55 protein-coding genes, 1 pseudogene and 1 other annotated feature are annotated in these 57364 nt (G+C 27.6%); of the genes and pseudogenes, 15 read left to right on the top strand and 41 right to left on the bottom strand.

Annotated features, from left to right (window positions below):
* Positions 1-207 precede the first annotated feature (207 nt).
* The 8 genes from hisIE to KGF42_RS09175 are packed head-to-tail and all read right to left on the bottom strand — an operon-like array spanning position 208 to position 6226.
* Positions 208-876: a bifunctional phosphoribosyl-AMP cyclohydrolase/phosphoribosyl-ATP diphosphatase HisIE gene (hisIE, locus tag KGF42_RS09210; RefSeq protein ID WP_227821025.1), complete on the bottom strand. Its 669-nt coding sequence runs from the start codon at positions 874-876 to the stop codon at positions 208-210.
* Between the two features lie 28 nt (positions 877-904).
* On the bottom strand, positions 905-1663 hold the full coding sequence (gene hisF / locus KGF42_RS09205) for an imidazole glycerol phosphate synthase subunit HisF (protein ID WP_227821026.1): 759 nt from the start codon (positions 1661-1663) through the stop codon (positions 905-907).
* Entirely contained in the window at positions 1645-2367 is a 723-nt protein-coding gene (hisA, locus tag KGF42_RS09200) for a 1-(5-phosphoribosyl)-5-[(5-phosphoribosylamino)methylideneamino]imidazole-4-carboxamide isomerase (RefSeq protein ID WP_227821027.1), read from the bottom strand. Before hisA ends, hisF begins: the two co-directional genes overlap by 19 nt.
* Positions 2364-2969 (bottom strand): imidazole glycerol phosphate synthase subunit HisH, encoded by a 606-nt coding sequence (hisH, locus tag KGF42_RS09195; RefSeq protein ID WP_107594510.1) that lies wholly within the window; start codon positions 2967-2969, stop codon positions 2364-2366. The genes hisA and hisH overlap by 4 nt, the downstream gene beginning before the upstream one ends.
* A gap of 1 nt (position 2970) precedes the next feature.
* Positions 2971-3555, bottom strand: a complete 585-nt coding sequence (gene hisB, locus KGF42_RS09190; protein ID WP_413927003.1) for an imidazoleglycerol-phosphate dehydratase HisB — start codon at positions 3553-3555, stop codon at positions 2971-2973.
* Positions 3552-4601: a histidinol-phosphate transaminase gene (gene hisC / locus KGF42_RS09185; protein WP_227826173.1), complete on the bottom strand. Its 1050-nt coding sequence runs from the start codon at positions 4599-4601 to the stop codon at positions 3552-3554. Before hisC ends, hisB begins: the two co-directional genes overlap by 4 nt.
* A 32-nt stretch (positions 4602-4633) precedes the next feature.
* Positions 4634-5260 carry an ATP phosphoribosyltransferase gene (gene hisG / locus KGF42_RS09180; RefSeq protein WP_227821031.1) on the bottom strand — a complete coding sequence of 209 codons (627 nt, stop codon included), beginning with the start codon at positions 5258-5260 and terminating at the stop codon, positions 4634-4636.
* Between the two features lie 21 nt (positions 5261-5281).
* A complete protein-coding gene (locus KGF42_RS09175; RefSeq protein WP_227826172.1) occupies positions 5282-6226 on the bottom strand; it encodes an ATP phosphoribosyltransferase regulatory subunit in 945 nt (314 codons plus the stop codon).
* Positions 6227-6753: 527 nt separating this feature from the next.
* Here KGF42_RS09175 and KGF42_RS09170 point away from each other — a divergent pair.
* Positions 6754-6930: a hypothetical protein gene (locus KGF42_RS09170; RefSeq protein WP_003420092.1), complete on the top strand. Its 177-nt coding sequence runs from the start codon at positions 6754-6756 to the stop codon at positions 6928-6930.
* Positions 6931-7087: 157 nt separating this feature from the next.
* Here KGF42_RS09170 and trhA read toward each other — a convergent pair whose 3' ends face one another.
* On the bottom strand, positions 7088-7741 hold the full coding sequence (trhA, locus tag KGF42_RS09165; RefSeq protein WP_054273538.1) for a PAQR family membrane homeostasis protein TrhA: 654 nt from the start codon (positions 7739-7741) through the stop codon (positions 7088-7090).
* A gap of 160 nt (positions 7742-7901) precedes the next feature.
* On the opposite strand from trhA, the gene KGF42_RS09160 reads away from it, so the two are divergent.
* On the top strand, positions 7902-8468 hold the full coding sequence (locus tag KGF42_RS09160) for a DUF1836 domain-containing protein (RefSeq protein ID WP_065388300.1): 567 nt from the start codon (positions 7902-7904) through the stop codon (positions 8466-8468).
* A gap of 139 nt (positions 8469-8607) precedes the next feature.
* Here the strand turns inward: KGF42_RS09160 and KGF42_RS09155 are convergent, their stop codons facing one another.
* The 18 genes from KGF42_RS09155 to KGF42_RS09070 form a co-directional block, all read right to left on the bottom strand.
* Positions 8608-8817 carry a hypothetical protein gene (locus KGF42_RS09155; protein WP_054273537.1) on the bottom strand — a complete coding sequence of 70 codons (210 nt, stop codon included), beginning with the start codon at positions 8815-8817 and terminating at the stop codon, positions 8608-8610.
* Positions 8818-8892: 75 nt separating this feature from the next.
* A complete protein-coding gene (locus KGF42_RS09150; protein WP_054273536.1) occupies positions 8893-9546 on the bottom strand; it encodes an FMN-dependent NADH-azoreductase in 654 nt (217 codons plus the stop codon).
* 642 nt (positions 9547-10188) lie between these two features.
* Positions 10189-11382, bottom strand: coding sequence for a phosphopentomutase (locus tag KGF42_RS09145; protein ID WP_227826171.1), 1194 nt, complete (start codon positions 11380-11382; stop codon positions 10189-10191).
* 2 nt (positions 11383-11384) lie between these two features.
* Positions 11385-12554, bottom strand: a complete 1170-nt coding sequence (locus tag KGF42_RS09140; protein ID WP_227826170.1) for an alanine racemase — start codon at positions 12552-12554, stop codon at positions 11385-11387.
* Between the two features lie 31 nt (positions 12555-12585).
* Positions 12586-13692 (bottom strand): aminotransferase class V-fold PLP-dependent enzyme, encoded by a 1107-nt coding sequence (locus tag KGF42_RS09135; RefSeq protein WP_227826169.1) that lies wholly within the window; start codon positions 13690-13692, stop codon positions 12586-12588.
* An 11-nt stretch (positions 13693-13703) separates the two neighbouring features.
* A complete protein-coding gene (locus KGF42_RS09130) occupies positions 13704-14579 on the bottom strand; it encodes a phosphotriesterase-related protein (RefSeq protein WP_227826168.1) in 876 nt (291 codons plus the stop codon).
* A gap of 32 nt (positions 14580-14611) precedes the next feature.
* Complete coding sequence (locus KGF42_RS09125; protein WP_227826167.1) at positions 14612-15658, bottom strand: amidase; 1047 nt, start codon at positions 15656-15658, stop codon at positions 14612-14614.
* Positions 15659-15770: 112 nt separating this feature from the next.
* Positions 15771-17183: a YhfT family protein gene (locus tag KGF42_RS09120; RefSeq protein WP_227826166.1), complete on the bottom strand. Its 1413-nt coding sequence runs from the start codon at positions 17181-17183 to the stop codon at positions 15771-15773.
* Between the two features lie 19 nt (positions 17184-17202).
* On the bottom strand, positions 17203-17562 hold the full coding sequence (locus tag KGF42_RS09115; RefSeq protein WP_227826165.1) for a DUF2620 domain-containing protein: 360 nt from the start codon (positions 17560-17562) through the stop codon (positions 17203-17205).
* 32 nt (positions 17563-17594) lie between these two features.
* The gene (locus tag KGF42_RS09110) at positions 17595-17942 is read right to left on the bottom strand and encodes a PRD domain-containing protein (RefSeq protein WP_227826164.1); all 348 of its coding nucleotides are present in this window, start codon (positions 17940-17942) and stop codon (positions 17595-17597) included.
* Positions 17943-18125: 183 nt separating this feature from the next.
* Positions 18126-19049, bottom strand: coding sequence for a GntR family transcriptional regulator YhfZ (gene yhfZ / locus KGF42_RS09105; RefSeq protein WP_227826163.1), 924 nt, complete (start codon positions 19047-19049; stop codon positions 18126-18128).
* A gap of 205 nt (positions 19050-19254) precedes the next feature.
* Positions 19255-20295, bottom strand: a complete 1041-nt coding sequence (locus tag KGF42_RS09100) for a Fic family protein (RefSeq protein WP_227821033.1) — start codon at positions 20293-20295, stop codon at positions 19255-19257.
* A 107-nt stretch (positions 20296-20402) separates the two neighbouring features.
* The gene (locus KGF42_RS09095; protein ID WP_227821034.1) at positions 20403-21794 is read right to left on the bottom strand and encodes an MATE family efflux transporter; all 1392 of its coding nucleotides are present in this window, start codon (positions 21792-21794) and stop codon (positions 20403-20405) included.
* 119 nt (positions 21795-21913) lie between these two features.
* Positions 21914-23794, bottom strand: a complete 1881-nt coding sequence (locus KGF42_RS09090; protein WP_227826162.1) for an ABC transporter permease — start codon at positions 23792-23794, stop codon at positions 21914-21916.
* The gene (locus KGF42_RS09085; protein WP_227821036.1) at positions 23794-24540 is read right to left on the bottom strand and encodes an ABC transporter ATP-binding protein; all 747 of its coding nucleotides are present in this window, start codon (positions 24538-24540) and stop codon (positions 23794-23796) included. Before KGF42_RS09085 ends, KGF42_RS09090 begins: the two co-directional genes overlap by 1 nt.
* A 147-nt stretch (positions 24541-24687) precedes the next feature.
* Positions 24688-26907: an EAL domain-containing protein gene (locus KGF42_RS09080; RefSeq protein ID WP_227826161.1), complete on the bottom strand. Its 2220-nt coding sequence runs from the start codon at positions 26905-26907 to the stop codon at positions 24688-24690.
* A gap of 242 nt (positions 26908-27149) precedes the next feature.
* Positions 27150-28544, bottom strand: coding sequence for an NADPH-dependent glutamate synthase (gene gltA / locus KGF42_RS09075; RefSeq protein WP_227826160.1), 1395 nt, complete (start codon positions 28542-28544; stop codon positions 27150-27152).
* Positions 28544-29437 carry a sulfide/dihydroorotate dehydrogenase-like FAD/NAD-binding protein gene (locus tag KGF42_RS09070; RefSeq protein WP_009905491.1) on the bottom strand — a complete coding sequence of 298 codons (894 nt, stop codon included), beginning with the start codon at positions 29435-29437 and terminating at the stop codon, positions 28544-28546. Before KGF42_RS09070 ends, gltA begins: the two co-directional genes overlap by 1 nt.
* Positions 29438-30065: 628 nt before the next feature.
* Between KGF42_RS09070 and KGF42_RS09065 the strand changes: the two genes are divergently transcribed.
* A complete protein-coding gene (locus tag KGF42_RS09065) occupies positions 30066-30917 on the top strand; it encodes a sulfurtransferase (protein ID WP_227821038.1) in 852 nt (283 codons plus the stop codon).
* 131 nt (positions 30918-31048) lie between these two features.
* On the opposite strand, the gene ggt is transcribed toward KGF42_RS09065, so the two are convergent.
* The 3 genes from ggt to KGF42_RS09050 form a co-directional block, all read right to left on the bottom strand.
* Positions 31049-32662: a gamma-glutamyltransferase gene (ggt, locus tag KGF42_RS09060; RefSeq protein WP_227826159.1), complete on the bottom strand. Its 1614-nt coding sequence runs from the start codon at positions 32660-32662 to the stop codon at positions 31049-31051.
* A gap of 215 nt (positions 32663-32877) precedes the next feature.
* On the bottom strand, positions 32878-34659 hold the full coding sequence (locus tag KGF42_RS09055; protein WP_227826158.1) for an ABC transporter permease: 1782 nt from the start codon (positions 34657-34659) through the stop codon (positions 32878-32880).
* Between the two features lie 142 nt (positions 34660-34801).
* On the bottom strand, positions 34802-35569 hold the full coding sequence (locus tag KGF42_RS09050; protein WP_227826157.1) for an ABC transporter ATP-binding protein: 768 nt from the start codon (positions 35567-35569) through the stop codon (positions 34802-34804).
* 288 nt (positions 35570-35857) lie between these two features.
* On the opposite strand from KGF42_RS09050, the gene KGF42_RS09045 reads away from it, so the two are divergent.
* Entirely contained in the window at positions 35858-36532 is a 675-nt protein-coding gene (locus tag KGF42_RS09045) for a response regulator transcription factor (RefSeq protein ID WP_227826156.1), read from the top strand.
* 7 nt (positions 36533-36539) lie between these two features.
* Here the strand turns inward: KGF42_RS09045 and KGF42_RS09040 are convergent, their stop codons facing one another.
* Positions 36540-36728, bottom strand: a complete 189-nt coding sequence (locus KGF42_RS09040; RefSeq protein WP_227821042.1) for a hypothetical protein — start codon at positions 36726-36728, stop codon at positions 36540-36542.
* Positions 36729-36789: 61 nt separating this feature from the next.
* On the opposite strand from KGF42_RS09040, the gene KGF42_RS09035 reads away from it, so the two are divergent.
* The 4 genes from KGF42_RS09035 (at position 36790) to KGF42_RS09020 (ending at position 40822) form a co-directional block, all read left to right on the top strand.
* A complete protein-coding gene (locus KGF42_RS09035) occupies positions 36790-37560 on the top strand; it encodes a HAMP domain-containing histidine kinase (RefSeq protein WP_227821043.1) in 771 nt (256 codons plus the stop codon).
* Positions 37561-37675: 115 nt separating this feature from the next.
* Positions 37676-38905, top strand: coding sequence for a biotin/lipoyl-binding protein (locus tag KGF42_RS09030; protein ID WP_227826155.1), 1230 nt, complete (start codon positions 37676-37678; stop codon positions 38903-38905).
* 7 nt (positions 38906-38912) lie between these two features.
* Complete coding sequence (locus KGF42_RS09025) at positions 38913-39587, top strand: ABC transporter ATP-binding protein (protein ID WP_054273514.1); 675 nt, start codon at positions 38913-38915, stop codon at positions 39585-39587.
* 2 nt (positions 39588-39589) lie between these two features.
* On the top strand, positions 39590-40822 hold the full coding sequence (locus KGF42_RS09020; RefSeq protein WP_227826154.1) for an ABC transporter permease: 1233 nt from the start codon (positions 39590-39592) through the stop codon (positions 40820-40822).
* A 128-nt stretch (positions 40823-40950) separates the two neighbouring features.
* Here KGF42_RS09020 and KGF42_RS19840 read toward each other — a convergent pair.
* The 5 genes and pseudogenes from KGF42_RS19840 to KGF42_RS08990 all read right to left on the bottom strand — a co-directional run bounded on the left by KGF42_RS19840 (position 40951) and on the right by KGF42_RS08990 (position 45799).
* A pseudogene (locus KGF42_RS19840) lies at positions 40951-41409 on the bottom strand (GrpB family protein).
* 119 nt (positions 41410-41528) lie between these two features.
* Complete coding sequence (locus KGF42_RS09005; RefSeq protein ID WP_227821047.1) at positions 41529-42794, bottom strand: dihydroorotase; 1266 nt, start codon at positions 42792-42794, stop codon at positions 41529-41531.
* Between the two features lie 52 nt (positions 42795-42846).
* Positions 42847-43995 carry a DUF362 domain-containing protein gene (locus KGF42_RS09000; RefSeq protein ID WP_227821048.1) on the bottom strand — a complete coding sequence of 383 codons (1149 nt, stop codon included), beginning with the start codon at positions 43993-43995 and terminating at the stop codon, positions 42847-42849.
* A gap of 91 nt (positions 43996-44086) precedes the next feature.
* Positions 44087-44632, bottom strand: coding sequence for an NADH peroxidase (locus KGF42_RS08995; protein WP_009889371.1), 546 nt, complete (start codon positions 44630-44632; stop codon positions 44087-44089).
* Between the two features lie 222 nt (positions 44633-44854).
* On the bottom strand, positions 44855-45799 hold the full coding sequence (locus KGF42_RS08990; protein WP_227821049.1) for a DMT family transporter: 945 nt from the start codon (positions 45797-45799) through the stop codon (positions 44855-44857).
* Between the two features lie 386 nt (positions 45800-46185).
* Here KGF42_RS08990 and KGF42_RS08985 point away from each other — a divergent pair, with 386 nt between their 5' ends.
* A complete protein-coding gene (locus tag KGF42_RS08985) occupies positions 46186-47067 on the top strand; it encodes a polysaccharide deacetylase family protein (protein WP_227821050.1) in 882 nt (293 codons plus the stop codon).
* A 54-nt stretch (positions 47068-47121) separates the two neighbouring features.
* Here the strand turns inward: KGF42_RS08985 and tyrS are convergent, their stop codons facing one another.
* Positions 47122-48330 (bottom strand): tyrosine--tRNA ligase, encoded by a 1209-nt coding sequence (gene tyrS / locus KGF42_RS08980; RefSeq protein WP_107594525.1) that lies wholly within the window; start codon positions 48328-48330, stop codon positions 47122-47124.
* A 71-nt stretch (positions 48331-48401) separates the two neighbouring features.
* Positions 48402-48655: a binding site (T-box leader), on the bottom strand.
* A 151-nt stretch (positions 48656-48806) separates the two neighbouring features.
* Positions 48807-49775: a DUF2232 domain-containing protein gene (locus tag KGF42_RS08975; protein ID WP_227821052.1), complete on the bottom strand. Its 969-nt coding sequence runs from the start codon at positions 49773-49775 to the stop codon at positions 48807-48809.
* Positions 49776-49950: 175 nt separating this feature from the next.
* On the opposite strand from KGF42_RS08975, the gene KGF42_RS08970 reads away from it, so the two are divergent.
* The 3 genes from KGF42_RS08970 to feoB all read left to right on the top strand — a co-directional run bounded on the left by KGF42_RS08970 (position 49951) and on the right by feoB (position 53090).
* A complete protein-coding gene (locus tag KGF42_RS08970) occupies positions 49951-50391 on the top strand; it encodes a GNAT family N-acetyltransferase (protein WP_227826152.1) in 441 nt (146 codons plus the stop codon).
* A gap of 325 nt (positions 50392-50716) precedes the next feature.
* The gene (locus KGF42_RS08965) at positions 50717-50944 is read left to right on the top strand and encodes a FeoA family protein (RefSeq protein WP_054273505.1); all 228 of its coding nucleotides are present in this window, start codon (positions 50717-50719) and stop codon (positions 50942-50944) included.
* 25 nt (positions 50945-50969) lie between these two features.
* Entirely contained in the window at positions 50970-53090 is a 2121-nt protein-coding gene (gene feoB, locus KGF42_RS08960) for a ferrous iron transport protein B (RefSeq protein WP_227821053.1), read from the top strand.
* A gap of 132 nt (positions 53091-53222) precedes the next feature.
* Here feoB and KGF42_RS08955 read toward each other — a convergent pair whose 3' ends face one another.
* Complete coding sequence (locus KGF42_RS08955) at positions 53223-54041, bottom strand: MerR family transcriptional regulator (RefSeq protein ID WP_054273564.1); 819 nt, start codon at positions 54039-54041, stop codon at positions 53223-53225.
* Positions 54042-54231: 190 nt separating this feature from the next.
* On the opposite strand from KGF42_RS08955, the gene KGF42_RS08950 reads away from it, so the two are divergent.
* Both KGF42_RS08950 and KGF42_RS08945 read left to right on the top strand, forming a co-directional pair.
* Positions 54232-54522 carry a DUF3796 domain-containing protein gene (locus KGF42_RS08950; RefSeq protein WP_227821054.1) on the top strand — a complete coding sequence of 97 codons (291 nt, stop codon included), beginning with the start codon at positions 54232-54234 and terminating at the stop codon, positions 54520-54522.
* A gap of 137 nt (positions 54523-54659) precedes the next feature.
* A complete protein-coding gene (locus KGF42_RS08945) occupies positions 54660-54860 on the top strand; it encodes a cold-shock protein (protein ID WP_107594333.1) in 201 nt (66 codons plus the stop codon).
* Positions 54861-55004: 144 nt separating this feature from the next.
* On the opposite strand, the gene KGF42_RS08940 is transcribed toward KGF42_RS08945, so the two are convergent.
* Positions 55005-55571 (bottom strand): hypothetical protein, encoded by a 567-nt coding sequence (locus KGF42_RS08940; RefSeq protein WP_054273404.1) that lies wholly within the window; start codon positions 55569-55571, stop codon positions 55005-55007.
* A gap of 435 nt (positions 55572-56006) precedes the next feature.
* On the opposite strand from KGF42_RS08940, the gene KGF42_RS20205 reads away from it, so the two are divergent.
* Positions 56007-56132 (top strand): tyrosine-type recombinase/integrase, encoded by a 126-nt coding sequence (locus KGF42_RS20205; RefSeq protein ID WP_311315306.1) that lies wholly within the window; start codon positions 56007-56009, stop codon positions 56130-56132.
* A gap of 120 nt (positions 56133-56252) precedes the next feature.
* Here the strand turns inward: KGF42_RS20205 and KGF42_RS08930 are convergent, their stop codons facing one another.
* Positions 56253-57062, bottom strand: coding sequence for a MerR family transcriptional regulator (locus KGF42_RS08930; RefSeq protein ID WP_227823545.1), 810 nt, complete (start codon positions 57060-57062; stop codon positions 56253-56255).
* Between the last annotated feature and the right edge of the window lie 302 nt (positions 57063-57364).

Genomic DNA, 57364 nt, shown 5'->3' with positions numbered 1-57364 from the left:
ATTATTATTCTTAAATATAATTAGATAATTCTCTTTTTTCTAAAATAAATAATGTACTACAATTATTTTATTAACAAGTTATATATATAGTTAATTTTAGCAAGTAATTTAAATATTATTCTATAAATCGAAAATATAAAATAAAAAAATATACCACTTTTTATTAAAAACGGTATATTTTCTTACTACTCATCAATCTATTTTATTCTATTTTCTTCTTTTAAGTAATTCTTTTTTTATTTCATCAATTTCAACACCTTTTTCTATCATTAAAACCAATGTATGATACACTAAATCGCTAATTTCATAAATAAGTTCACTTTTGTCTGTATTCTTTGATGCTATAATTACTTCACTACTTTCTTCACCGACTTTTTTAAGAATTTTATCTATTCCTTTTTCAAAGAGATAATTAGTATAAGAACCTTCAACTGGATTATTTTTTCTTTCATTTATCAAATCATATAATTCTTTCAGTATATTTTTTTGTACTTCAAACTCCATTTTAGTAGTATCATCAAACAAATCTCTATAAAAACAAGAATAATTTCCTGTGTGACAAGCTACACCAGTTTGTTCAACAAAAAGCAATATAGTATCTACATCACAATCATAAGACATCTTAACAACTTTTTGAGTATTACCAGAGGTCTCACCTTTAACCCAAAGTTCTTGTCTACTTCTACTAAAATAGCAAGCTACTTTATCTTTTAGGGTTCTCTTTATAGCATCCTTACTCATATATGCTAACATCAGTACATCTTTACTCACTACCTCTTGAACAACAACAGGAACTAATCCTTTATCATCAAATTTTACACTTTTTATAAATTCTTCTACTTCATCACTGTATACATTGTTACATTTATTATCCATTTTTCTAATCTCCTTTTAAGTATTTAATTTATAATCTTACTTCTACACCCATGTTTTTTAAATATCTCTTTAAATCATTTATTTTTATCTCACCAAAATGAAAAACAGATGCTGCTAAAATTCCATCTACATCAGACTTCTTAACCGCCTCATAAAAATCTTCCATTTTTCCCGCACCCCCAGATGCTATGACAGGTACATTTACTAAAGAAGTTATCTTTGATAATAATTCTATATCGTATCCATTTTTCATTCCATCTTCATCTATACTATTTACAACAATTTCTCCTGCTCCAAGTTCTACACCTTTAACAGCCCATTCGATTGCATCCAGATTAGTCTTTTCTCTGCCACCTTTTACATATACACTCCATGAACCCTCTTTATTTTTCTTTGCATCTATTGATAAAACAACACATTGTGCTCCAAATTTTAATGAGGCTTCCCTTATTAATTTAGGATTTTTGACTGCTGATGAATTTATAGAAACTTTATCAGCACCTTTTCTTAGAATATCAGTAAAGTCTTCTAATTTATTTACTCCTCCACCGACACAAAATGGTATATTTATATTTTCTGCAACTTTTGTAACAAATTCTAAGGATGTTTTTCTCTCTTCATTTGATGCGGTTATATCATAGAATACAAGTTCATCTGCACCACAATCGCTATAAAATTTTCCAAGTACTTCTGGACTATCAACGTCTACTATATCTTTGAACTTTTTCCCTTTTACAACCCTTCCATTTCTTACATCTAGACAAGGTATTATTCTTCTAGTAAGCATAATTGTTGTGCCTCCTTAAAGTCTATCTTTTTATCATAAAGTGCCTTACCTATTATTGCACCATATAAGTTCATATCTTTTAGTCTTTTTACATCTTCTATAGAGGTTACTCCTCCAGAAGCAATAATATTTAATGACGTTTCCTTTGCTATTTTTTCATATATATCAAAATTTGGTCCTTGCAACATCCCATCTTTTGATATATCTGTATAAACAATAGTTTGTACCCCTATCTTTTCAAGTTGTTTACACAATGTTAAGGAGTCTACATTACTTACAACTTCCCAACCTCTAACTGCTACCTTTCCACCTTTAGCATCTATAGAAACTACTATTTTATCTTTATATTCATTGACCAACTCTTCAACCAAATTTAAATTTTCAATAGCTATACTACCTAATATCACTCTAGTAACACCAGCTTTTATTAAGCTTTGGACTTTCTCCTTATCTCTAACTCCACCACCAACTTGAATAGGTATATCTATATTGTTTGCTATATTCTCAATTGTCTTTGTATTTACATCAAATTCACTTCTAGCTCCATTTAAATCTACTATATGTATGTATTTCGCTCCTTCATTTTTCCATTTATATGCTACTTCCAATGGATTATCATAATATACATTTACTTTATCAAAATCTCCTTGAGTAAGTCTTACACATTTATTATCTTTTATATCTATTGCTGGAAATATTATCATTTTATCATCTCCCCATATGCTCTTAATATATTTAACCCCACTTCCCCACTTTTTTCCGGATGAAATTGTATACCATATACATTATCTTTTCTAACAATAGCAGGAATTTTCTTTTCATACTCTGAAAACGCAATTAGTTCCTCATTTGATGAATTTGCATAATATGAGTGAACAAAGTATACATAGTCATCTTCATTTATATATTTAAGTATATCATCATTTTTCTTATTAAATTTTAGATTATTCCATCCCATATGTGGCACTTTTAAACTTATATCCAGTTTATCAATACTTCCTTTTATAAGCCCTAAACCTTCATATTCTCCATACTCATAACTTTTTTCATAAAGTAATTGCATTCCTAGACATATACCTATAATAAATTTCCCTTTAGAAACATGTTCTTTTATTATTGGTATCAATCCCAGTTTATCTAAGGCATTTATAGAATCTCTAAAAGCTCCAACACCTGGAAGTATAAGTGAATCCGCCTGTTTTATTTCATTTATATCACTAGAAATTTTGGTTTCTATTCCAACTTTTCTGAAACCTCTAGATACAGAATCTATATTTCCAAGGCCATAATCTACTATTATATTCATTCTACAAAACCCCCTTTGAAGATGCTATCTCATTGGAAATTACTTCACTACCTTCTTTTAAAGCTCTTGCAAATGCTTTAAAAATACTTTCTATCTTATGATGGTCATTTTCTCCATATAAAAGATTAATATGTAGTGTTACTCTAGATTCATTTACAAAAGCTCTGAAAAATTCGTTAAAGCATTGAGTACTCATACTACCAATCATTTGAGTATCAAATTTAGCATTAAATACAAGATACGGTCTATTGCTTATATCTATTGCTACCATGGATAAAGATTCATCCATAGGTATATAGATATTAGAATACCTTCTTATTCCTTTTTTATCACCTAGAGCATTTTTAAATGCTTCACCTATAGCTATACCTATATCTTCCACACTATGGTGGTCATCTACATATGTATCTCCTTTACAAAGCACTTTTAAATCGAACTTACCATGAAATGCCATTAAGGTAAGCATATGGTCTAAAAATCCTATTCCAGTATCTATTTCAGCTTTACCAGAGCCATCAACGTTTAGTTCTACTGAAATCTGTGTTTCAAGAGTATTTCTTTCTATCCTCCAAATTCTCATACCTATTTCTCCTTTTTCAAAATATCTATTATAGCATCCATAAATATAGCATTTTCTTCTTTATCACCAATTGTAACTCTATAATAATTTTCTAAATTTCCACTAAATGCTCTTATTAGCACTCCTCTATCAACAAGCTTTTTTGATAGATTTTCGATTTCAGAATAAAACAGTATAAAATTTGCTTGTGATTTATATGCCTTAATTCCTATACCAATCATTTCTTTATATAAAACTTCTCTTTCTTCTTTTACTTCTTTTATATAGTCCTTTACTATATCTTTATTTCTAAGTGCTCTTGTAGCAACAAAATCTGACAATGAATTTAAATTATATGGAGGTCTTACCTTTTCAACAGAATCTATTAAACTATTATTAGATAACATGTATCCTGTTCTTATTCCAGCCAATCCAAATGCCTTTGATAAAGTTCTAAGAACTATTAGATTCTCATATTTGAAAACATCACTCAACATGCTTTCCTCTCCAAAATCCATATACGCTTCATCCAAAACTACTAAACTATCAGTTGAATCTAAAAGCTTTATTATATCTTCTCTCTTCAGTATTGTTCCAGTTGGATTATTAGGATTGCATACAATTACTATTTTAGGATTATTTTCCTTTACTTTTTCAATTACATTATCTATATTTATAACTAAATTTTCATCACTTTCAACACCTATAAATTTAGAGCCATTTATTTGACTATATATAGAATACATACTAAAACTCGGAGAAAAACTCAATATCACTTCATCCTTATCTACAAAAGTATGTATTATTAAATCAATTATTTCACTTGAGCCGTTTCCTACTAGAAGATTCTTCTTACTTACTCCAGAAATATTTATATAATCTATTATGGAATCTTTCAAATCACTATAAGAATCTTCTGGATATAAATTTAAATCTATATCACTATCTGAAATCTCTTTAATAAGATACTTAAACAACTTCTTACTTCCTTCGTTTGCATCAAGTTTTACTTTGCAGTTTACGTGATTTGGTTCATATCCCTTTAACTCTCTTATACTTTCTTTCTCTCTCAATTTAAACCCCTCCTTATAAATCTTAGTTTATTTTAGCTATCAAGTTCTTCAAATAAACGAATTATATTTTGAATTTGTTCATATTTAAATCTATAACTAGCTCTATTTGATATGATTCTAGCACTTATATCACATATATCTTCTAATATTTCAAGACCATTTGCTTTAAGTGTATTGCCAGTCTCAACTATGTCTACAATTACGTCTGATAATCCTACTATTGGAGCTAGTTCTACAGAACCATTTAATTTTATTATCTCAATTTTTTGACCCTTCTCTTTAAAATACTTTTTTGCTATATTTGGATACTTTGTTGCCACTTTTAGATATTCATCTTCTCTATATATGCTTTCTCCCTTTAATCCTGCTACAGAAAATTTACACTTACCAAAACCTAAATCATATATTTCATATACATCTGTCTCATTCTCTAAAATAGTATCTTTACCTGCTATACCAAGGTCAGCGACTCCTTTTTCAACATATGTAACTACATCTGATGGTTTGACATGTATATATATTATTTTATTTTCTTCATCTTTAAAGATTAGTTTTCTTGTATCTGTGTCTATACTATCTCCCAAACCCATCTTTTTAAATTTTTTAAATGATTCTCCTTCAATTCTTCCTTTTGCCAGTGCTATAGTCAAATACCCCAAAATAATCTCTCCTTTTCAATCTTATTTATATACGTACTTCATTAATTCATCAACACTTAATGTAAATCCAATAGCTGGGATTTCTTTTCCATACTCCTTAGTTAAAGAATCGTATCTTCCACCACTAAGAATCTCTTTATAGGAGTTTGGATAGTATCCTCTAAACATGATACCTTCATAGTAATCAAGCATTGTAATCATTGATAAATCAAATCTAGCCTTGTCTAAAAAGTTACATTCTTCAATTAAATTATTTACTTGCTTTAGCTCTTCAAGAGCTTGTTTCATCTTGTCATTGCAATAGAATTTTTTTGATTTCTCAATAACATTGTATAAATTTCCTTGTAAACTTAAAATATTTGATAATAATTCTTTTACTTCATCCTTAATTTGTAACTCTTCAATATATACTTTTAATTCATGAGTATTTTTTGTATATAACAAACTTTTAATTTGATTTTCACAATTCTTATTTAAATTTAATTCTTCTAACAAACCATGAATATACTTACTACTTCCAACCTCTAATATGAAATTATTGTTGTATTTATCAAGTATCTTAAGAGCTAACTTTACTACTTCTCTATCTGCTTCTACAGAAGATTCTCCTAGATACTCACAACCTATTTGTCTTATTTCTTTTATTCCAACTGTATTTTTATTTTTATATATTGACGAATTATAAAAAAGCTTAAGCTTTAAACCATCTTCCCATCTTGGCACAAGGCTTTTTATTATACTTGTAGTTATGTCAGCTCTAAGTACCATTACTTTTCCATTTACAACTTTTACCATAGATTCCTCTGGAATTTTATTATTTATAGTTGTAAATTCATCATATTCTTCAAATAATTGTGGTTCTATTTGAAAATATTCTTCGTCTAAAAAAAGTTTATCTATTTCCCTTTTTAATTTATATCTTTTTTTAGAATAAATGACTTCATCTTCAATCCTCAAAAACTTCATATTCTCACCCTTTTCATTAAAATTACTATTACATTTGCAAATTTAAAACAATAAAAAGCCATATAGGCTTTATACCTATATGGCTATAATTTTTATCTTAAAATTACTTCCCATCATAGATACAAGACCAATTACACTAAAAACAGGGCTTGTGTCTATGAATTAATTTCATATTACAATCCCTTTAATCTATGATGATGGTGATGATTTAATTTTGTATTTAATTTTACTATATTTAATCTCACCATGATAATTTCCTCCCAAATAATTTTTATTAATATTCTAAATTTACAGTTTTTTGTTACTATTAATAATAATATATTTTTCAAAAATTGGCAATAGTTATTTAGAAAATTGAATAAAATGTTTTATATGTATATTTTGTTTATATAGTTAAAAATTTAATCTTCACCTAATTTGGAAATTTTATGTATAAAAAATGAAATTTCGGGAAAAATTGTAATAATTTAAAAAAACTTATTAAAATATAGTATAATAAGTATATCTTAATGTAAAGGGATGATTTTATGTATAAATATGATGACTATGTGAATTTAACAAATGATTTAGATTTACCTGTAGAAATTAGAAATAAATGTGTCAGAATTGTTAGTGTTTCAGAGAATTTAGAGGATATAATTATAGTACATAAATTCAAACTATATGTCGTAAATGAAAAGTACATTAAAGGAATTATGGAATAGACATTTTGAATGGACTATTTTTATCAAAATTTTATTATAAATAGAATTTAATATTTATAATAAGGAACTGTCTTATTATAGAAGATACAATCTATATAAGACAGTTCCATTTTATTCATTGTAGAATTTTAGTATCAATTAATCAAATCTTTTAAAACTATAAAACATACAATAAAACGGCTAAAAAGTGAAATAAAGAGCCTATCATAATAAAAATATGAAATATTTCATGGAATCCAAATTCAGGGCTTATATTAGGCTTTTTAATTATATAAATAATCGCACCTATAGAATAAGATACACCTTCCATAATTAATAGTCTAAGACAGTCCTTAGGAATTGAATTGAATGCATTTATATCAAAAACAATTGCCCAACCCATAAGTAAGTATATACTTGTAGACAACCATCTAGGTGCATCCATCCAAAAGATTTTTATTATTATTCCAATAAAAGCAACTGTCCATATTGCTGTAACAAATATTATGCCCTCTTTTTTTTCCATAAAATTCAGACAGATTGGTGTATAAGAACCAGCAATCAATACATAAATCATTGCATGGTCTACTTTTCTAAAAAATAATTCTTGTTCTGGTGTTCCCTTTAAAAAATGATAATACGAGCTTGCACTATATAGAGCAATTAATGAAAGTCCAAATATCGATACAGATACTATCATCAAAAGAGAAGTTTCCTGTAATGATACAGATTGAAAAACTAAAATTATAGTTGCTAAAAGAGATAAACAAGCTCCTATAAAATGAGTTAAACTGCTTATTGGGTCTCTACCCCTTAAAAAAAATTGATACATTTTATCCTCCTACAATTATGTATTTTAAAAATTACATTTAACAATATAGTTTTCATTACTATATTATATATTTAATTATACCACTTTATGTTATTTTTACAAGTCTTAATATTGTTTTGCTTTCTAATTTAGTGTATTATATATATTATGGAGGTAGCATATGATGAATAATGAACTTAATACTATAATACTAGAAACACTAAATAATGCAGATATAACTTCAAATGATATTCCTTCTATTGACTTATATATGGATCAAATTATTTCTCTAATTGACAATAAGCTTTCTGCCAATAAAAGATTTGAGAGTGACAAAATTCTTACTAAAACCATGATAAATAACTACAGCAAAGAGGGATTAATCAAACCTGTTAAGGGAAAAAAGTATACTAAAGAACAAATTTTACAAATGATAATCATTTATTCAATGAAAAATACACTTACAATACAAGAAATTAAAAGAATCTTACATGGTGTGTATGAAAAGGATGATTTCAATGAAGAAAACTTAGTCTCATGTTACGAAAATTTCATATTAATAAAAGAAAATCAAAGAAGGAATATACCAAGTTTTATAGAATCTAATTTTGAAAATGTGAGTATAAATCCGGAAAATAAAGATGATTTGTTAATAGCCTTACTAAGTCTGACTTCAATGGCTGACCAGTTAAAAAGTATTTCAGAAAAATTAGTAGACACATATTTTCCAGAGATTGCTAAAAAATAATTTTAATAAAGTAAGACTGAAAATAAATATTAAAATACAATGTTATTTAACTCAACTTTTATTGTATACAATATAATTTTCAGTCTAAATATCAATACTTTCTATTTTTAATTCTTTTAATAATTTCCATATTAAGGTTCTACAAATTTAATTTTATTCTATTTAAGTTTTGACAATGTGAACAATTTAAATTAACTTGGATTTGTTTGTACCCTATGAAAACGGCTTGTTTTAATGTACCAGTGCCATCATCTATCATAACTACATTGTCTTTTATCTCTACACAGAAATTATTTTCTTGATTACACCAATAACAATCATACTTTTCATTACTTTTTTCTTCTCGCATGATTCTCGCCTCCTTCAATATAAGTTTCTACATTAAAAGAGGTTTTTCCTTTATATTTTTAATAAAATATTATAACTAAAACTTCATATCATCTATTATACCATCTATTTTTTCAGATGCCTTTTCTATTGCACCTTGTCTTTCCTCTTCACTAGTTCCAGTTCCATCTACCAATAATTCATCAAATTTTTTAATTCCTATAAATTTCATAATACTTTCCACATAATTTAATCCTTTATTCATAACTGGTTTTAACACCCATGGTATGTGTCCACCCGAAGATTGTATATACACCATACTTCTATCAATATCATTTAAAATCCCTTGTGGTTTGTCATTCCCTTCAAATGATATAGTTTTTCCATCTTGAATTATACAGTCTATATATTCTTTAAGTGGTGCTGGAAAAGATAAGCTCCACATAGGTGCTGCTATTACGTATACACTTGCACTCACAAATTGGTCACAAAGATTTCTAATCTTTGTAAGCTCTTTTCTATCCTTATCATCCAGATTCTTAGAATCTTCTTCATTAACTATACTATTTCTCTTTTCAAAGTATTGATATTCAAGTCTTGGTATATGTTCTTTATAAAGGTCTATCTCTTCAACCTCGAAATCCTTGTTTTTTTCCATAAATTTATTTATAAATTTTCTTGCTACAGTTTTACTTGAAGATAAGTCTTCAGGTTTTGAATTTACATTTATATATAATAATTTTTTCTTCATAAGCTCACTCCTAATATTATTTTTATATTATTATTTCACAAATATACCCATTCTATTCTTTTGTTGAATTATAAAATAACTATTATAATAGAATATAGGCTCATATATTCTTATGTACATAACTTCTACTTTTTTATTATTTATACTCTCACCTAGATAAGCACTACTTACATTTTCTATACTTAAAATCAGTAAACTTAATAATTCTATGATAATAATCTCTTATTTCCAATAACTAATACAATCATCAGTTCTACAAAATCTAAAATTAAAATGCATAAAAATGTGCTTATTTTTATTTTTTCTGTTCATAAAATTTTAATTATATCTACTTAAAAATTTATGATTTATCTTAAACTTATGAACATTTTTTAATATGATTCAAATACTTAAATTTCTAGTTAATTCAATTGCTTACTAACTATTGTATCTACGCATCCATTTTTAAGATTTAATATAAGATTAGATATTTTAGAAAATGGTTTGATATTTGTAGAACTATAGTATATACTTTACTTCTTGTAACCATATTAACTAAAATATTATCGTACATAAGTATATATTTATTCTATAAAAAAGTGTGAAGCTTCCGTAATTTATTAATCACTAAACCTCACACTTTTATTATATTTTATATTTAAACTATATACTAAATGCTTGTCCATTACCAATACCACTAAATCCAAAGTAATCTAACACTGTTGCTCCTATATCTGATAGTGTACTAAGCTCTCCTATATAACCTGGTGCCATATTCTTTTTATATATTAAAACTGGCACTTGCTCTCTAGTATGTTGACTATGTCCTATTAAAGGGTCATTGCCATGATCAGCCATTACAATCAGTATATCTTCATCATTCATAAGTTCAATAACTTTGTTAATATTTTTATCTGATACCTTAAGAACATCTATATACTTATCTACATCTTGTTGGTGACCTGCTAAATCAGTTTCTTGAACATTTAAACAAAAGAATCCTTCTGTATTATCTTTAAGTTTTTCTAATAATTTTCTAAATACTTGTTCTGTATCAACACCAGGTAAACTTACTCCATAATCATTTTGAACTATGTCTGCAACCTTTCCAAATAGATATACACCTATGTTATTTTTTCCTAGTACTGTTGGTACTTGTGTATCAGAATCTATTCCATATCCTAAATGAACAACATTATATCCTTTGTTATATACACCACTCTTAGGAGCATCAATTCCTGCATAGATTTTATTTTTTTCTACATACGCATCTAGTATGTTATGTAATGTTATACCTTCTCCTCCAAAAGTGATTACTCTTGAAGTGTCTACATTATCTCTAACTATTTTTCCAATTTTCTTAACATCTTCAAATCTAATTAAGTCAAGAGCAGATGTAACATTATATACTTGTCCAAGATCTGTTTCCAAATTATCTCCTATAGTTACACACTCATTTACAACTAATATTTTTACACCTTTACCATATTCTCTAACTGAATAACCATTTTTCTTCAACTCTGTTTTAACCTTATCCCTAACAAATGAAAAAGCTTCTTTTAATGGTTTTTTTGGCTTAGATCCCATTATTTCTTGATGACCATAAAATGTATCCGCTCCAAAATGCATTAAATTTGACTTTCCAAATTTTGCAGTCTTTGAAAATTTCATATTACCAACTTCTATATTAGCAGAATTACATATTCCTAACTTCTCAAGTGTAGGCAGATTTACAGTTCTATATCCCATTATATGCTTAAACGTGTTAGATCCTACATCTTTTACTCTGACTTCCTTCGTATCTTTCATCTCTCCAATTCCAAATCCATCCAAAACTATAACAATAAACCTTCCCATCTTTAGTATAACTCCTTTTTTCTACCTAAGCTATCATAGATTGCTTCTAATCTAGGCGTATTTCTTTTAATACCACTGACTATCGCTATATCACTTCTTGTAACAAAGACTTGTGTTCTAAAATTCATTATTACAGTAGCTCCAACTTGATGGTTTCCTCTTACTTCAAAGTAATAATCTATGTTTTCTGGATTATTATATAACGTTTCTACAATATGTTCATTGTACACATCATCCACTATTAGTGCATTTTCCATATGTGACCTTCTATAATGTCCTCCTCCATAGGCATATGCTGTATTTTTAAGATTATGAGATATCTCCGATACATATAACATACATAACTTTTCTTCTAAATTTTTTACTGAATGTAGTGGTGTACTTCCTGTAAGAGCATGACCTGGCTCACCATGAGTACCTCCATGCTTATCTATTAAGTCCATATTATATACAGATGTTAATGATGGCATATTCATTTGATTTATCTTAATATTAAATTGTGTTTCTATTATCTGTTTTGCCTTCTTAATAGTAGTAATATTATTTGTTTCTATTATACTTTGCTTCTTGCTATCAAATAAAAAACATGGAAATGCAGTAAGACCTTCGATTTCTATATATTCAAGCTTTAATAATTCCACAATAATTTCTTTAATATTATCTATTTTGAATCCACCATACTGTAATGGGTATATTGTATCTTCTTCTTCAACAAATCTAATAAGTATTTTTTGTGTTGTGTTTAACTCTCTGCATACATTATTTATTTGTCTTGCTTTTTCTAAAGAAAATATGGTTATTACTTCTGGTCTTACATCTTTAATTAATTTCTTTAATATGTATTTTGGAGTTTGTACTAAATGACCTACATGAGAAACTTTTATTCCATTCCTATGCATTATTAGTGCTTCTTTTATATCTACTGCTACTACTCCTTCATATCCTATTTCTTGTAATTTAGCTGCTATGTATGGATTTCTTCCTATTTGCTTAGTCATTTGATATAGTTTAATCCCATATTTGCTGGCTTTTTCATATATTTTACTAGCATTTTGTATTAATGTATCCATATCTATAACATAAGTATCTGGAAGTATTTTTCCCTTTTTATGCAGCTCTATAGAATAGTCTACAAGCTTTTTATTATCTTTTAGTGTCTGTTTTAAGAACATTTTCTTCCCTCTCTCTGTTGAATTCATATGATTATTTATTTATTTTTACGTTATTTATTGATTCTTCAAGTATTCTAAGTACTGTATCCTCTCCACTTCTAAGAGGATTTATTCTTATCATTTTCTTAGACAATAAGGGATTATAGGTTCTAAAAGTTCCAGATAATCTATAAAACATAGGAACAAATTCATACTTAGATTCTGCGCCTACTGGATTTGGTGCTGCACCTAGTTTTTCTGCCTCCTCTAAAACTTTATCTGCAATTTCTTCTTCCAATTCTACTAATACAACTTTTGATTGTGCATTTGCTATAAATGCATTACTTACTCCTTCAATTTCCTTATTCAACAGTCTTTTGACGATATTTTCACTTACCTCAGCTTGAATTGCTAACATAACTGGAGCATATATTAGTCCTTTCAAAGAATCTATTGCTTCATGACCTTGTACTTGAAGCCCTCCTGAGTAATTTGTTTCTATTAGTTTATTGATATATTTTTCTTTACCTACTATACACCCTATGCCTTCTGAACCTAATATTTTAAATAATGAAAAACAAGATAAGTCAGCTCCTTCTTCTACTCCAATATAGGGAACTTTCATAACTGCATAGTTATCATCTGTTATTACAGCTATATTTTTATCTACTTCTTTTATAGCTTTTATCACATCTCTAACCTCATATGAATCTTGAGGTTGTTGTCTTGTATATTGAACTATTGCGCCTTTGATATCTTCATTTTTTTTTAAAACACGTTTTATATCTTCCAAATCATTAAAATCTGCCTCTACTGTGTCTATACCTAGCATATCTATGGATATACTTGTTGTCGGATATACTGGTGCTTTGTGTATAAGTAATTTATTTCCTCTTTTTACAGATGAATAAAGCGCTATTCTTATAGACATCGTACCTGCACCTCTTACTAACATAGCTTTTTCTGAATTAAAAAACCTTGCTAGTACCTTTTCCACCTTGAGAGTCGTTTTTGGTTTATTCAAACCCTTTACAACTCCTAAATCACCTCTAGTTAATATTTCACTTCCTTTAAACTCCTTTGTTATTTCATCTATAAGTCTAAATTGTAACTGTGTAGCTTCCTTTACTGATATACTTTTTAATGGATAAGTTTTCATGTTGTATCTCCTTATTTAAATAATTGTTTCGGATTTTCCACTAATATCTTAGTTAGACTATTTTCTTTAACACCACGTTCTCTTAACATAGGTATAAACGTTTCAAATAAATAATTGTATCCTATTCCACCCTTATACTTAAGATGAGATTTTCTAGTTATATCCACTGACAATAAGACTCTTTCTTCTAAATTTCGACCTATTATTTCATACAATAAATCTACTCTTTTATTTTCTTCTAAATAATTACTTTTTCCTATAGTATCAAATTGAACATATATACCTTGGTCTATAAGCCTTAATATATAATCTAAATCACCACTTAAATCTACATGACCTATTACTACTTTAGACAAATCAACTCCATAATGCTTAAATAGTTGAATCTGTTCCATGCCGTATGTTCCTAGTGTTGTATGTGTAGTTATAGGTACACTAGTTTCCCTATGAGCTATTGCAGATGCTTCAAAAACTTTTTTCTCTAAATCTGTCATACAATTTTTACTCGTACCTATTTCACCTATGATACTAGCTTTAATATCAGTATTATCTATACCTAAATCAATTTCTTTTATCATTATGTCTGCCAACTCTCTGTTTGTTTTTGAGTTAACTTCCTTTGGTAAAAATGGTTCTTTATAAAATCCTGTGGATAGTAAAAAATTAATGTTAGTTTCTTCTTGTATTTTTTTTATATAATTTAAATTTCTTCCCATACCTATATTTGTTACTTCTATTATATTCCTAACACCACTTCCATATATTTCTCTCATCTCTTTTATAGTTTCTTCTTGACAATCTAGTCTACAATCTTCATTTTCTTTAATTCCAGATAAATCTATATACATATGCTCATGACATAATGTGATTCCGTCTACTAGTTTCATAACTTATACTCCCTAAATAATCATAAACTTGGCTATTCTAAATCAAATACTATACTATTTTTTCTTAGCTCATAGTTATCTTTAAAATACCCTTCAAACACTTTGTTTTTACTTATGTTTTTATCAATATATCGTCCTAAATCTAACATATTTTTTGTCATGTTATTATCAAAACTATATAAAACAAATGCAGAACCTAACTCTATATCAGGAATTGATAAACAGTTTGCATTTACCATATTTAATACTCTTATTACCCCCTTATTTGCTTTTCGTTGGAGTATTCTTCCGCTATCTGAAAACATGCCAATAACAGAATCTCCAATTCCGTATGCATCAATATTTTTCTCATAAGATATATATATTGTATTTTTCTTATTAAGCTTATTTAAATTATCAATTAATATTTCTCTATCACTATATAAATCAATTATTTCTGTAGTAATCTCTACTCCATCAACATTAAACCTTATGTAATTTTCATCTAATCTACTTTTAATAATGCAAATTTTATATTTATTTCTGATTTCATCTTTTTTAAATATATTAACTACCTTCTCAAGAACATCCATATTTTGTGCTATAAACCCTATCCCCGCTTCAAAACTTATACCATCTGTGGATTTTTTCATGAGATTTACTTTAAGTCCCATACCTTTTGCCAAAAATGAGTATAATTGAACTGATATAGCTGGAGCTAACACAGATCCTCCTCCATCAGTTCCTACTCCAATATCATTTATACCTAAAAGTACGTTTATTGCTGTAGCACTTGACGACCCTGTCATAAATCTACCAGTCAATGGATTTATGAGTTTTGTATCTATAGCTCTTCCACCTACTGATTTGTCATCAATTGTATGAAATATAAATCCCTCCTTTTTTAAATTTATTAATATTTCTTTTCCAATACCTTTACTATCTTTTACACCCATATAATATGGTTTTTTTCCTTGCTCAATCATTTCTACATAATCTAATATTGCATCTTCATTTACACTTACTACACTTTTACCTACATTATGTATTGCCTTGATTGTTGATTTACTATATTTCACTACTCTTAACAATTTAATCATTATATAAACTCCAACTTAGAATTTTTTATACATTAAACTTTTAAATAATGGACTGAATAAAATCTTGAGTATAAATAATACCTAAACCTTATATCAGCCCATCTTATATTAACTATGCTATTGGTGTATATAGACCTATTACAAATAATATATTTAACAATATACCTAATACTATTACAGCTACTGGTCCTACAGCTATTTCAACCAAAGATTTTTTAGCTGTCTTATTTAAAGCATATGCACCAGCTACAAATAGGAATCCTGTTCCTGGAGCTAAGGTATTACCTGCTATCATTGAACCTGACATGATAGCAATCTCTAAAACTTTATTCATTGCTGTTCTTACATGATCACCAGATTTCTTTATTCCTGGAAATTTATCAAGTCCTGCTGCAGCTTTTTCTAGTAATAATACCTCTAAAAACATTACTATTGACGCTACTAGAAATGCTACTATTGGATTTCCTATTAAAATTATTCCTACTACAAATACTAGCGTTGTTCCTACTGGTCCATATACTCCTGTAGTTATTGCTGTTGTATATACAAGAGGTATAAAACCTATAGCTCTAGCAAATGCTGCAATAGATGCTTCCGTACTTTTTCCAGCACTCAATAATTCTAATGATGTTGGATCTCCTGCAAAGAAACTTAGAGAAGTTGCTGCTGATACAAGTCCACCCATCACTGCTATTACAAATATGTTCTTCTTTATATTTTTTAATCTTTCTGCAAATATACCTACTAAAACCTGATTAGAATTACTTCCATCACTTTTTTCAGACATAGCAAATACCAACATCATAAGTACACCTACCAATAAAGCCATTCCATCTGCGCTTAACTTAACTGTAATATCTCCGACTGGTATAACACCATATTTTATAGTTATCTGATTTACAAGAGCTATTACTATAAACGTAATTGCTCCCTTACCAAACCCATGTTGATATCCAACAACAATTGCTGGAAATATTGAAAATGCTGCAACTACAGGTGAACCTACACTTCCTAATGCATCTAGGAAATTTACTGGTAGCATTGCAAATAAATTTACCACTATTTCAAGTCCATAAACTATGCCTACTCCATATAAAGAGCCTATGACTCCAGACAATATAGTTCCTTTTTTGGAATCTGGACACCACGTTCCTATAATATCTGACCCCAATAATATACTATGTGCCAATATTATGGGTGACCCTATAGAAAACGGTATTCCAAATCCTATAACTAATCCAAATCCTAATGCAAAACTAGTAGCTGCTAATTCTGCACGCGTCATTCTACCTTCTATGTACTCAGGCATAATAGGTCTTAATGCATCATTAAAAGTTGCTATCCCTTTATTTACTAATATACATGATAAGCCACCTAATAAAGCTGCAACTATATACTTAAATATATTAGCCATATCAATTGTTAAGTAATATAGTAGCGAAAATATAATTCCTATACATACTAGTAACGCAACCTTTTTAAAAATATCATTCGAATTCTTAGTTTCCACTGTTCGTGTATCCATTATAAAATACCTCCCTTTATTATCCTAAGATTCTCTCTAATATAATCTCTATTACTTGATCTGCATGCTGTGGTGTAAATCCATAAGCCTTCTTTCCTACATCAATACCTTTTATTATTTCTTCTTTAGACAACATACTTCCTGGCATTGAAGCTGTTAAACACATTGGCATACCTAATAAAGCTATAGCCATTGCTAATGCTCCACCCCCACCTGTATTACATGCTCCAAAATAATAGTCTGCTTGTCCATTTTTCATTGCCATAGCAGCCTCTAAATCACTTTTGACTTCTATTGATACCTTATTTTTAGCTATCTCCTCTATTTTTTTAGCTATCCTATCTTTGTCCATTTGTCCACCTACTACTATTTTTAACATACAATATATCCTCCCCAATATATAAATAATTTTTATTTATTACCTACTAGTGTACTCAGATGTAACATCATAAATCTTACTTCATTCTCATTAAATTCAGTTGGCAATTTTAAATTCATCTCATCCCATAGATTCTTAGCTTGTTCATAGTTTTCATTATTTTTAATATCCTCAAACAAAAATGAATCCATTTCGTCAATAATCTTACCCTGTTGTTGTCTAGATATTGCCATTGCAAAGTGAGTAATCATCCTAGCCATATTCTCTGATTCTTTATCAAATCCTTTTGCGTCCAATTGATTTATCACATAGATTAAATAGTCTTTAGTACTTTTGTCTATCATTCCTGCATGATGTAACATCATAATTCTTGTTTCCATAATCCACCTCTCATTTTTTTGATTAATGTACAATTTTCTGTACTTTAACTTTAAAAAAATATTCAATATACAGTTTTTTGTACTTTAAACTTATACTATATTTATATTATATAGTATAAATTCTTTTTTTTTCTTTGTCAAATATTTTCTAACATTATTTTAACATTTTTTGCTAATTTTCAATTAGTATCTTGGTGATAATTTACCATCTATAACATCTTGTTGTACCTCTCTTACTCTTTTAGCATCTACAAATTTCTCAATGAATCCCTTTATTCCTAGATTGTTTTTATTGATTACAATAACTGCTGTATTTGATTCTTTACTAATATTATTTTTTAAATCTCTATACTTTAAATGTATTTCTTTCTCTTTTATTTCATCTATAGACCATACTGCCGCATCTATTTCTTTATTTAATATCTTTGTTACAATTTGATTATATGACATATCTACAAATTCTACATCTATTCCTTCAAACTCTTTTAATGTTAGTGAATATTGATCTATAGATCTTCTATCTACACCTACTCTCATCCCTTTTTTTATCTCAATATCATCTTGCCCTGAAAACACTAATACATGTTTATTTACATAGCTATTTTCACCTAAATCTAAAACTATTTCCATATCCTCATCAGTACTTAATATGCTTGTCGATGCTAATTTAGATGTTATTGCAAAATCATATCTTCCTGATTTTAAACTATTTATCCTTGTTTCTGCACCTCTCATATATGCCATAGCTATAGAAAATTCTTTCTTTTCTAATGTCATATTCAATCCTGTGGCTAGCCCTTCATATAATTTTGAATATGGTAAAGGCATTACACCTACTATAGTGTTATATTTTGTAAAATTCCATAAAATTTTATAATCTACTTGTGATAAAAATGTGCCTAAATGTCCCTTTCTTTCTAAAGAAATTGCACCTACCTGTTCAAAATGCTTAATTACAGATTGTATAGTTCCTCTACCAACTTTAAATTTGTTGCTATATTCATTTATAGTCTTTATTTTATCACCTACTGATAATAATATTAATTCTCTTGCTATATTTATTGTTATAAACCCATTTTTATTTAGAAAATTTTTATCTAATTGCATTTTATACTCCTTACTTTAAATATTAATTACATTCATATGTTTGCTATTTATGTCAATATTATACCATATAATTCCATTTTTCAGTTTAAAAATAATCAATAAATAAAATTGATATTACTTAAACTGTCAAATTATTGCCCATACTAGTAACACTAAAAATAGTATAGTGTAAAACACTATACCATTTCAGTTATTTAAATATTTTTTAATATTTTTTCTTCCATTTTGCGCTTCTGCCTCTTGCAACAACTTCTATCTTATCTTGTTTTCTTAGATTATTAAAAACTCTATTTATAGTAGGCTCTGGAATGTCAGGACACAAATCTCTTATATCTTCTTTTGTAAAGTATCCAAGAGTAGAATTTATTATTTTTTCTATTCTACTAGTTTTTGTCTGTCTCTTCTTATCAGATATGTTTAAACTATCATCCAACTTCTCATATGCAGTCAATATTGTCTCTAAAAAATACTCAATCCATGCATTCATATCTGCTTTTTCATTTCCTATGGAAGCTTTCAAATAATTTAGATTACTATAATATTCATATGAACTATCATCAAATATTTTTCCTAAACTGATATATCTTCCAACTTCATATCCATTTTTATTTAGTAACAATAGGATAAGTACTCTCGCCATTTTTATATTACCTTCTTTAAATGGATGTATCAATATGAAATCTAAAACAAATGCAGAAATTAATATTAATATATCAATTTCATCTTCCTCTATCAATGTATTATAAGCTTCACATATTTCTTCTACAGCTTTTTCGACCTTATTGACACTTAAATCTATACTTGTAAATTCATTAGATTTTAAATTGTGTTCAATAAAATCATTATCTGACTTATAACTTCCTCCTCTAGTAGATGAAAATTTATATAAGTATCCATGAAGTTCAAGAATTGTTTGTGAACTTATTGGAATACTTTCATAAGCGCTGTTAATAGTTTTTACTACATCTCTGTATTCAACAATACTCAATTCCTCTCTACTTCTAGGTGTAACTTCATTACTTATTAATTTTTCTAAATTAAAATTATTACTATCTCTTTGATTTCCAATGTATGTAGATTCTGAACAATCTACTAAGGATTTTTTTTCTAAGCTTTCTAAAATTTCTTTTGGTTGCTTTTTGTAAAGCAGTTGTCTACCCTTGTATTCATTTATCTTAGACAACATTTTAGCTACATTCATGTTTACATACATATTTTTTAATTTGCTTTTTTTTGTAAATTCCATAAAATCACTCCATAATTAGAATTTCTCTTATCCTTGACAGCGGTTTTATTTTATCATATAATCATAGTTTTTGCAATTTTTTGCTCAATTATCTGAAATTATATTTTCTATTCAGTTGTTATCTCATTTAATCTTTCACTATTATTTAATTTCTTACTTTTAGGAGTATATCTTTTTAACTCTCTAAATACAACTATACCTGTAATTACTGTAGCTATAAAGTCAGATACTGGTTGAGCTGTCCATACACCCTGTAAACCTAAGAATGTAGGGAGAATTAATACTGCTGGTATCAATAAAATTACTTGTCTTAAAAGACTCAATAACATAGCCATTTTGGCTTTTCCTATAGATTGTATAAAGTTTGTTCCTGTAACTGATAATCCTACAATTGGCAACATAAGTAAGTATATTCTTAACCCATTAACAGATATATTCATAAGCTCAGGGTCTTTATTAAATATACCTATGATAGCTTCTGGGAAAAGCATAATTACTACCATACCCATACACAAAATTATAGTAGCTACTACTAATGAACCTAAATAGGCTTTTTTAACTCTATCATATTTTTCAGCTCCATAATTGAAACCTATAATAGGTTGCGCTCCTTGATTTATTCCAAAAATAGGCATTAAAAATACCATTGCGATAGAAGAAATAGTAGCCATAGCCCCTATAGCTAAATCTCCACCATGAGTTTTAAGTGCAATATTTGATATTACTTGGACTAAACTTGCTGCAAGCTGCATCGCAAATGGCGACATACCTATTGCAAACACTGCCTTTACTAACTTTTTTTCTAATTTTAAATTAGATTTGCTGAATCTTAAGTTTGATTTCCCACTTATATAATATCCTATAGTTAAAACAGCTGTAAGAGCTTGAGAAGTTACTGTAGCAACAGCAGCTCCTTGTATTCCCATATTGAATCCAAATATTAATATCCAGTCTAAAACTATATTAGTTAAACATCCTACTATCATTATTCCTGCTGAAATTTTAGGACTACCATCAGCTCTTATTGAGTGGTTTAAAGAAAAGGAAAGAAGATTTACTATTGTACCTAATAATATAATATTTATATATGATTTTGCATATATTAAAGTATTTTCACTTGCTCCAAACAATGTAAGTATTTTATTTGCAAATAATATTCCAAGTATCATTATGATAATTCCTGTTACTACAGATAATGTCATTGCATTTCCTATAAGTTTTCTTGCCTCTTCTACTTTACCTTGCCCAAGCTTTATTGATATGGTAGTAGTAGTCCCTATCCCTATCAACATACCAAATGCAAGTATTATTGTCATTATTGGCATTGTAACACCAAGACCTGTTATTGCAAGTGGACCAACTCCTGGTATATTTCCAATAAAAATTCTATCTACTACATTATATAAACTATTTACCAGCATACCTATTATAGCTGGTATAGAATATTTCAGTAGTAATTTACTGATTCGTTCTGTTCCTAATAATTGTTGATTTTCCATCAAGTTTCCTCCTTCTTCTAATATTCAATTTTCCACATATTACAAGGGAGGTGCAAATGCCCTCCCTTAATATTAACTACTTTTTAAATATTAATTTTATATATCTATTATATACCACTTTAATCAAAAAACCAAACTTTTCTAGTATAAAATTTTTTTAACAGATAAAAATAAAGTGAATATATAATTGATATCACTAGTAATATACCCTGATTTTCTAAGTTAAAACTATTATTTAATACCTTATTTAAAAATAATAAAGAAATTACGCTATTTATAATTGCTATAAGATATGGTATAAAAAATAATGTACCTATCTCTATACTAACAATCTTATTCATATTTTTAAAAGATAGACCTATTTTTGATAGTTTTTTATACTTAACATTATCTTCTAACTCATCTGTATATAATCTGAAGTATAAAAAACTAAAAACTCCCACAAATAGTATCACACCTATAAAAATGCCCATAAATTGGAGAATTTTGCTTTGTTGTAACTCTACTAAATACATATCTGGTAACGTTAAAAAATATGACCTATTATATTCTCTATCTAAATTAAAATGTTTTTCTTTTAACTTTTCAGTTATATTTGCACTGCTTTGCCAGTTTTTATAATCAAATCCATGAAAATTCAATTTTGAAAATTCCCCTTTTATGTCATCATATAAATCGTTATTTATAACTATAATTTTACTGAACATTCCTGTAGGAAAAATTATTTTATTTGTTGATTTTTTTATTTCTATATTCACATTTTTTACATTATAATTTTTTAATTGTTTTAAAGAATTTATATGCTCTTTTGAATTGCTACTAGGAATTATAACACCTTCATACTTTTCTAACTTTGAACTAATTTTATCTAGTCCCAATTCCTTTGATAATTTGTTATAATTCTTTACACTTAGTAAGACTTCCCTATTATATTTAAGAACAGGAAAACTTAACTCCTTATAATCATATCCTTTGATTGTATTTCTGATTTGTTGTAATTCTTCATATTCTTTTTCATTATTATGTTCTGAAAAATATGAGTAAACCATTGGAAAATTATTTTTAGAAGATTCTCCTTGAGAACTTACAAGTGTTGAGGTTGTTGTAAATGCTACTAAAGTAGCTGATAAAAGTATTGTTATTAAAAATAACAATCGTGTATTATCCTTTAGTTTATACATCAAGTTACTTATAAGTAACATATTTACTTTGTTTTTATAAAACTTTTCTTTATTTTTCAAATACTTTAATATCAAAATAGTAAATTGAGAAAAAAATAAAAATATTCCCAAAGTAATTAATAGTGTTGTTGTATATATACCTCCATTTATCTTCAACTCATTGCCAAATAGTATTATAACATATCCTAATATAAGACATACTACACCAGTTATTCCAAATAACTTTGAAGTCTTTATATCTTTTTTAGGCTTTCTTGTACCTACCAAAAGCTCTAAAATACTGTTTTTATTTAATAATTTTAAGCTCATTGGTCCTGTTATTAAAAATAAAATCATAAAAGATATAACAGTCATTAGTATTGCTTTTATTGGAAAATAAGGCTCCGTTAAGTTCATATAAAATAACTTACTTAAATACAATAAAAACAATTTTGAAATTGATAAGCCCAGTAATATACCTAATATTATTGCTAAAAAACCTATTATCAAATTTTCAATCAATATCAACCTTTTCAGTTGTCTGTTGCTCATTCCAATTATCATCAATACTCCAAAATCTTTTAATCTATATTTTAAGAAATTGCCTAAAGAATACAATATAAAAAGTAGACTAAATCCTAGTATTATTAATTCTGAAGTCATAAGAGCCATAAATGCAGTAGAACCACTTTGAATTCCAGAGTTTGTTATAATTGGGTGGAACATAGATACTGCAAAGACAAAAAATATCATTATAGAAAAAACCGAACTTAAAAAATATGCTAAGTATGCCCTAAAATTTCTAACTATATTATTATAAGCAAATCTTCTAAAATTCACTATCTTACACCTCCTATTTGAGACAATACAGATAATATTTCAGAATAGAAAGAATTTTTGCTTTCAGATTTTTTTATTTCTGTATATATACAACCATCCTTTATAAAAATAACTCTATCTGAATAACTTGCACTATATGCCTCATGAGTTACCATAAGTGTTGTTACATTTTGTTCTTTGTTTACCTTAGTAAATAACTTCAAAACATCATCAGTAGATTTTGAGTCAAGATTTCCAGTTGGTTCATCTGCAAGAAGTATGGAAGGTTTATTTATAATGGCTCTAGCAATAGCACACCTTTGTGCCTGCCCTCCTGAAATTTCATAAGTTCTTCTATCTAAAAGTTTATCAATTCCTAAAAATTTAGATATACTTCTAGTTTGTATATTCATCTCTTTAACACTTGCGCCATCTAGTGTAAGTGGCAACATAATATTTTCGCCAACAGTTAAAGTGTCAATCAAATTAAAATCCTGAAATACAAAACCAAGTTGCTTCCTTCTAAATTCAGCAAGTTTTTCTCCTTCTAATTTACTTATATCATATCCATCCAATATAACTTTACCCTCGCTCTGTTTGTCAACTGTAGATATTATATTTAAAAGAGTAGATTTACCACTTCCAGATGGCCCCATAACAGACACAAACTCTCCTTTTTCTATATTTAGATTGACCTTATCTAATGCTTTAAATGGAACTTTTCCACAATATGTTTTTGATATATTTCTAATACTTAATATGTTCATTTTATATTCTCCATAATTTTTTTATTTTTATTACAATACTATAATATCGTGAACATACTGCTTTAACCATAAAAATACCCTAACAATTAGCTTACATATTTGTAAGTCAATTGTTAGGGTATTCTATAATCCAATAATTAATTGTCATCAGTTAAATTTAAAGTTTAAATTATTTTCAAATTCATCTAATACCATAGGTTTAGCAAATAAATATCCTTGAACCTTATCACAACCTATTTCTTTTAAAAACTCTACTTGCTCATAAGTTTCTACTCCTTCACAGATTACTTTAATATTAATCGCCTTTGCCATCTCCACTATTTTAGAAATAATAATTTTTCCACGTTTTGTATCTGTTGTTTCAATTAAAAACACTCTATCTAATTTTAAAACATCGAAAGGAAGGTCTTTTAATAGATTTAAAGATGAATATCCTGAACCAAAGTCATCCATTGATATAAGAAATCCTATTTCTTTAATCTTCTTCATTATATTAATCAATATGTTTAAATTATCAAATACAATACTTTCTGTTAGTTCAAGTTCGATAAACTCAGGAGATATATCGTATTTATTTATCAAATCAGTTATATTTTCTATAAAATTACTCCTATATAAATGAACTCTAGACATATTCACAGAAATTGGTACAGGAGTATACCCTTTATTTATCCACTTATTTAAGGTCTTGCATACTTCTTCAAATACGAACATATCAATATTTACAATGAAACCATTCTTTTCAAATAAAGGTATAAAATCTATAGGTGAAATAAATCCCATTTCTGGACTATTCCATCTTATCAAGGCTTCTGCTCCTTCAATTTCATTTCCATCATTTAGACTATACTTAGGCTGATAGTACACTATAAATTCACCTTTTTCTAGAGCTTTATTCATATTATCTTCCAATCGTTTTTCCTTATACAATCGATTTCTTGTCTCTTCATTAAAAAATGAATATGAATGTTCATATTTGTCCTTTTTAGTTTTTGCTGCAATATTTGCTCTATCAATTAATAAGTCAATCTTTTGAATATCATCTTTTTTAGTAATCTTATATATTCCACTCGATATAACAATTTTATATTTAGACGAATTAATAGTGCTTAAATTGCAAATTTCATTATTTATTTTAGACAATCTATCTAAAAGTTCATCTTCAGTACTACAAGAAATCAATAATATAAAATGGTCATTATCCATCCTAGCACAAATTTCATATTTACTTATATTATTATTTAAAACATGTGCAATATGCATTAATATCTCATTTCCCTCAGCATAGCCAAACATCTCATTTATGTATTTAAACTTATTAACATCTAATTGTACTAAGTAAAAATCATCCTGATAATAATTCTTTAAAATATACATAGAATCTTTTCTAAACTTTTCTTTGTTTTTTATTCCACTTAAAGAATCATAATATGCCAATTTTTTAAGTTGCTCTATTAACTTAGCATTACTTAATTTCCACAATATCATAAATATTACTATATAGAAATACAATTTGATTATAAAATTAATTATTAGACTTTTAAAGTACTTAAATATATTACATTTTGATACTAAAGTCCAATTAGTTCCCTTAATGTTTGCATATCTTACATCATATAATCTCCAATTATACCAAGATAAAAAATTACTTTGATGCTTTTCATCTATATTTTTTAAGATTTTATTTTTAGTAGTTCCTATAATGTTTCCTTCTAAAGTAAACATTTTTCTTTTATCATTTACATACTTTTTATTTGGATGAGAAATAATGGTATAATCTTTATCTATCATTAGAAATTTAATAGAACCATCAAAGTTACTTCTATTTATTATCTTATTTACATCTTGAAAGTAAAAAGAAGCAAAAATAGTTCCAATCACCTCATTATTTTTTATAATAGGCACATATATAATAAATACTTTATCACCTGTCACATTACTAATCTCAATATCTGATACTACTACCTGCTTTGTTTTAATTGCTTTCTCAAAACTAGGCTTATCTTTTATTGAGCCAACTTTTTCCCTATATGTACTTGAAGTGTTTCCTTTTTTATCTGTTATACCAATCATAAAAAGATTGTATTCTTTTTGATATGGTCTTAATAATTTTCCTTTTTCAATTAAAGATGTTTCACTAGTAGAAAATCTCTCCTCTTGACTAAGAGCTTTTAATAAAGATGTGTTTACTTTTAAATAGTCTTCAAGTTCTCTTTTTGATGCCACAGTCATATTTCTAGAAGTAACTTCTATAGAATTACTTGCATATATGATTGTGCTTGTAAGGTCAATCAATACTAACAGCATCAGTAAAATTAATATATGCTTAAAAACTAGACCATCAAATACTTTTTCTTTTCTTTTCATATTAAAATACCATCAATTGTACACCTTGTTTTTTTGTTATCTAATATTGGATTTGACAAATATGATTTTATTGGCAACATATTATTCCCTCCTTACAAAACCTTTATTGTATACTATTTTATCACAATTAGACAGAATTATGTTACCTAGCATCGAATATTAAAACAATAACCCATTATTACATAATCTAAAAAAAACCAAGCCAGAAATTATGTTCTAGCTTGGTCTTTTTAATTTACAGATTAAGCATTAACTTTTGCTTTTAAGTATTCATCTATTGAAGTTGCTGCTGTTTTACCAGCACCCATTGCAGATATTACTGTTGCCGCTCCAGTAACAGCATCTCCACCTGCAAACACTCCTTCTTTAGAAGTCTGACCATTTTCATCTGTTATTAGACATCTCTTCTTATTTATATCAAGACTCTTTGTTGTAGAAGATATTAATGGATTTGGGCTTGTTCCAAGTGACATTATAACTGTGTCTACATCAAGTACAAATTCAGAACCTTCTATTTCTATAGGTCTTCTTCTTCCAGAATCATCTGGCTCTCCTAATTCCATTCTTATACAAACCATACCTTTAACATATCCATTTTCATCAACTAAAATCTCTTTAGGATTTGTTAATGTATTAAATATAATACCTTCTTCTTTTGCATGGTGAACTTCTTCAGCTCTTGCTGGAAGCTCTTTTTCACTTCTTCTATAAACTATATATGATTCTGAACCTAATCTTAGTGCAGTTCTAGCAGCATCCATAGCAACATTTCCGCCACCAACTACAGCAACTTTTTTACCAGAACTAATAGGTGTATCATAGTCATCTCTATAAGCTTTCATTAAGTTTACTCTAGTTAAAAACTCATTTGCAGAAAATACTCCATTTGCATTTTCTCCTGGTATATTCATAAACATTGGAAGACCAGCTCCTGAGCCTATGAATATAGCTTCAAATCCCTCATCTTCTATAAGTTCATCTACTGTAATTGTTTTACCAACAATTACATTAGTTTCTATTTTTACACCTAATTTTCTTATATTATCTATTTCAGGTTGAACAACAGCTTGTTTTGGAAGTCTAAATTCAGGTATTCCATAAGTTAAAACTCCTCCTGGCTCATGCATTGCTTCAAAAATTGTTACATCATAACCTTTTTTAGCTAAATCACCAGCACAAGCTAGACCTGCTGGACCACTTCCTATTACTGCTACCTTTTGATTTTTCTTAGGCTCTGTATCAGATAAATTTATATCATTTTCTTTTGACCAATCTGCTACAAATCTTTCTAGTTTACCTATTGATACAGCATCTGATTTTATTCCAAGTATACATACACCTTCGCATTGACTTTCTTGTGGGCATACTCTACCACAAACAGCTGGTAATGAACTGCTCTTAGCTATTACCTTAGCAGCACCTTCTATATCATCTTCTTTAATTTTTGTTATAAATCCTGGAATATCAATTCCTACTGGACATCCACCTACACATTTTGGTTTTTTACAAGCTAGACATCTATTAGCTTCTGCCATAGCCTCTTCTTTATTATATCCTAAACAAACTTCATCAAAATTTGTTGCTCTCACAGCAGGTTCTTGTTCTCTGACTGGTACTTTTACTTTTTTAGCATCCATTATTTGTTACCTCCACATCCACAATTACTATGATGATGACTATCGCCTTCTTCAAGTTTTAGCATAGCTCTTCCCTCTTGAGTCTTATACATAGATTGTCTTCTCATTGCTTGGTCAAAATCAACTAAATGTCCATCAAATTCTGGACCATCTACACAGGCAAACTTAGTCTCATTTCCAACACTAACCCTACAACCACCACACATACCTGTTCCATCAATCATTATTGTATTTAAACTTACTATAGTAGGTATGTTTAGCTCTTTAGTTAATTGGCACATAAATTTCATCATTATCATTGGTCCAATTACTATTGCTTGGTCGTATTTTTTTCCTTGATTATCAACTAAATCTTTTAATAGGTCTGTAACTCTTCCATTAAATCCATATGTTCCATCATCTGTTGATACGTATACATTTTTAGCTACTTTTTTCATATCATCTTCTAATATAATTAATTCTTTAGTTCTTGCACCAATTATTACATCTACATCTAATCCATGCTCTTTAAACCATTTAACTTGTGGATACACTGGAGCAGAACCAACTCCACCAGCTACAAATAATATTTTTTTATTTTTTAATTCTTCTATATCTTCATGTATAAATTCACTTGCTTGTCCTAGTGGACCTACAAAGTCCATTACAAAATCGTTTTCTTCAAACATTGCTAACTTTTTAGTTGAAGCACCAACTGTTTGGAATACAATAGTTACTGTCCCTTTTTCTCTATCATAGTCAGCTATTGTAAGAGGAATTCTTTCTCCCTTTTCGTCATTTTTAATTATTATAAATTGACCGGGTTGAGAAGATTTTGCAACTCTAGGTGCCTCTATTTCCATTAAATAAATACTATCTGTTAATTGTCTCTTACTAACTATTTTATTACTCATCTCGCCATTCTCCATTCTAACAAATATATTTTTCTCACTTTAAATTTAATTAAAAACATAAACACACAAAACTATAACTTTTTATAATATAATATTAGTTCTTCATTAATTGTTTTGTATTGGACATCCCCCCTGTAAAGTAATTATAACTGCCCAAATTACAAATGGTTGATATTAACAAATTTCTTTTGACTACCAATAAATGTTAAGTCCTATATCATATGTCTGATTTGTTATAGATTTAACCTAATACACACTTAAAGTATACTATATTATGCCAAATTTGTAACAAAAATTTTATAAATACATAATAAAAATTTTTTATTCAATTATTTATTTAATAAGTTAACTTAGGTTTTCATAATAACACTAATTTCTTTAAAAACTAAGCGTGTACAAGACTTTAATCTATTGCAATATCAGCTTTCATATTGTATAAAATATACTCTTATTTTATTATATATCTAAAATTTTCAATATTCATTAATTATTTGAATTTTTATATAAAATTTTTACAATTTCTAAAGATTTATTTACTTATGTAATAAATTATAATAATATTAGTTTATAAAGTTAATAATCAATATGAATTAAAATAAAAATAATATAAACATAGGAGGTACGTTCTTTGAAAAACATTATTTCTGCAAAAGAACTTATATCAAAACTAGAACAAAATGATAATCTAGTCATTATAGATTGTAGATTTGACCTTATCAATAGAACTTATGGCATTGATTCTTATAAAAAAGGGCACATAAAAGGCAGTTTCATCTTAGATATAGACAAGGATTTATCATCTCCTGCAAAAGAACATGGTGGCAAAAATCCTTTACAAGACCCTTTAATATTAAAAGAAAAATTAGAAAAAATGGGTGTTGATAATGACACTACGATTGTAACTTATGATGATGGAGATTTAAATGGAGCTTGTAGATTATTTTTCCAATTAAAACACTTAGGTCTTAATAATGTCTATGTACTAGATGGAGGAATAACATCTTTTGTGAAGGAAGGTGGAGAATTAGAAGAGAAAGTAAATATCCCAAATTGTACAGGTAAGGAAATCAAACTAAATATAAATGATGATTTGGTTGTACCAATGGAATATGTTAAATCTAAATTATACAAAGAAGATACTGTAATCATAGACTGTCGTGCCAATGAAAGATACCAAGGTTTAATTGAACCTGCTTACTCAAAAGCTGGTCATATACCAAGTGCAAAAAATTATTTTTGTAAGGATTTGATAAAAAATGATTTTAAAAATGGCTCACTTAAAGACATAAAATTTTTAAAAGATTTCTTTAAAGATTTAAATAATTATGATGAAGTAATTTTATCTTGTGGGTCAGGTATATCTGCTTGTGTCAACAGTCTTGCCCTTAGAGAACTTGATATACCTCATAAGATTTATATTGGTAGTTTTAGTGACTGGATTAGTTATGACGACAATGAAATTAAAACTGGTCAAGAATAAAATTAATAATATATAGAATTAATATATATTATTTTAATTTTTACAAAGGCGTTAGTCATTGCAGACTTTCGCCTTTAATTATTATTTCATACACTCTTTAAATTCATTGTATATATTTCTAGTTGATAAGATTAATAAACTGCGACATGTCCATCACATCTTGATTCTGTCGCACAAATATAACTTTCTTGTTCCGTTTTGAATATTATTTGACCTCGTCCCATATCGACAGTATCATGAATTACTTTTATTTCATGTCCTTTTTCAATTAATGAATCTATTACATGCTTTGGCATCTCTGGTTCAACTTCTATTTCCTTGCCTTTTATCCACTGCCATCTTGGAGCATCTAGTGCCTCTTGTGGATTTAATCCAAAATCTATCATATTTGTTAATACTTGAATATGTCCTTGTGGTTGCATAAAAGCTCCCATAACACCAAATGGCCCTATCGCTTTATCTTCTTTACCTAAAAATCCAGGTATTATAGTATGATAAGGTTTTTTAAATGGTTTTACTATGTTATAGTGTTCAGGGTCTAAATTAAAATTATTACCTCTACTATGTAAAGCAATTCCAGTATTTGGTATAACAATTCCAGAACCAAAGTTTATATAATTACTCTGTATATATGAAACCATATTTCCATCCTTGTCTGCAGTACAAAGATATACTGTACCACCACAATATGGCTCTCCAGCACTTGGATACATAGCCTTTTTATTATCAACTAATAAACTTCTTTTTTTTGCATACTCTTGGTTTAGTAACTCCTGAATTTTTACCTTCATATGTTCTATATCAGTTACATAAGTTTTAGAATCTGCAAAAGCTAATTTTAAACTCTCTATAATTTTATGTATATCTTCTACATTTTCTATATTTCCTTCTATATCCAGCTCTTTTAATATATTAAGTGCCATTAAAACTGTTATTCCATGTCCATTTGGTGGTATTTCAAATATTTTATACCCTTTGTATTCTGTACTTATAGGCTCTACCCATGTTGGATAAAAACGCTCTAAATCACTCTTTCTTATAGCTCCATCAAACTTTCTAGAATATTCATCTATTTTATCAGCAAGTCTTCCTCTATAAAAACTTTCAGCTTGAGTATTTGCTATTTCTTCTAATGTATTTGCCTGTTCTTCACATATAAATATATCTCCAGCTTCTGGAGCTTTCCCATCTTTAGAAAATGTATCAAACCATGGTTTGAACTCTTCTCCAATAAACTCTTTTTCATATAGTTCATATGATTTTTTCCATACTTTAGCTACATTAGGAGATACTACATAACCATCTCTTGCATAGTTTATTGCTGGAGACAAACATTCAATTAAACTAAGTTTACCATATTTTTTATTTAGTTCTGACCAAGCTGCAGGTATTCCAGGTACAGTTACTGCTCCAAACCCATATTTTGGCATTTCTTTCATATTATTATAATTTTTTAATTCCATCTTTTCTGGAGCAAAACCACTAGAGTTTAAACCATACAAGCGTTTTTCTTCCTCTATCCAAACAAGAGCATATGCATCTCCTCCAATCCCATTGCTTGTAGGTTCTACTACTGCTAATGTTGCAGCTGTTGCAACTGCTGCATCAACAGCATTTCCACCTTTTTTTAGTATTTCAAGCCCAGATTGAGATGCTAGCGGTGTTGATGTTGCAACTGCTCCATTTTTAGCATACATGACATTTCTTATTGATGAATATTTATGTTGGTAAGCATTAAACTTCATAAATTTCAGCTCCTCGCCATTTTTTATTTGATATTTTGCTTAAATTTATTATATAACATCAAGTAATATAACTGATACAAAATATGTACTTTTTCAAAGGTTAATTTCATCATTATAGTACATCCTAATCTTGATTCTAATATTTTATATCTTACTTGACTTAAATAAGTTATTTTACTAAAATTTGGATTTTTTAATAAAAAATAAGTTATTATTTATTCCATTATCATATTTTGAGCATATTTTAAGGTTAAAAAATAATATACAAAGTATCCTATATAGTAAATTACTAGAGTTATAATAATTGGAGTAAGTAATGACCTTGGTATAAACTTTTGTACAATTGACATAGCAAATAAATTATGAATTGTACCTACTACTAGTGGTAATAAAAATACAACCTTTAACTGTTTTGATATTATTTTCTCAATATCCCTGTTATTTGCTCCAAGTTTTGTTAGCATAATATATCGATTTTTATCATCATATATATTTGATAGTTGCTTAAACAATATTATACTACCTGTGCATAAAAGAAATACTACAGATAAAAACATCCCTATAAATAGCATAAGACCACTTAGTTTTATCAGGTTATTATAGCTTTCAGCACTTGATGTAAAGTTAAAAGGGTAAGTAAATTGCATATTTTCATTCACTGTATTTTTCAATTTTAAAGTTAAATCAAGTTCTTTTTTTTCATTTTCTATGTCAATTAATCTTATTAATCTGGAATTTCCTTTTGATTTTAATTGATTAAATACTCCGTCTTTTACTACAATTAAATCAAGTGTGGCTTGTGAATTTATTTCTGGTTCTAAGATGATTTTTTGTACTGTAAGCAAATTTGTATCATGCTCATTTTTATCTTTAAGATGTATGTTTATTTTTTTAATGTCAAAATCTTTAAAAAGTATTTTCTTATATGAATCAGAAACATAATACACATATTCCTTTGAAGTTAATTCTTCATAACTATTATTCTGATACTGTCTTAATTTTTTAAAATCACTTTCCCTAATAAAATCTACATCAGTTCTATCTTCTTTGTAACTATTTCCATTTTTATAATTCATTTCAAGATTTACATCTCTTTCTATAAGTTCTATTGTCTTGTCAAAGATTATCTTATTATCTTTTTTATATTTATATAATAATTTGTCAATTTCATTATTTACATGAGGATTTTCTGCATTTATAGTATAGCTGTATCTGTAATTTTCATTTATATTCCTATCTATATCATAATAAAGTGATATGGTAAATCCTAGCATAGTTACACTTGTGGCTATTAATATTGCTATTGAAGTCAATACACTACTATTACTCTTTAATTTAAATCCAAGTTCAGAAAAGGCAATTAAATTTCTTCCCTTATAATAAAAACTTTTTTTCTTCTTAATAGTATCAATAATCATATACATCACTGATGAGAAGAATAAAAAAGTTCCAGGTATTATTGTAATTAATATAAAAACTGAAAGCATAATATTTTCAGCAATAAAATAACTAATTGACATTAAATAAGAGATAGTTATTAATAAAACTCCAAGTATACCTTTTAACTTTATAAATTTTTTGACTCTATACTTTTCTGGTGATTTATTAAATAACTCTACAATCCTCTTATTTCTGATAACTATGGTATTTCTTACTCCAATAACTACGAATATTATTAAAAATACAGCTAGTGTTTGAACTAAGGCCTTTATACTTAAATTCATCTTTACTACTATCATTTCGTTCATTAATTTTACAAGCATCATAGTCATGAGCTTTGAAAATAACAATCCTAAAAATATACCTATTAATATTGCAAGTGTACCCATCAAAAAAGTTTCATATAAAAATATTTTCCCTATTTGACTTTTCCTCATTCCAAGTAAACTATAGGTACCTACCTCTCGTCTACGTCTATTAAAGAAAAATGAGTTTGAATAATATATAAATAAAAAAACAAATACCACTATTACAATTGAACTTGTGTTAATACTCATCCTCGTTTTCTCCCCAAGTGAGTTTAAAGCTTCGTTATACTCTATAGATTTAAAGCTAAAAAATACAAATACACTAAATACAATTGAAATAAAGTACAGTAAATAATTAAAAAAACTATTTTTTACATTTTGCATGGCAATTCTAAATAAACTCATTTTTATTAACTCCTCCAATTAAGGAAACTGTATTTACTATTTTATTATAGAATTCTCTATTGCTTTCTCCTTTTACAATTTCTGTAAATATTATTCCATCTTTTATAAAGAGTATCCTATTACAAAAACTTGCACTTATAGCATCATGAGTTACCATTAATATCGTTCTATTATTATCTTTATTTAATTTTAGTAGACAATTCAACAAATTTCTTGCAGATTTAGAATCTAATGCTCCTGTAGGTTCATCTGCAAGTATTAGTGATGGTTTTGTTGCTATTGCTCTACAGACAGCTCCTCTTTGTTTTTCTCCTCCTGAAACTTCGCTAGGATATTTACCTAATATTGATTCTATATTTAATTCTCTTGAAATTTCTTTTATTCTATTTTCTATTACGGATACTCTTTCATTCTTTAAAGAAAGAGGTAACATTATATTTTCTTTTATTGTAAGTGTATCCAAAAGATTAGAGTCTTGGAACACAAATCCAAGATTATCACGTCTAAAATCTGCCAATTCATTTTGCTTCATTTTGATAGTATTCTTTCCATTTATATAAATATCTCCTGATGAAGGTAAATCTATTGTGGAAATAATATTTAAAAGAGTTGATTTGCCAGCGCCAGACGAACCCATAATACCAACAAATTCTCCTTTATAAATCTTGAAATTTATTCCTCTTAGAGCCTCATGCTTTGAACCTCTTATTCCATACTCCTTTTTTATATTTTCAACAGATAATATTTCTTCCATAGTCAATAATCACCTCTTAGCACAATTAGTTATTTATTAATTCTCACAAATATATTATATATATTAAAATAGCTTTTAAACATTTAATTACATTAATTTAAAGTTACATTTTCGTAAGTATTCATTATATTTCTTCATTTTTATTGTAATTATGTTTAAAATATAATTTATAAAGCAAAATTATATTTATATTAATATAATTATTTTAAACAATAAGGTAGAAATATTTTAATTTATCAAGTAGAATATAGTTATGTTAATATAACTATTTTGAATTAGGAGGTAAGAATGTTTAAAATAATGGTAATTGAAGATGATGTTTCATTAAAGAATATCATAGCAGAATGTCTTTCTAAATGGGGACATGATGTGCATCAAATAGAAAATCTTGAAAATATAATAGGAGAGTTTAGAAACTATAAGCCACAATTAGTTTTATTGGATATAAACCTTCCATTTTATGACGGTTTTCATTGGTGTAATGAAATAAGAAAAATTTCAAAAGTCCCTATAATTTTTATTTCTTCAAGAAATTCTAATATGGATGTAATAATGGGTGTGAATATAGGTGCAGATGATTATATACAAAAACCATTTTCTATAGATGTCTTAATAGCTAAAGTTAATGCCCTTTTAAGAAGAACTTATAATTTTGTTGAGAACAATTCAAATCAGATTGTTCACAATGGTATTACTTTAGATTTATCAACTGCAACCATAAGCTATGAAGACAATACTATTGAACTAACAAAAAATGAAATTAAAATTCTTCATGAACTTATGAAATACAAAGGTCAGATAGTCAGTAGAAACAAACTCATGAAAAAATTATGGGATAGTGATTGGTTTGTAGATGATAATACATTAACTGTCAATATAAATAGAATTCGATCAAAATTAAATGAAATCGGTATAGAAGATTTTATAGAGACAAAAAGAGGATTGGGTTATATAATCAGTTAAAACAACTCTAAGTAGGTGAATTTATGAGCTTTAAAGATTTTCTTAAAGATAAACTTGGATTTTTAGTGTACAATTTTACTTTCTTAATTTTTACAATAGCAGTTATTATATTTTCTCCCATAGATGTTTTTCTAATTGATACTATTTTGTATATATTAATTGTAAATGTTGTGTTTTTATTTTTATATCTACTCATTAGCTACATTAAGAAGAATAAATTTTTAGATAACATAAACAATGACACATTCAAAATTAATATGAATGATATAAAGTTAGTTAAATGTAAAAAAGAAGAAAAAATATATCTGGACATCATTAAAAATTATCAATATCAGTGTAATAGCATAATAAACAATAATATTAAGAAGTTTGAAGAAAATAAAGAGATTTTGAATATGTGGGTGCATGATATAAAAATGCCTATAGCGATAATAAAACTTATTCTCGAACAAAAGGAAAATTTAATTGATGAAAAAATTTCTGATGATATAGATAGTGAAATATTTAGAATTGAAAATTCTGTTGAAAAAATTTTATATTTATCAAGACTTGAAGATTTTCATAAAGATTTTTTGATTCAAGAGGTAAATATTGAAAAGATTATTAGGGATATCATAAGAAAATATTCAAAGTATTTTATTTCAAAAAAAATTATTTTAAAATTAAATAATTTGAATTTTAAAATTTTATCAGACGAAAAATGGCTCTACTTCATATTCGAGCAATTATTGAGTAATTCCCTAAAATATTCTTCATTAGGAGATAAAATATATATCTATTGCAAAATAAGCAAAAATTATTTACAATTAAGAGTGGAAGATACTGGCTGTGGTATAAAAAAAGAAGATTTAAATCGAATATTTAATAAGGGATTTACAGGTAATAATGGAAGAAATAATTCTAAATCTACAGGACTTGGACTTTATTTAGTGAAAGAACTTTGTGACAAACTCGGTCATAAAATTGATGTAGATTCAGAGTACAATCAATATACAAAATTTACTATTACATTCAAATGTGATTTATAGCATCTTAGTATTGATAGTTTATTTCCATTAACTTATATTCAACAGACTTCTTAATAGTAATTCTATATGTACATCCCAGTATATAATAAATAGTTTTTATAAAAAGGAGGAAGACATGTCTTTTCTAAAAAAATTTAAAAATAAAAAATTTAGAAATAGCAGCTTTAAAAGTAACAACTTTAGAAGTAACAGTTTTGGAAGTAGTGGCTTCAAAGCTAAAAATAAGGGTTTTAAAAGCAATCCCTTTAAAAATAAAAAATTCAAAATATATGCAGGAATAGTAGTAATTATACTTTTAATTTTAGGAGTGCTTGCTTATGTTGATTCAAAAAACACTGAATTACAAGCTAAGGAAAACTTTATCGAAACATATACTATTCCTGAAAATGAGAAAATATTTATAAATGGTATGGTTGTTCCTAAGCAAACTAAGGATTTCAATATGTCTGGAGATTATGAGCTAAGTAATGTTAATGTTACAAATGGTCAAAAAGTAAATCAAGGAGACCTTCTTTTTACTACTAAAAATCCAACTATAATAGCAGAAATAGATAGTTTAAAATCACAGCTTAGTCAATACAAAAAACAAAAAATATCACTTTCTAATATTGCTGAAAATAGAGATGCTATTGCTTCTATAAATGCGCAAATAACTGCTTTAAACTCTCAGATAGCTTCTCTGGATAAAAAAGCATATGGCAGAGTTACTGCTCCTTTTGATGGCACAGTATACTTGAATGACCAAACTGGAAACCCAGACCAACCAGTCTCCTTTATGACTATTCAAGGTCTAGAGTTTTATATGAAAGGACAGGCAAGTGAGCAAGATTTACCTAAAATGAAGGTTGACCAAATGGTTAATATATTAGTTTTCTCAACTGACCAAAAGCTTACTGGTAGAATAAGTTTTATATCTGACAAACCATCTACTCCAAATACTGAGATGGGAGCTCAGCAGAATACTCTGTCTTATTATGATATAAACATAGCATTTGATAATCAAGAAGGATTAGTAAATGGATTCCATCTTCAAGCATCACTTGAAGTAGCCAATTCAAGCTTTAAAATACCATCATCTTGTGTACTTAAAGACAAAAAACACTCATATGTATTTAAGGATTTAGATGGTATATTGAAAAAGCAAATTGTAGATGTAGCAAGTCAAAATGATGATTTTGCTGTAGTTAGAGGAGGACTTGAACAAGGAGATATAGTAATAAAACACCCTACTAAAGAAATGAAAGAAGGAGACCCAGTTCAAGGCGATGGCGTAACTGCTGGTTCTAATAATGGAGATGCTACTCCAAACAAAAAAGTAGAAGAAGTTACTATGGATGTGAATTAATTTACATATGTTAATTAAATTAGAAAATATTCAAAAGTATTACAAAGTAGGGAAAGATGAATTACATGTTTTAAAATCTTTAAATTTAGAAATTGAATCTGGAGAATTTGTTATGATAATGGGTAAATCTGGTAGTGGTAAAACCACTTTACTTAATATCTTAGGTTTTCTAGATGTATTTGATGAAGGAAGATATATATTTGATGGAACAGATGTAACTAATTTGAGTGAAAATGAACGTTCTGTTTTTAGAAATATTAATATTGGATTTGTTTTCCAACAATTTAATTTAATAGAAACTTTAAATGTATATCAAAATGTAGAGTTACCTCTAATTTACAATAAAACGCTAAAAAAATCTGAAAGAGAAGAAATTGTTAAAGATAAGTTAAACTCTGTTGGGCTTTTGGACAAACTTAAACAGAAACCTCTTCAATTATCTGGTGGTCAGCAACAGCGTGTAGCAATTGCACGTTGCTTGTCAAATGACCCTCAAATAATCTTTGCAGATGAACCAACTGGAGCATTAGATAGTGAAACTAGCAGAGAAATTATGGAGCTTTTAACAAAGCTTAACAAACAAGGTAAGACTATAATAATGGTTACACATGATCAAGATTTAACTAAGTATGCAACTAAGGTTATACGACTTAAAGATGGTGTGTTTACTTCGGAGGTGTAATCATGAGTTTATTAAAAAATTCTTTGGCTAATTTAAAAGGTCACAAACTTCGTGTCTTCGTAGCTTTACTCTGGATTATAATAGGAATAACTTCAGTAATACTTGTTAGTTCTATAGGTAATGGATTTCAAAAAGAAATTAAGAAATCTGTAAATAATGTAAACCCTAATAAAACTACTATTTCATTTGAATCGGCTGATAACACAGGTCTTACTGATGATATGAGTATATTTTTAAAACCATTTAATGCAAAAGACTTAGAAGGATTATCATTTATTGAAGGAGTAGAAAGAATCGCTCCTTCAAGAGATGGATTTAATCTTGATTCAACTTACTCTTCACAAGCATCTTTTGATAAAAAAACTGCGTATGTTGATGTTGAACCAGTAAAAAAAGATTCTAAAATAAATTTAATTTGTGGTAGAGATTTTTCTTTAGATGATGAAAAAAGAAAAGTAATTTTACTTACATTACAAAGTACAAGTGAAATTTTTGAAAATCCAGAAGATGCCTTAGGTCATGGTATCAACATAAATGGAACTATATTTGAAATAATAGGGGTATTAGATGATTCTCAGCAAAACCAAGCTGGAGGATTTTTTGGAGGATATCAAGATATGCAATTTACTACTTCCCTTATACCCAAAAAGGCTTTTGACAGTTTAATGAGTCAAAATTCTTATTCAAACGAAATTTATCAGTTAGACTTAGTGTCTTCTAAAGGTTATAATGTAAATGAAGTTGCAAACAATGTTATAGCTAAATTATATGAGATGCACCCTGGTATCAATGGCTCTTATACTACACCAGACCCAACTGAGCAAACAGCTTATCTTGAAAGCATTAATTCTAATGTAAACAAATATGTGTCTATAATAACTGTAGTTGCAATGTTTGTTGGTGGTATTGGTGTAATGAATATAATGTATGTATCTGTTATGGAAAGACAAAGAGAAATTGGTATAAGACGTGCTATTGGTGCAAAACCTAGGTCTATATTATTTCAATTTTTAGTTGAAGCTGTTTTTATAACAGTATGTGGTGGAATTTTAGGAACTATAGTTGGATTTACTGCTACCAACTATGTTTCTAAATATATTGGATTTGAGGCCATTCCTAGCTTAAACAGCTTATTTTATGCAATTGTAGCTACTATATTAACTGGAGTTGTATTTGGTCTGATACCAGCCTTTAAAGCCTCTAAACTAGACCCTATAAAGGCAATTTATAAGTAGATGTTATATAAAGATTTGTGATTTTTAGATTTGCATATATAGGACATACTTAAATATATAACGCACTATTATATATGATTGATTAAGAGATTAATCTTTTTCAAATATAGTAGTGCGTTATTTAATTTCTAATCTATTATCCCTCTTATAAAATCTGTTTTATTATCACAGTAAGAGTTAACATCATACCTATAAAGTTTTGCTAGTTTTTTCTTTAAATTAGAATACTCTTTAACTTTATCTGTATTTAGTCTTAAGATTTCCATACCCTAATTTTCTAGTTTACCTATAGCCTCATTTAAATAACTATAGTTTTCAATTACTATATCGACATCCAATCTTAGCTTTGCTGAAAGCCCTTCAATAGATGTACTACCAACATGTTCTATTTTTAAAATTGAACCTCCTAATATATTTTCTAGTGTACACTTTAATTTTTCAAACTCATACTTCCAATTTGGATTATAGTCTAATGTTTCAACAATTTTTGTAAAATATCCATATCCATCATTCTCATATCTTTGTATGTTTTTATCAATCCATTCTATAACTTCTTCATTTGAAAAAGCATGCTCCCATGCATACATTACCTCTACATCTTGTAGCATTTTGCTTATTTCCTTAAAGTCATTATGATTCATTTTTCTAATATATAGTCTTTTACTCTCAATCATTGTATTCACTGCCTTTAAAAAATAACCATAGATTAAGCGTTATATACAATCTCTCCATTACATATTGTATAATTAACCTTCCCATATAAAGATTTCCCTTTAAATGGTGAATTATCAGCTTTAGAAACAAAGCTTTCAACTGTCCATTCTTCTTCAGGGTTGAATATAACAATATCTGCTACTGCCCCTTCTTCTATAAATCCAATATTCAAATTGTATAATTTTGCAGGGTTTGTAGACATTTTTTCTATTAACTGCATCATACTAAGATGATTTTTATGCACTAAATTTGTTATTCCAAGAGATAGAGAAGTCTCAAGCCCAATAATTCCACTTGGAGCTTTTATAAACTCTCTGTCTTTTTCTTCTTCACTATGAGGTGCATGGTCTGTTGCTATTATTTCAATAGTACCATCATTCAATCCTTCTATAATCTTATCTCTATCCCACTTACTTCTTAGGGGTGGATTCATTTTTGCATTTGTTCCAAACACTAATACATCTTCCTCTGTCAATGTAAAGTGATGTGGTGTAGCCTCTGCAACCACATTTGCACCCAGATATTTTGCAAATCTAACCATATCAACAGATACCCCAGAACTTATATGTTGTATATCAACCTTAGCACCAGTCTTTAGTGCCAACATACAGTCTCTAGCTACCATAACATCTTCTGCTACAGTTGATGCACCTTTTAAACCAAGTTCTGAAGCTATCTTTCCTGCATTTACACCTGGATTTCCAACTAAAGAAGGGTCTTCTTCATGAAAACTAAGTGGTACATCCAACTCTTTTGCCTTAATCATTGCTTCCATAATTAGATTACTATCCATTAAAGGTAATCCATCATCAGTAAATCCTGGTACACCAGCTTTTTTAAGAGTTTCCATATCAACTAGCTCTTTCCCTTCAAATCCTTTAGTTATAGCTGCTGCTTGTAAAACATTTATACATGCATTCTTTGACTTTTCTTTAACATAGTTAAAAGTATCTTCATTGTCTACAATTGGATTTGTATTTGCCATACATATAACTGTTGTAAATCCACCTCTAGCAGCAGCTTTAGCTCCACTCTCTATATCTTCTTTATATGTAAGTCCTGGGTCTCTAAAGTGTACATGAACATCTACTAAACCTGGTGCAACTACATTATCACTAGCATCTATTACTTTTTCATATTCATCACTTTCATCAAACTTACCTATTTTATAAATTTTATTTTCTTTTATTATTAAGTCAACATTCTCATCTCTTTGACTTTTAGGGTCTATTACTCTACCATTTTTAATTAAAATCATCTTGTTTCTCCTTTATACTTTTCATTTATCTAGACTCATATAATATTATACATTATTTTACATACTTAAATACAAAATTACGTTTGACATCAATAGCCTTTTTAGGACAAAGTTCATGGCAACAGTAACATCTTATACATTTACTTAGGTCTATAATAGCACCCTTATCTCCCATTTCTATAGTATTTGCAGGGCAAGCTTCCTTACATTTTCCACATTTTATACAATCTTGAAATCTAACCACAGGCTTTGGTGTTATAAGCTTTGAAATAGGTTCATTTAAAAATTTTGGTAGTTTTACAGAAAATAGTCTTAAATCTTTACTTACATTTGGAACCTTATAGTCTTTTATAATTAAATCATTTATGTCTTCACCTAAAATCTCAATATCTGAAAAATCTCCTTGTATATACCCTCTTTTAATAGCCCCTCTAATTGTAGCAACTCTATTTGGAAGTAAGTTTATAATTTTACATGCAACAACATCTATGGCATACGGATTTTGTGATGCTAATAAGACACCTATTTCTCGAGTAGTTCCAGCTGAAGGTCCATCACCTTCCATACCTACTATCCCATCCATAATTGTCAATGTTGGCTTTACATAATCACAAATATCTAAAAGTACATTTTCACAAAACAATTCTTCTGTAGGAAATCTATAATGTATTTCTGCTTTTTTCAAGCCTGCTATACATCCATATAAGTTTTTTGTACCACCAGTAAAAGTTGCCATTACATGTGTCTTTAATTTACAAAGATTTATTATGTAATCTGCATCTACTATTGGTTTAATAATATCCATATATTTTAGAACATATGCTTTTTCACTATGTATCTTAACATCTGAAACATCATAATTTAACTTGATACCCAACTCATTTGCTACTGTTTCAATTCCAGATGCCTTATAAATACTCTTAAGAGAACTTTGACTATATGGACCACCAGGACTATCTGCTATTGTAATGTCACAATTTAACTCTAAAAGCTTTTCACATACAACTCTTACAACCATAGGATGTGTCGTTGTAGCTTCTTCAGGCTTTTTTTTCATCAATAAATTTGGTTTTATAAGTACTTTACTTCCTTTTTTAACAAACTTATCTATACCACCAATATCCTCTAAATTTTTTTCAATAGATAACTTTACCTCTTCATAATTGTAAGTTTTACAACTCCTAACAGATACTGACTTCATATTATCTCCATCCTTTTATCACAGCACTTTATTTGTATAATTTAAAAAAGGAGAAACCAAAGTTTCTCCTTTTAATCTATTGTTTTAATTATTATTTTCCAAAATGTCTGTTTAATAATCCTAAGAATGCTTTACCATGTCTAGCTTCATCTTTACACATTTCATGAACTGTATCATGTATAGCATCTAATCCTAATTCTTTAGCTCTCTTAGCTAATTTTAATTTTCCATCAGTTGCACCATACTCAGCATCAACTCTAACTCTTAAGTTTTCTTTTGTATCTGCAACTACAACTTCTCCAAGAAGTTCTGCAAATTTAGCAGCATGCTCAGCTTCTTCAAAAGCTATTCTCTTATAAGCCTCTGCTACTTCTGGATAACCTTCTCTATCAGCTTGTCTACTCATTGCTAAATACATTCCTACTTCTGTACATTCACCAGTAAAGTTAGCTCTTAATCCTTCGATTATTTCTGCATCTACACCTTGAGCTACTCCTATTCTATGTTCATCAGCCCAAACCATTTCGCCTTTCATTTCTTCAAACTTATCAGCTCCAACTTTACATACTGGACATTGTGCTGGTGCAGCATCTCCTTCATGTATATATCCACATACTGTACAAACAAATTTTTTCATAATTAACTTCCTCCCAATTTTATATAATTAATTTTTTATTTTTAAGTTTAATAACTTGCTACAAGAATATATATACCCCGGGCTTTGTAGTTTAAACACTAAAAATAAAATTTATTTCCTAATTAATTTTATCACTTTGAAACATCAGTATCAACCAAGTTTTGATGTCAAATTTCTACATAATATATAATTTATTCGATTAATTAGGAAATAATTGTCCTATTAAATACTTTCTAATGAAGACTCTTTTGAGTCTTTAAGTTTCACTTTTTTGCTCTTTAAAAAAGATAATTTAGTTTCTGCTGTTATGATTGCAACAAATATCAAGATGCTACCAATAACCAATTTTGCTGTAATAAGTTCCTTTAGAATTATTATAGAAAATATAGTACCAAATACAGCTTCTGTAGATAATATTATAGCTGTCCTAGTTCCATCAACTCTTTTTTGACATATAGTTTGAAACAAAAATCCAATTGTAGTACTAAATACAGCTAGGTACATAGTTCCCATATAACCAGATAATTCAGCTTCCATTTTTAATTGACCTGCAAATGTTTGAACTATTAAAGACATTAAAAACGCTACAGTAAATTGAACAGCTGTCAATGCCATTGGGTTGTTATCTTTTGCAAATTCACTTGTAAAGAATATATGAAATGCAAATCCCAATGAGCATATAAGTGTTAGTAAATCTCCAAAATTAATAGAGAAATCTGCTTCTAAAGAAAGTATTCCTATCCCTATAAGAGCTACTAAACTACTTATCATTCCTATCTTATCAAGTTTCCTTCTATAAATTATGAATCCTATGAATGGAACTATTACAACATTTGCTGCTGTTATAAATGCATTCTTGGATGGCGTAGTGTACATAAGTCCAATAGTCTGTACTGTGAAGGCTAGAAATAAAAATATTCCTAAAAGTCCTCCTGCTTTTAATAATTTTTTTCCCATATTGGCACGAATCTGTTTAAAAAACAGAAAACTCATAATTACAGCTGCCAAGAAAAATCTTAAAGTTATGATTTGTAGAGGTGTAAGCCCACCGTCTAATGCAAATTGGGTTGCTACAAAGCCACTTCCCCATATAATTGCTATAAATATTAGTCCTATTTCTCCAAAGTATTTTTTCAATAAAGCCCCCTCCTTTTTATTTTTTTGCAAAATTATAAACCCCCTAAACAGCAAGAGAGTTTTTCTATAAGCATTACTATAAATTAATATAGTAAATTTTTTCAGTATTTTAAATCTAAATTTATATCCATTTTGAGCTCAAATTTGTATCCACTATTTAACAGTAATATATTAATCATTTTTTGTAAACACCTTTTTAATAAATTTTTATATTTTTTATATCTTTTTTACTTATACTAAATTTTTTTATAGATAATTTTAATATCTATGATACTTTAATACTATGCAAATAATGTCATATAAGTTACATTTTAGTTATCTTAGTTACAACTTTGTCGGTTTACTTTTTCTACGTTCTTCGATATAATTGTAATATATTTTTGATACAGTTCGACAAAAGGGGGAATGCTGTAATCATGGTAAAAAAAAGAAAAAAGAAAACTGTTACACTTACTATAATTGTTGTAATAGTTATTGGTATTTTTTCTATGGCATGGGCGGATATGTCTAGAAAAAAAGAAATTAAAGAAACTCAAGAAAGACTTAAAGCCGAAAGATTAGAAAAAGAAAGAATTGAAAAAGAAAAAAATGAACCTATTATTGGGGCAAAAAAAGAAGCCGCAAAAGAATATGGATATGATGCAAAATTAGTTTGGGACAAACTTAGCAAATATGACTATTCAAACAATGGAGAAAAGATAGTCTTTCTTACATTTGATGATGGACCATCTACTACTAATACTCCACAGGTTCTAGATATCTTGAAAAGACATGATGTTAGAGGAACTTTCTTCATTAAAGGTGATTCTCTTGAAAGAAAAGGGGCTAATGAAATTTTAAAAAGAACATTTTATGAAGGAAATGCAATAGCTCATCACTCTTATACTCATGACTATAAAAAACTGTATCCCGGCAGAAGTTTAAATCTTGACACATTCGTAAATGAACTCAACAAAACTGATGAAGCTATGAAAAAAGTTTTAGGAAAGAATTTTTCCTCAAAAGTAGTTAGATGCCCAGGTGGATATATGTCATGGAAAAATATGGATCCTCTAGGAAACTACTTAAAAGAGAAAAACATGGCATCAATCGATTGGAATGCTTTAAATGCTGATGCAGAAGGTAAAAAGAAAAATGCTCAAGAGTTATTTGAACATGCAAAAAAATCTTCTGAAGGTAAAGAAATGGTCGTTCTTTTAATGCATGATACTTATGGCAAGCAAGAGACAGTAAATTCATTAGACCAAATTATAACATATTTTAAAGACAATGGTTATCAATTTAAAACTTTAATATAATAAAAAAGTAAGTTCATTGATTATACTTTTATACTCAATGAACTTGCTTTTATTTTATTTTACTAGCTCAATTTTCACAAATTTTTTCTTTCCTATTTGAACAACTAATTCACTTTCTTTTACAATAGTACTTAAGTCCTCTACTTTCTCACCATTTACCTTTATTCCACCTTGAGAAGCTAATCTTCTAACTTCACTCTTACTCTTAACAATTTCATTAGCAACTAATACTTCAATTAAATCAAATCCATCTTCATTAGCTTGAATTGTTTGTATATCTTCAGGTATTTGACCTTTTTGGAATACAGATTTAAATCTTTCTTCAGCTTCTTTAGCAGATTCTTCTCCATGATATAATGTTACTATTTCTCTTGCTAAATTCATTTTTATATCTCTTGGGTTTACTGAACCCTCTTTTAACTGAGATTCTATTTTATTAACTTCATCAGGATGAACATCAGTTACTAAATTATAGTATTTAATTATAAGCTCATCAGGAATTTCCATAGATTTTTGGTACATTATTCCCGCTTCTTCATCTATTCCAATGTAGTTACCTAAACTCTTACTCATTTTTTCTTTTCCATCTAATCCTTCTATTAAAGGCATCATTATTACTATTTGAGACTCCATACCAAATTCTCTTTGTAATGATCTTCCCATTAGTAAATTAAATCTTTGGTCAGTTCCTCCAAGTTCTATATCAGCTTCTAATGCTATAGAATCATATGCTTGCATTAATGGATAGAAGAATTCATGTACTGATATCGGCATTTGTCCTTCATATCTCTTTTTAAAATCTTCTCTTTCTAACATTCTTGCAACAGTAATAGTTGCAGCTAATTTTATTACATCTTCAAAATTTAATTTAGCTAACCACTCACTATTAAATCTTACGATAGTTTTTTCTTTATCTAAAACTTTGAAAATTTGTTCTTCATAAGTTTTTGCATTTGCAAGAACTTGCTCTGTTGTTAAAGCTTTTCTAGCCTTAGACTTTCCAGTTGGGTCTCCAATTTTTCCTGTAAAATCTCCAATTATTATCACTATTTGATGACCTAAATCTTGTAATTGTTTCATCTTTCTAAGAACTACTGTATGCCCTAAATGTATATCTGGAGCACTTGGGTCTAGACCCAATTTTACTATCATAGGTTTTCCTTCTTTTTCTGATTTAATAAGCTTTTCTCTTAACTCTTTTTCATCTATTAAATCGTCTACACCCTTCATAATTATTCGCATTTGCTCGTCTATCGATTTCATTTTTCATTCCTCCTAAAATATTTATATAATCTATAATTTTATTTTTATAATAAAAAAAGCTTTCATCCTATTAAAAGGACGAAAGCTTTGCTTACGTGTTACCACCTTAGTTCATCAATATCTCACGATACTAATCTCTTAGAGTACAATTTACATATACTCGTGTACTATAACGTGTACTAATCCGATATCTCTTAATGGTTGTTATCTTTCAGAGATATTGCTCTGAGATGTATTCAAACTAAATCAATTTATTCCATCTCACCAAACTGGAACTCTCTGTTAAATAAAATCTAGGCCTACTTCTTCTCTTCATAGCATTTGCATATTCAGATTATTTCATCAATTACAAGAAATTTTTCTTAACTTACTCATAATATATTATTATTTTTATATTTTGTCAACCTTTTTTATTATTATACACATGTTTTTTTACATTATACTATTTTTTTATATTTTTTACCAAAACCTAAGGTTTATTTTTCAATTAAAATATTTATTTGTTTATTGACGATATTACTCTGACTCAATCTTATATTTATTTTCTTATTTAAAAATGCATTTATAATTATTAAACTGATAACAGTTACATTAAACATAAAAAACAATAATAAAATTATTATTAAAAAAGAAATTCTAGCATACAATAATTTTTTAAATTTTGCTATCATAAAATTTTGCAGTGACATACATGAATCTCTAATAATAAAATAGACACATAGATAGGCAGTTGATATGAAGATTGTTTTTAAATAAACAAAATCAACCTTAATATTCAATAGCTTTACAACTTGAAAAATGACTAAATAAGAAACACATATGTAAAAAACTTTCTTTGAACAACACAGAAATTGATTTAAACTTCTAAAATTCTTAAATATTAAAAACTTTTTTAAGGAATTAGAGTCTAAAATATGCAATTTATTCCCCAAAATCAAACTTAATAAATATATGCAAAACACCATCCCAAAAGGAAATAATGCTATCATCAAATAATAAATAAAATTTGTATATCCATTAAAATAAATCAATTTACTATATCCTTGAAATTCTTTCATAAAACTATAACCTATTAGTGCTGAAACATATATATCAATGAAAACCATTACAATAACTCCAAATATTGAGCCATATACTAAATCGTCCATAACCATTGTTGGTTTATTTATTAGATAACCACACATTGTACCAAGCAATACACTTTGACTTGCCCAAATACCAGTTCCTAGATTTCCAAGTACTAGAGAAATTATTAAAATTGAAGTAATTCCAGATAAAATAGTATACTTTAAATCACATTTCAAGCAGATTATACAAAAAAATACTGGTACTATAAAATCTAAATAAATAGCATATCCAAATCCAGTACCTACAGCTATAATTGTTACTACTATGAATAAAGATGACAATAAAGCTGCTTCAGTTAATTTTTTAGTAATATTCAAAACACAGCCTCCATAAATTATAAATTTTCTAACTAAAGTTTTATTTTTAATATAGTATATCACTTTTCTAAAAGATTTTTAATAAATATAAATTTTAATGAAAGTATTTATGCTAGAAATGATATAATATATCTTAATATTCAGTTTTATAATATACTAGGGGGGGGTAATTATTATGTTTAAAATTAAACACTTTAATGATTTGAGTTTAGATGAATTTTATGAAATAGCAAAATCAAGATATGAGGTATTTGCTTGTGAGCAAAAGATATTTTCCTTAAACGATTATGATAATATAGATAAAAACTCTTATCACATATTTTTAAAAGATAATGGATTGATTTGTGCTTATGCTAGAATAATTCCTAAAGAATACAGTTCTTATAATGATGTTTCTATTGGTAGAGTTCTAGTTCTTTCTAGTCATAGGAAAAAGGGCTTAGCAAAACAAATGATGGATTGTGCTATAGATTTTATAAAAGTTAATTTACATGAAAATAATATAACTTTATCAGCACAAGCTTATATAAAGAACCTTTACTTATCTTGTGGTTTTAAGGAGATATCAGAAGTATATGATGAGGCAGGCATTGAGCATATCAAAATGAGATTATAGTGTTGACAAGCTAATATTGTTAATATATAATTTAAGCATAAATTATATATATTGAATTGATATTTAGGTATTTGAAAATACCTTACATAGAGTCAGGAGGCTTTTGCTTTCTGATTTTTTTATTATCAAAATTCAATAATTATATAGATTCAAAGTGTTAATTTTTATTCTATATTCTACTTTCCCCAAAAGTAAGAATTATACCCAACTTTGTGATAGGCATCTTGCCTATCTTTTTTTGTAAAAGTAACAAGGTAGTAATATAATGCATAGTTTAGAATAAGAAGATTAGCTCAGGCTAAATTTCATGCATGGAGGTGCTACTATGAAAAACCTTAACGATATTCAAGTGAAAAAATCTGTCAAAGTTGAAGATATATTGTCTAGTGGTAATTTAAGAGAAAGAATGTTAGCGCTTGGTCTTACTAGAGGAGCTGTTATAGATGTAGTTAGAAAAGGTCCAAAAAATAATTTAACCGTCTATAAAATCAGAGGCAGTAAGATAGCTCTACGACAAGAAGAAAGTAGCTTAATATTAGTTTCTGACATTTAAAATTTTCTAGCAGGAGGATATTAATATGGGGTTGACACATAACTCAACTAAAATGAGTTCTTTAAAAGACATGTTTGATATAGACAACAAAGAAGACCAGTTTGTAATTGCATTGGCTGGTAATCCAAATACAGGTAAAAGTACTGTATTTAATCATCTTACAGGGCTTAGACAGCATACTGGAAATTGGCCAGGAAAAACTGTAGCTACAGCTCGTGGTAATTTTAAATATAAAAATGCCGAATATGCATTAATAGATTTACCAGGAACATATTCTTTATTCGCCTTATCACAAGAAGAAATTGTGGCTCGTGATTTTATATGTTTTGGCAATCCTGATGCAGTAATAGTAGTATGTGATGCTACATGTCTTGAAAGAAATTTAAACTTAGTATTTCAAGTGATGGAACTTACAGATAAAGTTATTTTATGTATAAATTTAATAGATGAAGCTAGAAAAAAAGGAATTACTATTGATAAAGAGATTCTAGAGAATTCTCTTGGTATTCCAGTTATTTTAACTGCTGCAAGAAATGGTTCTGGTATGGATGAACTATTAGATACTTTAAATGATGTATCTTTTGATAAATATAAGTTAAATAATAAACCTGTTAAATACAGTGAAAATATAGAAGATATGGTAAAATCAATTCAACCAGAATTAGATAATATTATACCAGGTATAAATTCTAGATGGTTGGGTCTTAGACTTATTGATGGTGATGAAAGTATATTTGAATCTATGAGTAATTATGTAGATAAAGATTCAATAAATGCTATTAATGAAGTAAAGAAAAAGATTCCAAGTGATATAAATAAACAGAAAATAAGGGATGAATTTACTAAAATCAACTATGATTATGCTAAAAAACTGAGTGATAAGTGTTGTTCTAATGTTGCTAAAAAATCAACAGATAGAGAAGAAAAAGTAGATAAAATATTGACATCTAAAATATTTGGGCTTCCAATAATGCTCTTATTGTTAGGTACTATCCTGTGGATTACTATAGAAGGTGCTAACTATCCATCCACTTTATTATCTAATTTATTACTCGGATTTGAGCCAAGTATTTCAAGTGTATTAAATAGTATTAACTGTCCATCGTGGTTAAGCGATATGTTGGTTTTAGGATTATACAGAACATTAGCGTGGGTAATCTCTGTAATGCTACCTCCTATGGCAATATTCTTTCCTCTATTTACCTTGCTTGAGGATTTTGGATATTTGCCAAGAGTTGCATTTAACTTAGACCACCTATTTAAAAAAGCTTGTGCACATGGTAAACAATGCTTAACTATGTGTATGGGATTTGGATGTAATGCAGCTGGAGTTATTGGTTGTAGAATAATTGACTCTCCAAGGGAAAGACTTATAGCTATACTTACAAACAACTTTGTACCTTGTAATGGTCGTTTTCCTACTTTAATTGCTATATCTACAATATTTTTTAGTTCAGTTATAACTAGCTCTTTTATATCTAGTGTAGCAACTGCACTTTGTATAACTTTACTGATAATTCTAGGTGTTATAATAACATTGTTAGTTTCTTATACTCTTTCTAAAACGCTATTAAAAGGAGTTCCTTCTACATTTACATTAGAACTTCCACCTTACAGAGTTCCTCAAATTGGAAGAACTTTATATACTTCTATAATAGATAGAACAATATTTGTTTTAGGAAGAGCTGTAATGGTAGCCATACCTGCTGGTGTCATAACTTGGATATTTGCAAATATCTATATAGGAGATTTAAGCATATTATCACATGTTGCAAACTTTTTGGATCCTTTAGCTAAATTAATAGGTCTTGATGGTTTCATATTGATGGCTTTTATTCTTGGATTCCCAGCAAATGAGATAGTTGTGCCTATACTTCTAATGGCTTACCTAGCAACTGGTTCTATGATAGAATTAGATAGTTTTAGTGCTTTAGGTCAAGTTCTTAGAGAACATGGATGGACTTATTTGACAGCTTTAAATGTTATGTTGTTCAGTTTACTGCACTGGCCTTGTGCAACAACACTTTTAACAATAAAAAAGGAAACTGGAAGTTTAAAATGGACTGCCTTAGGATTCTTAATGCCTACTATACTTGCTTTTGTTGTTTGTTTTTTAACAACTACAATTTATAATTTATTTATATAGTTAGTGTTAACTGGCATTAAACGTATCATATAAACACCATTTAAAGATTTATATACTTTATTATAAAACATAGAGGTATATTCAATGATAAGTATAATTACTTAACATTTGAATATATCTCTATTTTAATTCTTATCTAGATACTTGTATTGAAATCTCGGTCATATAATTATCTTCATTACTTTCACAGAAGAAGTCAAGTACACTCTCTTCATATGAATTTCCAATAATTTTATATTCGTTCTCATATATATATTTTTTTAATTTTTCATAAGATTTATATGAATCCTCATATTTTCCAGTATGATTTATACATGCATACATTCCCTCTGGTTTTATATATAACTTTTTATCCTTTATTTTTCTATCTATTTTCAAATAAAAACTTGATATGCTTAAATAGTCTCCATTTTTTATATTTTCATTACTTACTATTACTCCCAACTCATATCCTTGATACAAATTTTTTGATTTACAGTAATTAGTAAAATCTATTAACTCCATCATAAAATCTCCATTACTCATACTGCTTAAGTCACTTGACAACACTAAGTATTCCTCACATCTTTTAGATATATAAATTTCTTCACTATTCATCCTAGAAATTCCTTCGACCGTTATATTTATTCTATTTTGCATCTTAAAACTTATCTTTCTTAATTTTTTTATTTTTTCTCTTATCTTTTTTTCTTCTTCTCTAAGCATTTTCACACAAAGTTGAGGACTTCTATTTTGTATATATTCTTTTATTTCTTCTAAACTCATTCCTATTTCTCTTAGTGATTGTAATATGTCCAATGTATCATATTGATAGACTGAGTAATATCTATAATTATTTTTATCTTTATATTCAGGAGAAAAAATCCCTATTTTATCATAAAAAATTAATGTCTGTTTAGATATTCCACACAACTTGGCGAATTCTCCTGTAGTAAAATACTGTTTTTCCAAGGGTTATACACTCCTTATCTTTTTATAATCTATATAGTTACTATATTCTTTATTATAACGTTAAAGTGTCAATATATCTTTATTTTTAATAAAATTTATTTAAAATGTTTTAAGATTGAACAACGGAATTGAATGACCAAAAGCTTTCTCCTCTTACTAATGTTGTGATTGATTCAAACCCACAATTGTATTGAATAATATTGTTTACCTTACATACATTGGATTTTTTGCTTTTTTCTCAAACTTTATTATAGCAAAAATAAATGGTGATAAAGCAGATGAAAGGTATGTAGAAGATGAAAAGTCAGCTATGGCATTTACAGGACAGTTTGCTGTTATAGAATTATTTATTTTATGGTGTATTACTATAGTATCTAGAAATGTAGAATTAATGTGTGTTTTGTTATCAGCTGCATATGCAATTACTTTAAATGTTTATGCTATAAAACTTTATATTTTAGAGGAAAAAGTATATTTTTAATCTTAAGAGAAACAAAAAATGTTAACTAAAAAATATAATTAAGTAGACATTTTTATTAATCTATGATACAATAGTATTTGTGGTGATACACAAGTAAATCAAGTATATCTTGATATAGGTTAATAGGAGTATTTTTAATGAATAATGGAATAGTGAAATGGTTTAATAATGAAAAAGGATTTGGTTTTATATCAATGGAAGGTAGAGATGATGTATTTGCTCATTTCTCAGCTATACAAACTTCAGGATTTAAATCATTAGAAGAAGGTCAAGAAGTAAGCTTTGATATAGTTAAAGGTGCTAGAGGTCCTCAAGCAGAAAATATAACTATATTATAATATATAGATTTTTCGGGAAAGACTCTTTTTAGGGTCTTTTTTTATTGTTAATACTTCTTCTGTTATCCAATATTCATACTTTGCCATATCAGCATCTCATTTTGCTTGTTTTAGGAATAAAAAAAGAACACTTTCTAGTGCCCTTTAATATACTTTTATTGGTATTCTAAATTCTTTTGTTTCCATGTTATCAGCTGATAATACTACCTCTATATAAGCTTCTTTTTTAAGTACAACACAATTTTTAAAATTAAATTGCTCTATTCTAAAATTTATTCCTTTATGAATTGTCATATTATCTTTTGGGTGCCATCTAAGCTCACTATTTATTTGTTCAAAGTTATTATTTTCTCCAATATCTACTTCCATATTAATAAATTTTAAACTTAATACAGGGCTTTTGGCAACAATCGCACTTTCATTTTCTATTACAAAATCAACTAAGTTATTACTATGAATTTTAGTATAAATATCAGATTTATCATCTATGATATTTAAATCAAGTCTGATATACCCATTACCATTTTCATAATAATCACCAGCCATATTATTCTCATTATTTCTTCTATATTTTAATATCAATTTAGCTTTTTTATTAGATTCCATAAAAGCTATAATTGATATAATTAAGGCTGCTATTGCTGCAAATGATGCAATTAAAGAAATTAGATTTACATAGTTACCAATAAATTCATTAAAATGATTGAGCATATCTTTTTCTCCTTAAAAACATTACTTTATCTTATTACAATTGTATAATATTTTGTCCATGTATCTTTAATTTATTACACAAACTTATTATATAAAAAAAGACCATCTATCAAGATGATTCTCTAAACTAAGTATCTATGTTTTTGTTTATACTCTGTAACAGCATCATTTCATGCTTCTTGCTCTCTTATTCCTTTTTCTCTAGCAATTCTTTGTGCTATTTTTCTAACTAATTCAGCACTTTTTAATATTCCTATACTAATCACTTCCTTATCTCTACTCTACATTATACCATATAATAAACAATAAAGCTAATTTTTAGTCAAAAGGTTCTAAGATTAGTTTAAATCATTTCTATTAGTTCTTTAATTTTTTTATATGCTTATTTTGTAACTAATAGTGATATTGATATGGCAATAGTAAATAAAGATTTGAATATTTATTTCAATACTTTTAAAAAATGGTACAAATACAAAACATATTCAACAACGATTAGGTCACAGTAAAATAGCTACAACAATGAATACTTACTCTCATATAACACATGAAATAGAAATTTAAACAGAAAATATTTTAGAAGGTATTAGAATATAATTTGCACCGATTTTATAATATGGTGGCAAATCGGTGGCAAATTCATAATTTTTTATACTATTTATCATCTAATTCGTTGAAATTTATCTATTTAGTTACAGGAACTTGAATTTCAGTTACAAACTCCTCTACAATTCCAGTCTCATGTATATCTATCTTGTATATTTCTATAGGGTCAGCAATTATTTTATAATTATTTTCTTCTATAAATTTAAATACCTTTTCCATATATATCTTATTATTAGAATTACTTCCAGCGTAATTTAAAGTTACATAATATCCTTCATCAAAAACTATATTATATACTTTCTCATTGTTTTCTAAAAAGCAAAACACAGATTTAAACTCATTAAATATACCTTTATTAATTGCTTCAGTAGAAAAGGCAGAACCAATATTGTTGTTTCCAAGTATATTAAATCTATCTTCATATTCTTTTTGAAGTTTTTGAATTAAAAAATCAAAGTCTTCATCCCTTTTTATATCAGCATTTAATTCTAAAGCTTTTCTTTTTTCTATATATACAACCTCTATCTCATCTATTTTTGTGTTTTGAATTACACTTTCAATTGAACTTAATCTTTTTATAATATTTTCCTTATGGCTTATAAGTTCATATATTTTTTTATCAATTAAATCAAGTTCCTCATTCAAAATATTTTTAGTAGACTCTATACTTCTGTCATCTAGGTATTCTTTTATTTTTTTCATTGGAAAATTCAAGCTTCTAAATTCTTTTATTAAATTGAGTTTCCATATGTCTGATATGTTATACATTCTATATCCATTTTTATCTCTAACTGGCTTTAAAATACCAATTTCTTCATAATACATTAATGAATCTCTACCTATTCCATATATTTTAGATATCTCTCCTATTTTATAGTAATCTTTCATTTATATAATAAAATCCTCCTTAATCCTATTTTTATTTTAAAATCAACATCATTATTCTCTATAACTATAGTTTTAGAATATACTAAAAAACCTTCTAAAACAATGATACGAAAATAAACTTTCTACAATTAACCATTAAAATATATTTATTTTTATATTATAATAATATAAGTATAATATTACTAAATTTTTTATGTATTCTCACAATATCCAATTAGATTTAGTAAAAAATAATCCTTATCATAAAACTTTAAACTAGATTTTAGAGTTTAAAAAAGATAATACAAGTTATTGATAAATTC

The organism is Clostridioides sp. ZZV15-6383 (assembly GCF_020657735.1).
Taxonomy (GTDB): domain Bacteria; phylum Bacillota; class Clostridia; order Peptostreptococcales; family Peptostreptococcaceae; genus Clostridioides; species Clostridioides difficile_D.
Note: the sequence above shows the minus strand (reverse complement) of the source record. Positions and strands in the feature narration are given on the sequence as shown.

Excerpts from the sequence above, each read along its gene's own strand:
- hisIE (WP_227821025.1), bottom strand. The coding sequence starts at position 876 with ATGGATAATAAATGTAACAATGTATACAGTGATGAAGTAGAAGAATTT.
- hisF (WP_227821026.1), bottom strand. The coding sequence starts at position 1,663 with ATGCTTACTAGAAGAATAATACCTTGTCTAGATGTAAGAAATGGAAGG.
- hisA (WP_227821027.1), bottom strand. The coding sequence starts at position 2,367 with ATGATAATATTTCCAGCAATAGATATAAAAGATAATAAATGTGTAAGA.
- hisH (WP_107594510.1), bottom strand. The coding sequence starts at position 2,969 with ATGAATATAATAGTAGATTATGGCCTTGGAAATATAGATTCTGTATCT.
- KGF42_RS09175 (WP_227826172.1), bottom strand. The coding sequence starts at position 6,226 with ATGAAGTTTTTGAGGATTGAAGATGAAGTCATTTATTCTAAAAAAAGA.
- KGF42_RS09170 (WP_003420092.1), top strand. The coding sequence starts at position 6,754 with ATGTATAAATATGATGACTATGTGAATTTAACAAATGATTTAGATTTA.
- trhA (WP_054273538.1), bottom strand. The coding sequence starts at position 7,741 with ATGTATCAATTTTTTTTAAGGGGTAGAGACCCAATAAGCAGTTTAACT.
- KGF42_RS09160 (WP_065388300.1), top strand. The coding sequence starts at position 7,902 with ATGATGAATAATGAACTTAATACTATAATACTAGAAACACTAAATAAT.
- KGF42_RS09155 (WP_054273537.1), bottom strand. The coding sequence starts at position 8,817 with ATGCGAGAAGAAAAAAGTAATGAAAAGTATGATTGTTATTGGTGTAAT.
- KGF42_RS09150 (WP_054273536.1), bottom strand. The coding sequence starts at position 9,546 with ATGAAGAAAAAATTATTATATATAAATGTAAATTCAAAACCTGAAGAC.
- KGF42_RS09145 (WP_227826171.1), bottom strand. The coding sequence starts at position 11,382 with ATGGGAAGGTTTATTGTTATAGTTTTGGATGGATTTGGAATTGGAGAG.
- KGF42_RS09140 (WP_227826170.1), bottom strand. The coding sequence starts at position 12,554 with ATGTTCTTAAAACAGACACTAAAAGATAATAAAAAGCTTGTAGACTAT.
- KGF42_RS09135 (WP_227826169.1), bottom strand. The coding sequence starts at position 13,692 with ATGAAAACTTATCCATTAAAAAGTATATCAGTAAAGGAAGCTACACAG.
- KGF42_RS09130 (WP_227826168.1), bottom strand. The coding sequence starts at position 14,579 with ATGAAACTAGTAGACGGAATCACATTATGTCATGAGCATATGTATATA.
- KGF42_RS09125 (WP_227826167.1), bottom strand. The coding sequence starts at position 15,658 with ATGATTAAATTGTTAAGAGTAGTGAAATATAGTAAATCAACAATCAAG.
- KGF42_RS09120 (WP_227826166.1), bottom strand. The coding sequence starts at position 17,183 with ATGGATACACGAACAGTGGAAACTAAGAATTCGAATGATATTTTTAAA.
- KGF42_RS09115 (WP_227826165.1), bottom strand. The coding sequence starts at position 17,562 with ATGTTAAAAATAGTAGTAGGTGGACAAATGGACAAAGATAGGATAGCT.
- KGF42_RS09110 (WP_227826164.1), bottom strand. The coding sequence starts at position 17,942 with ATGGAAACAAGAATTATGATGTTACATCATGCAGGAATGATAGACAAA.
- yhfZ (WP_227826163.1), bottom strand. The coding sequence starts at position 19,049 with ATGCAATTAGATAAAAATTTTCTAAATAAAAATGGGTTTATAACAATA.
- KGF42_RS09100 (WP_227821033.1), bottom strand. The coding sequence starts at position 20,295 with ATGGAATTTACAAAAAAAAGCAAATTAAAAAATATGTATGTAAACATG.
- KGF42_RS09095 (WP_227821034.1), bottom strand. The coding sequence starts at position 21,794 with ATGGAAAATCAACAATTATTAGGAACAGAACGAATCAGTAAATTACTA.
- KGF42_RS09085 (WP_227821036.1), bottom strand. The coding sequence starts at position 24,540 with ATGAACATATTAAGTATTAGAAATATATCAAAAACATATTGTGGAAAA.
- KGF42_RS09080 (WP_227826161.1), bottom strand. The coding sequence starts at position 26,907 with ATGAAAAGAAAAGAAAAAGTATTTGATGGTCTAGTTTTTAAGCATATA.
- gltA (WP_227826160.1), bottom strand. The coding sequence starts at position 28,544 with ATGGATGCTAAAAAAGTAAAAGTACCAGTCAGAGAACAAGAACCTGCT.
- KGF42_RS09070 (WP_009905491.1), bottom strand. The coding sequence starts at position 29,437 with ATGAGTAATAAAATAGTTAGTAAGAGACAATTAACAGATAGTATTTAT.
- ggt (WP_227826159.1), bottom strand. The coding sequence starts at position 32,662 with ATGAAGTTTAATGCTTACCAACATAAATATTCATCAATAAGAAATGTC.
- KGF42_RS09055 (WP_227826158.1), bottom strand. The coding sequence starts at position 34,659 with ATGAGTATTAACACAAGTTCAATTGTAATAGTGGTATTTGTTTTTTTA.
- KGF42_RS09050 (WP_227826157.1), bottom strand. The coding sequence starts at position 35,569 with ATGGAAGAAATATTATCTGTTGAAAATATAAAAAAGGAGTATGGAATA.
- KGF42_RS09045 (WP_227826156.1), top strand. The coding sequence starts at position 35,858 with ATGTTTAAAATAATGGTAATTGAAGATGATGTTTCATTAAAGAATATC.
- KGF42_RS09040 (WP_227821042.1), bottom strand. The coding sequence starts at position 36,728 with ATGAGTAGATATAAAAATAAAAACACAACATTTACAATTAATATATAC.
- KGF42_RS09035 (WP_227821043.1), top strand. The coding sequence starts at position 36,790 with ATGAATGATATAAAGTTAGTTAAATGTAAAAAAGAAGAAAAAATATAT.
- KGF42_RS09030 (WP_227826155.1), top strand. The coding sequence starts at position 37,676 with ATGTCTTTTCTAAAAAAATTTAAAAATAAAAAATTTAGAAATAGCAGC.
- KGF42_RS09025 (WP_054273514.1), top strand. The coding sequence starts at position 38,913 with ATGTTAATTAAATTAGAAAATATTCAAAAGTATTACAAAGTAGGGAAA.
- KGF42_RS09020 (WP_227826154.1), top strand. The coding sequence starts at position 39,590 with ATGAGTTTATTAAAAAATTCTTTGGCTAATTTAAAAGGTCACAAACTT.
- KGF42_RS09005 (WP_227821047.1), bottom strand. The coding sequence starts at position 42,794 with ATGATTTTAATTAAAAATGGTAGAGTAATAGACCCTAAAAGTCAAAGA.
- KGF42_RS09000 (WP_227821048.1), bottom strand. The coding sequence starts at position 43,995 with ATGAAGTCAGTATCTGTTAGGAGTTGTAAAACTTACAATTATGAAGAG.
- KGF42_RS08995 (WP_009889371.1), bottom strand. The coding sequence starts at position 44,632 with ATGAAAAAATTTGTTTGTACAGTATGTGGATATATACATGAAGGAGAT.
- KGF42_RS08985 (WP_227821050.1), top strand. The coding sequence starts at position 46,186 with ATGGTAAAAAAAAGAAAAAAGAAAACTGTTACACTTACTATAATTGTT.
- tyrS (WP_107594525.1), bottom strand. The coding sequence starts at position 48,330 with ATGAAATCGATAGACGAGCAAATGCGAATAATTATGAAGGGTGTAGAC.
- KGF42_RS08970 (WP_227826152.1), top strand. The coding sequence starts at position 49,951 with ATGTTTAAAATTAAACACTTTAATGATTTGAGTTTAGATGAATTTTAT.
- KGF42_RS08965 (WP_054273505.1), top strand. The coding sequence starts at position 50,717 with ATGAAAAACCTTAACGATATTCAAGTGAAAAAATCTGTCAAAGTTGAA.
- feoB (WP_227821053.1), top strand. The coding sequence starts at position 50,970 with ATGGGGTTGACACATAACTCAACTAAAATGAGTTCTTTAAAAGACATG.
- KGF42_RS08945 (WP_107594333.1), top strand. The coding sequence starts at position 54,660 with ATGAATAATGGAATAGTGAAATGGTTTAATAATGAAAAAGGATTTGGT.
- KGF42_RS08940 (WP_054273404.1), bottom strand. The coding sequence starts at position 55,571 with ATGCTCAATCATTTTAATGAATTTATTGGTAACTATGTAAATCTAATT.
- KGF42_RS08930 (WP_227823545.1), bottom strand. The coding sequence starts at position 57,062 with ATGAAAGATTACTATAAAATAGGAGAGATATCTAAAATATATGGAATA.